Origin of the sequence: Kribbella sp. NBC_01245, assembly GCF_036226525.1 — a bacterium.
Lineage (GTDB): Bacteria > Actinomycetota > Actinomycetes > Propionibacteriales > Kribbellaceae > Kribbella.
In genome coordinates, this window is the sequence record NZ_CP108487.1 from 230,687 (window position 1) to 288,357 (window position 57,671).

The following is a 57,671-nucleotide window of genomic DNA, read 5'->3' on the forward strand; positions in this document are numbered from 1 at the left end:
CAGCAACGCGGCGTCGACGGTCTGGTCACGAACAAGCGCGGCGGCCTCGCCGGGGGAGACCTGCACGAGCGTCAGCTGGACCCGCGGCAGCCGCTCGTTCCAGACCCGCACCCACTTGGTGGGCGTCACGCCCGGGACGTACCCGAGTTTGAATTCGGGCTTGGATCCTGGCGGTACGTCCGGGCCGGTCACCAGCCCAGATTACCGGGCGTAGTCGGCGACGGCGCGTCGGCTCGTTACCCTGAGGGCATGACGTCGCAAAAGACTCCCCAGACGATGAAGCCCGCGACAGCGGCGAAGAAGCTGGGCGTGCTCCTCGAAGCCACCCCGGCCGAGTTCCAGGAGGGTGTCGTCTCGCGCGACGAGCTGAACGCCCTGCAGGCCGATCCGCCCGAGTGGCTGCGTGAGCTGCGCGCCACCGGCCCGCACCCCCGTGGCACCATCGCCGCCCTGCTCGGCATCTCCATCAGCGGTCTCGCCCGTGGTGGCGTCACCGATCCGCTCACCACCGAGCAGATCGAGGCCCTCAAGACGGAGAACCCCGACTGGCTCCAGCGCGAGCGCGCCACCCAGGCCGAGGTCCGCCGCGAAACCGCCCGCATCAAGGCCGAAGCCCGGGAGACTCGCGGGTGACTCGCGAGTGACACGGCCGGGGTCGACGGATCGACCCAGGACTCGTGCGCCTGATCACCAGCTGTTGTTCGAGATGTCCAACCCGAGGTAGATCTGGTCGAAGGTGTTGCCGTCGTTGTCGTCGGTGTACGCGACGGCCACCTCGGCCCAAGGCGATACCGCGACCGCCATCTGCTCCTGACGTCCGGCCGGGACCGAGCTGAGCTGCTGAGCCGACAACCTGCCCGCGTCCGTACCGCTGGTGCCGAAACCGCGCACCCAGACGTCGAGATCGGTGGCCTGAACCGTCCACCCCACGACGGAATTCGCCTGGTCATCGAGTCCGACCGACGGCCCCTTGCCGGCGTTGGCGACCAGCACATCGGAGAAGCGCGCCGTGCCCGTCGGGCTGAACGTACGCGTCCACGACCCCGCCGTACCGCTGTGATCGGACTCCCACGCCACGGCGAAGTCGCCGTTGAAGTTGGCCGCGACCGTCGCGTACCTCTGCTGCCCGGTGGCGTTGGCGTTCGCCGTACGACGCGACAGGTTCGCAGCGCCGGTCGTGCGGGCCAAACGGATCAGGCCGACGTTGTACGCCGCGTCGGCGTCGCCGTCCTCGTCCCAGACCACGACGGCATCACCCGAGGCCGACACGGCCACATCCGGGTTGTGGTGCTGGCCGGTTGTCTGCGAGGCCGTGACCTCCCAGGCGCGAGTCGTCGGCCCGGTGAAGCCAGCTGCCTTGACCGTGGCCGGGGCGGTGCCCTGGGTGTCCTCCCACACCACGGTGAATGCGACCGCGCCACTAACGGGTGCACCGTCCGGGTCTACGGCCACTCGCGGGTTGACCTGCTGCCCGTCCGAACTGGTGTTGGAACTACCTGAGGCGGTGACAGTGCCTGCTGTGTTCACCACCCGGTACGGGACGTTGTAGAACCCGTTGCCGTCAGGGTCGTCTTGCCACACCACTACGGCGTTGCCCTTGTCGTCGAGCCCTACGTCCGGGTTGAGGTGGCGCCAGTTGGTTACGCCGCTACCGCCGGCCGCAGACAGCTTGACCTCGTACAGGGCACTGCCGTTGCGAAACAGCCGTAGGAAGATCTCACTGTGCGCGTTGTCGGGTGCGTTGGCTGCGTCCCGGTCGTCCTCCCACACGACGGCGACGTATCCATTGCGGTTGGTGGCGACCGACGGCGCGTCCTGGTCTCCAGTGGACACACTGTTGGCCGTAAGCCACGTCGGCGTCGCTAAGAATGTGCTGCTGGCACTGGCGCCTGTAGCGGTGAATGCGCTGACAGCCAGGGATGACGCGGTCACTGCAACTGCGAAGAGTTTCTTCATCTCAGGATCCCCTCAGACCGTCTGAAGGCCGGGGAGGCCCTCTTGGATCACGAACGACTTCGCGGTGGTCGCCGCGGCACCGTGTTCCGTCACCTTCGCCACGGCCCGGAAGTCGGCCCGCAGTTGGGTCGGACTGATCGTCGTACGGACGTAGCCACGCCGGTTGTGGAAGTACTTCAGCCACGGATTGGTGCCGACATCCGGAATCGCGGTGGCACCGTCGCCGTCGCCGCCGGACGAGACCGAACTGGTGACGAGCTCGCTGCCGATGATGGCCGAGTTCGCGTTGTTGTAGTCGGCCATCAGGTTGCTCGCCCAGGCGCGATGTACGTCGCCGGTCAGGACGACCGGGTTGCGGACGCCGCGATCGACCCAGCCCTTCTGGATCCGGGCTCGCGAGGCGCGGTAGCCGTCCCACGAGTCCATGCTCGCGCCACTGGCGTTGAACCGCCGCGCGAAGAAGACCTGCTGGCCGATGATGTCCCAGGTACCGGAGTGCTGGGCGAGACCGTCGAGCAGCCAGCTCTCCTGGGTGTTGCCGGGCAGGGTGCGCGTTGCCAGGTCCGCGTCGGAGCAGACCTTCCAGCCGTCGCCGCACGCCTGGTCGCTGCGGTACTGCCGAGTGTCGAGCATGTGGAAGGTGGCGAGGTTTCCCCACCGGACCCGGCGGAACAGCGGAATGCTCGCGCCGTTGCTGGCCTGCGCCGGGCGAAGCGGCATGTTCTCGTAGTACGCCTGGTAGGCGGCAGTCCGGCGGGCGGTCCACTGCGCGGCGGTCAGCGTCGGCGTGCTGTCCGCGCGGATGTTGCCGGCATGGTTGTTCTCGAGCTCGTGGTCATCCGGTACGACGATCCAGGGTGCGGCGGCGTGCGCGGCCTGCAGGTCCGGGTCCGACTTGTACTGGCCATAGCGGCGTCGGTAGTCCGCCAGCGACACGATCTCGGTAGCACCCAGGTGCGTCCGCGGACGGTTGGTGCCCGCGCCGTACTCGTAGATGTAGTCGCCGAGGTGCAGAACCACGCCCGGGTTGTCTTCCGCGATCCGGCGGTAGACGGTGAAGTAGCCCTCCTCGTAGTGCGAGCACGAGGTGAACGCCATCAGCAGATCGCGCCCGGCCGTTCCGAGCGCCGGGGTGGTGCGAGTCCGGCCGACGGGGGAGAGGTGGCCCTGGGCGCGGAATCGGTAGAAGTAGTCCGAGTCGGGGTTGAGGCCGCCGGCGACGACGTGCACCGAGTGGGCGCTCGCGTATGTCGCCGTGACCGAACCCGATGCCACGATCGTCGTGAAGAGTTCGTTGGTGGACACCTGCCAGTCCACGGTCACGTTGGTGTTCGCCATCCCGCCATGGCCGTCGGAGTTGAGCGGCGACGGCGCCAGCCGGGTCCACAGCACAACGCTGCCCGGATCGGGATCACCGGACGCGATCCCCAACTGGAACGGGTACGGCACCGCAGCGGTTGCGGCGATCACAGTGGAGTGCAGCGGCAGCGCGGTGGCGCCGGTCGCGGCCAGTCCACCGAGGACAAGAGTCCTGCGACTGATGGAGTTCATGGGCCTCACCTTCAGGAATGCTCATGGCGGCAGGCCCCTCGGACAGATGAAGCGAGCGGAAACATCCGGGAACCTAACGGGCGGGTACTCGGGCCATGATTACCTCCTTTATGTAATTTTTCTACTACACACCGTGTCGAAGTAGTACCTTTGCTACAGACCGCAAAGGGGTCTAGCGCGGAACCGCAGCCGGACTCACCTAGGATCATCGGGCCGGGCATCGTCGGCCCGGTGTGTGAGGCATGGCCTGATCCGCCGCGATCACCCTGCGTCGAGGCACTCGACCGGTCCCAAGGAGTCACCCATGTCGAAGATCCACCCCGTTCTCGTGGCCGTCGCCGCTCTGCCGTTGGCGTTGACCGCCTGCTCGGGGTCGGAACCCGGCAGTGCACCGACCCCTAGCGTCACGCCTAGCGCTACGCCGACGACGACACCCTCGACGCCGTCGATCACCCCGACTCCGACACAGCCGTCGGCGCCGGGGCCGCGTACTGCCGCGCAACTGACGAAGGCGTTGCTGGAGTTGAAGGATCTGCCGTCTGGCTTCTCGGTCGAGCCGGACGAGGCCGCGGCGGAGGACGACGTCAAGCTGTCGTCCAAGGATGCTCGCTGCGCCCGACTGGTCGCGCTGATGAACACGGACAACCCGCCCGGATCGAAGGCTTCGGCCGGCCGGTCGTTCTCGGGTGGTCAGGACGGGCCGTACATCGACGTATCCCTTGACGCGATGGGGTCGACGCAGGCGGTCACCGCATTGCAGAAGTCCTTCAAGACCGCGATCGGCGCTTGTCGCACGATCACCCTGACCGTGCCCGGCGAGGGCAGTTCGCCGATGCAGGTGCGCGAGGTCTCGGCTCCGGTCGCGGGTCAGAATCCGGTCGCGGTCCGGTTCACCGCCACCGGTGGCGGGCTGGAAGGGTTCGAGTTGACCATGGTCACCACCGGCGTCAACGACGTCGTGATGGCGCTGACGTTTGTCGGCGCGTTACCCCAAGAGATCGACGGCGCTACCGGGGGAGCCGTCGCCAAGGCTACGAAGTTGCTCGGCGGAGCGAAGGCCGGAGCTTGAGAGGTCTGATCGATGGCAAATGAGGTGCGACGTACGCCGACGCTGTTCAGCCGCGGGTCGTGGCCGGAAGCGAGCCGGATCGCGGACATCCTCCGCAAGGAGACGATTGGGGGCGCGCTGCTGCTGGTGGGCGCCGTCGTTGCGTTGGTGTGGGCGAACTCGCCGTGGGCCAGCTCGTACGAGTCGGTACGGGGCTTCACCTTCGGCCCGAGTTCGTTGCACCTCGACTTGAGTGCTGCCACCTGGGCCGCGGACGGACTGCTCGCGATCTTCTTCTTCGTCGCGGGTCTGGAGCTCAAGCGGGAGTTCGTCGCGGGTGATCTCCGTACGCCACAACGCGCGGTGGTCCCGATCGCGGCCGCGGTGGGTGGCGTACTGGTGCCGGCGTTGTTCTTCCTGGCGTTCAACCTCCAGTCGGGTGGTTCGCTGCGCGGCTGGGCGATTCCCACCGCGACCGATATCGCGTTCGCGCTGGCCGTGCTCGCGGTGGTCGGCCGGTTCCTGCCGTCGGCGTTGCGGACGTTCCTGCTGACGCTGGCCGTGGTCGATGACCTGCTCGCGATCGTCATCATCGCCGTCTTCTACACCGCGCATCTCTCGGTCGGTCCGTTGCTGTTGGCCCTTATTCCGTTGGGCTTGTTCACGTTGCTGGTCCAGCGGCGAGTGCGGTCGTGGTGGTTGTTGCTGCCGTTGGCAGGCGCGACTTGGACGTTGGTCCACGCGTCGGGTGTGCACGCCACGGTGGCGGGCGTACTGCTGGGATTCGCGGTGCCGGTCATCCGAAGTCATCGCGCGGGCGGACCCGAGGCCGGTCCCGGGTTGGCGGAGCACTTCGAGCATCGGTTCCGCCCGTTGTCGGCGGCTGTCGCGGTTCCGGTGTTCGCGTACTTCGCCGCAGGCGTGGCGATTGGCGGCTCGGATGGTGGTTTGGGTGCCGCGTTCTCCGATCCAGTGGCCATCGGGATCGTCGCCGGGCTGGTGATCGGCAAGCCGATCGGCATCACGCTCGCGACCTGGTTGGTGGCCCGCTTCACCCACGCCCGGCTGGACCCGGACCTGAAATGGGTGGACGTCGTCGGCCTGGCCTCGCTGGGCGGCCTCGGCTTCACCGTGTCCCTGCTGATCGGCGAACTGGCCTACGGCGCCGGCAGCGATCGCGACGCCCACGTCAAACTCGCCGTACTCGCCGGCTCCCTGCTGTCCGCCCTCGTCGCCGCGATCATCCTCCGCCTCCGCAACCGCACCCACCGCCGAGTCCACGAAGCCGAAATCGCCGACCTCGACCACGACGGCATCCCCGACGTCTACGCCACCAACGACGACCGCTAGTGGCGGCGGGGCGGCTCATGCTCCGCTGGTAGGCAGAGTCCACGGTCACAACGACACCACAGAATGCGATCCCGAGGCCCGCAAACGCCTGCCCACCTGAGCCGCTTCAGCACCTGGCCATGCTCCCACAGCGGCTGGCCATGAAGGTCCGACCTTTTGGGTTTCTAGGGTGGGGTTATGGCGCGCGAATATGCATTGTTTGATGATGGTCGGTCCGGTGGCGTGAGTCTTGTGGTTGGCGCGGACCTGGAGTTCACGGCGGCGCGTCGGCGGGACGGGAAGAGTGTGGCCGCGGAAAGCCAGGTGATCCGGACTCCGCTGACCTCCATCGATCATCTGCTCGAGCTTTTCGGCACGAGTCCTGAGGGTGATTCCGAGGCCGCGTTGGTGCGGGCGATGACCGAACGGCTGGCGGAGGAGCCCGCTGCGTACTTTGGTGACCAGGCTTTCAGGCTGAGGTTCTGGTGTCAGCATGCCGGTGTCTCCTATGAGCTGGCTAAGGCAGACGACGCTGATGGCGAGTTCAGGGTGGTGGAGCGCCTGGAGGTCGTGCGCCGATATCCGCGCGACTCGCATGGGTTGCTGCGCACCTTCACGGTTGAGTTGGATCCGGAAACGTCTTGGGAGCACAGCCGGATCGTCTTCAACGAGTCGTACGAGCGGGCTGGTGAGCCTCTTGGTTACGGCCACAATGTGGCGACCACGCGGATTGAAATAGCGGCGCTATTTGACGGGCGAATGCCTCAACCCGACGAGGTTGCCGCCGCGTACCGCAAGCTTGTCGAGCAGGGTGAGTTCGAGCCTCGTGGCGCCCGGGATCGCGTCGCCGCGTGGTTGGAAGAGGCGGGCGTGAAGTGCAGCCGCAGTGGCGTCAATCGGGTGGTGCCGCTACCGGTGGACGGGTTGCAGGTGACGATCGGGTCCGACCGTTCGGTGGACTTCCGGGCTTCGAGCGACGCTGAGCCCGGGATGTTCTACCTGGAGACCGAGCGTGATTCGGTGGCACCACTCGTGGAGTGCCTGTCGAGGCGTGTGCCGGTCGGCGACGGCTTGCTTGACGATCGGCTGATCGCGGCCTTTGTCGGGCTGGCCAACGGCGGGCAGTTGGACGGCAGGCCGATGACCGTGCGGGACCGGCTGGCTAGCTGGTACGACGAAGCCGGCGTCCCGTACACGTGTCGCGCCTTCGGCCGTCGCCGCGACGTCGGGCTCGTGTCCGTACATCGGGATCGGACCAACTGCATCTTCACGCTGACGGTTTCGCTGGATCCGGATGGCGAGCACGAGGGGATCGGCCTGGGCGAGAAGTACGACTACCTGGCGACGCGGAATGACGCCGGCCGCGAATACGCCTATACGACGTACGCGCCTTATTCCTCGCTGGAGCGGTTGGTCGGCTACTTCGAGAAGGACGACGTACGCGAAGGCGAGCTCGAGGAGCGGCTCATCGCGTGCTTCGCCGACCTGGTCGCCCGGGGCGAACTCGGTGAGCAACTGCCGATCGAGGCGAACCACGAGCGGGCCGCGGCATGGTTCGCGGCGGCAGGCGTCCCGGCAAAGAAGAGTACCTGGTCCTGGATCAACAGCGACTAATACCTGCACGGATCGACGGTTTTGGCTGCGCTGGTCCCCGCGCGCGGACCGCCAGCTCCACACGGCGTCCGGCCGCGGAAAAGTCGTTTTCGGATTGCGTGGGTAGGTGGCAGGGTGCGGGGATGAGTTTTCGGCTGGCGGCGTATGCGGTGTGTATTGAGGACGGGCGGGTTCTGCTTGCCCATTACGTACCACCGGAGGGTGAGCGGCATTGGACGCTGCCGGGCGGCAAGGTCGAGCAGGCGGAGGATCCGTTTGATGCGGTGGTTCGGGAGGTTGCTGAGGAGACCGGGCTCGACTCGGTGGTCGAACGTCTGCTGGGCGTGGATTCGAGGGTGATCCCGGCGGCCACCGCGCGTCGGGGAGTCGAGCACCAGAATGTCGGCATCTTCTACCAAGTCCGCATTACCGGCGGTGAGCTCCGGCCTGAGCCGAATGGCGAAACCGCCGAGTCGGTCTGGACTCCGACCCCCGACGTCGCGAACCTCCGCCGATCAGGGCTGGTCGATGTGGGTCTCGCGCTGGCGCTGACCGCTCCGGCAACCGGCCATGTCGCTTCCGTCCCGGTCGGCGGACTGATCCTGCACTGATCGGTAAATGAAAACGATTGTCAACTGGGTGCTGTTGGGGCTAGCGTGCGGGGATGTCGGAGAGCGCGTGGATTGAGCGGTGGGATCGGCAGCAGGGGAATTACCTGCCTGATCGGGATGCCGCGTTGGGGATGGTGCTGGACGTCGTGGATCGCGTGGTTGGTGAGCCGGGGCGGTTGGTGGACTTGGCGTCGGGGCCGGGGTCGATCGCGGTTCGGGCGGTCAAGCGCTTCGGCAGCACTCGGGCGTTGGCGGTTGACGCGGTGTGCAGTGCGACGTCGTTGCACTACTTCAGTGCGGGTGAGTTCGCCGAGGTCGCGCGGATGTTGGCGCGTCGGATTCGGCCGGATGGCGTGTTCGTCAATCTCGATACGCTTCGGCTTGGTGGGGAGGTGCCGCGTCTTAGTGCGTTGGCCGCGACGTTGCGGGACCACTCATGGGACGGTTCGCCGCTCGGTGATGAGGCGGATGACTGGGAGAGCTGGTGGGCGGATGCGCGGGCTGAGCCGGCGTTCGCGGAGTTGTTCGCCGAGCGGGATCGGTTGGCGGTTGGTCCGACCGACGCAGCCCCGGTCACCCTGCCCGAGATGACCGAGGCGCTTCGATTGGCCGGATTCGCCGAGGTCGGCGTACTCGATCAGACCGCCGACAAACACCTCATCGTGGCGATCCGCTGACGGCCGGGACCAATTCGGCACCGTCACTCCCGCCAACCGCGTCGACGGGCTCTGGGTAGCGGCGGAAGGCGAGGAGGAGGATGGCGGCGACGGCTGTGATGACGTACGCCGAGCCGAGGACGTGTTCGGGAAGGGACCAGCTTCGCCCTTCGGGTGGGAAGAACTGGTGCGGACCGACCGCGAAGACGGCGAGTATGCCAGCGGCGACGTACCACTTTCGCTTGTGTACCAAGGCGATCAGGGCAGGCGCCACCCACACCCAGTGATGCGACCAGCTGACCGGGGAGGCGAGTAGGCCGAAGGCGGCGATGACCAGTACGGCCGTCACGTCGTCGCCGGCTGCGCGTGCTCGGCGGGCCGCGATGACGGTCGGCGCCAGCGTGATCGCGACCAGCGCGAGCCAGAGCGACGGATGGCCCGGGATGATGCGTTCGAGCACGGCCTGGAAACACTGGTTGAAGGCGTACGTCGCGCCGCCGATCCGGCCCGGGTCGAAGAGCACGCTGAACCAGTACGTCGTGGAGTCCGCGGGGATGAGCGCGTAGGCGGCGAGCGAGAATCCAGCGAACGACGCGAAGGTCATCGCGGCGGCCCGGTATTGCCGTCGTACCAGGAAATAAAGGACGAAGACCGCGGGTGTGAGTTTGATGGCGGCCGCCAACCCGAGCAGGAGACCGCGAGGCCATCGGGTTTTCGGTAGGAGGCAGTCGAGTGTGACCAGGCCCATCAGCAGCAGGTTCACCTGGCCGAAGCCGATGGTGGCGCGGACCGGTTCGAGCAGCATGCCGATCGTGGTCAGGCCTAAGCCGATGAGGACTGAGCGACGGTTCCAGCCGTACAAGCGGCCGGTGACGACTACGAGCGTGGCGGCGAGAGCGGCGACGCTGATCGCGTTCATCACCAGTTCGGCGAGGGTGAACGGCAGTACGGCGAGGCCGGTGAAGAGCACGGCCGCGAACGGGGGATAGGTGAACGGCAACGGGAAGGTCGGCACGAGGTCGGCGAATCCGTCCGAGTACAGGCTGATGCCGTTCCGCCAGACAGCGCCGCCGGTCCGGTAGACCTGCAGGTCGAGAGAGCCCGCGGTCGCGGCGTACCAGATCGGGGTGAGGGCCAGGACGACCACGAGTGCCCAGAAGACGCGACGCTGGGTCATGATCGCCGCCGGATCGCGAAAGCCGTTGCGATAAAGGCGATCGCGACGATCGGGTAGGCATTGCCGAGGAACAGGTCGAACCCTTGGTGGGTGTATTCGCGATCACCGAAGTACGGCGCGAACCAGGGCAGGCCGAGCGTCGTCGTGATCGTCCAAACGGCTGCCAGTACGGCGATCACCGGCTTGGCGCGGGCGCGGGACCAGAGGAGGACGCAGATCGGGAGGGCCCAGACCCAGTGGCCGGTCCAGGAGATCGGTGACACGAGTAGACCGGTGGCGGCGGCCAGGAGGATGGCCTCGAAGCGTTCGCCGGCGTCGTGCGCGCGCCGTGCGGCGTACAGGCCGACAATGGCCGCGACCAGTGTGGAAAGGACCCATAGCGCTCCGCCGGAACCCTCGGTGATCCGTGCGACCACTCCGCGCAGCGACTGGTTGCTGATGAAGTGCTTGGCGCCCGGACGTCCCGGGTCGAAGATCAACTGCCCCCAGAACTTGATCGAGTCCGAAGGCATCGCGATGAAGCCGATCAGCATCGTGGCGACGGTTGCCACGGCTGCGGTCGCGGCTTCGCGATAGCGCCGGGTGACGAGCAGGAAGATCAGGAAGATGCCCGGGGTGAGCTTGATCCCGGTCGCAATACCGACCAGCACACCGCGATACCGCGGCGGCAAGTACCCGAGCAGGTCCACCAGCAGCATCAACGTCAGCAACAAGTTGATCTGCCCGTAGCCGAACGTCGATCGAATCGGCTCGAACGCGATTCCCGCCGCGCCGATCGCCAACCCCAGCACCCGGAGCCGCGCGATGGTCAGCTCGGGCCGGACCGCGCGAAGGCTGACCAGACCGATGGCCAGGGTGGACAGGCCGCAGACCAGCACCGTGATGATCCGGCCGGCGCCCGTTCCGGCCAGCGCGAGTGGTACGAAGAGGATCGCGGCGAACGGCGGATAGGTGAACGCCATCCCGATCTCCGGATGGGCCAGGTGCGCCTCGTAGATACTGGCGCCGTCGAGGAAGTCGCCTGCCGCGGCGGCGTACACGCGCAGGTCGAACTGCAGCGAGGTCGGCGGCCAGAGCAGTACGCAAACGCCGAGGAATCCGGCCACCGCGAGGCCGATCGGCCAAGCCATGGACCGGCCCACAGACGAGCGGCCGGGCGGCCGAGAAGGGCTCAAGAGGGTCATGTCTTCGAGCCTGGGTTTTGCGATAGGCCCGGCACATCGCCGTTAGGTGCCACGTACTGTGACCGAAAAGAGTGACAATCGCCGGTCCGGTGTCACTCTTCAGAGTGACGAGCGCGCTCGCGACAGAGGCCAGAATGAGGTCATGGCTCGTCCCACGCTGTCCGGATCAAGGCTCGATCTGGTCCTCGCCCTCGCCGGGCTGATGATCACCGGTGCCGGCGTCCATTGGGCCATCAAACAGGACGGCGGATGGACGGCCGCTCCCGCGCTGGTCGTGCTGGTCATGATCGCGCCCCTGCTGCTGGCTTTTCGCACCGCCACACCGCTGCTGAGTGGCGCGGGCCTGGCGGCGGCCACCGTCTTCACGCTCGCGAGTGTGCCGGTGCCTGCGGCAACCATCGTGTTCGCGGCCGGGACCGCGTTGGCCTTGTGGACGATGTTGTGGAGGCACAACTCGCGGTCGGTCGAGACCTGGCTTGACGACCTCCGCGCACTGGTGACCCGGCCCGAGAGCGTGGTGCCGGCTGACCTGTTGCTGGGCGTACTGGCCGTCTCGCTGATCGGGCTCGACGTCTGGCGCATGGTCGACTGGGACGAGTGGCAGTTCGCCCCGGACTGGCTGACGGTCTTCGTCATCTGCTCGCCGATCACGCTCGCGCTGCGCCGGATCCGGCCGGTCGTGCCGTGTGTGGTGCTCGCCGTCGCGAACCTCACGGCGTACTGGCTCGCGACCGAGCGCTGGCCGTTGATGCTGGCGCTCGGGCTCGCCCTCTACTCGCTGGCCCGGCACCGGCCGTGGCAATTCGCCCTGCCGGTCTCGGGTGGTGTGCTGGCGTTTCTCGTCGTAGTGCCGCGTCTCGGCGGATTCACGCGGAACACGCTCCTGCCGTTCCTCTATCCCGGCTTGGACGACGACAGCACCTTCAACCAGGTGTGGGTTGACGGTGCGTCGGCTACCCGGCACGACGTCGTGTTCGACCGGCAATGGCCGTTGTCGCTGTCCTTGGTGCTGGCGCTCGGCGTCTGCCTTGGCGTACTCGCTCGGCTCTACAGCGGCATCGGCGAAGCCCGTGAGCGCGAGCGGGAATTGCGCCAGCGCGCGATCGAGCAAGAGGAAGAGCAGACCAAGCTCACGGAACGGGCGTACATCGCGCGCGACCTGCACGACGTGATCGCGCACCACGTCAGCCTGATGGTGATCCAGGCCGAGACCGGGCCGGACCTGATCCGGCAGGGCAATGACGAGGTGCTGCGCGGGTTCCAGCGCATCGGTGACACCGGACGGCGTGCCCTCGGCGAGCTCGACCGGATGCTCTCGGCACTGCGCGATGCCGACGGCGTGCCCGATCCGCAGCTCGCACCGCAACCAGGGCTGGCGGATCTCCCTGGGCTGGTGGCGACGGTCGGGACTGAGGGCCTGCGGATCGACCTGGTGCTGCCGCCGATCGCGGACGACCTACCGGCTGGGCAACAACTCACGGCGTACCGCATCGTCCAGGAGGCGCTGACCAACGTCGTACGGCACTCCGGCGCCGAGCGGGCCACGGTGACCATCGAGATCGCGGACGGGGAGATCAACCTGATGGTGGCCGACGACGGACGCGGGTTCGATCCAGCCGAGGCTGGACGTGGTCGGCACGGTCTCGCGGGTATGCGCGAGCGGGTCCGCGTACACGGCGGCGGTCTGCGCATCGAGACGGCGCCGGGCGCGGGTTGCACGATCGCGGCCCGGATTCCGGCCGGCGCGGCGGTGCCTGCGTGAACGGCGCCGGTGGCGGTCTGATCAAGGTGATGGTGGTTGACGATCAGGATCTGGTGCGGGACGGGATCGCCACCATTTTGGACGGGCAGCCCGATATCGAGGTGGCGGCGCAGGCGGTCGACGGCGCGGACGCGGTCCGGCAGGCCGCCTCGATGCTCAATCTGCAGGTGATCCTGATGGATGTGCGGATGCCGGTGATGGACGGGATCGAGGCGACGCGGCAGCTCGCTGGCAGCGAGCGCGGGCCGAAGGTCATCATCCTGACCACGTTCGATCTGGATGAATACGTGTACGCCGCGCTCCGGGCGGGCGCGAGCGGCTTTCTGCTGAAACGGTCTTCGCGGGACGAGCTGATCAACGCCGTACGGGTGATCGCGGCGGGTGACGCCCTGCTGGCACCGCCGGTGACGCGACGCCTGATCGACCGATTCGCCGCCGCGGGGCAGGACCCGGCCGCGGTCGACCAGCTGACTGCACTCACCGCCCGGGAACGCGAGGTGCTGCAACTGCTTGCCGAGGGCAACTCCAACGCGGAGATCGCGACCAGCCTGCATCTGACCGAGCACACCGTGAAGACCCACGTCAGCCGAATCCTCACCAAAACCGGCCTCCGCGACCGCGTCCAAGCCGTCATCCTCGGCTACGACGCCGGCCTGGTCCAACCGCGAACCGTCTAATGCGATGATCGGCCATGGCGCTGACGAATTCCTGGTTGTCCGGTCCCGCACCGACGAAGAAGCTCGATCATGTACGTCTTTCCGAGCGCATTCTGAATCTGCTGTCCAGCCAGAACATGTGCGTCATCGCGACCACTGGTCCGGACGGGCCGCTGGCGACGCCGGTTCGCTATTACCATCTGGATTTCGCGCTCATCTTCACCGCGTCCGGCCGTTCGCCGAAGATGCGGAACCTCGCAGCCGATCCGCGGATCTCGATCGGCATCTTCGCACCTCTCGTCGGCCAGGCCAGTAGTCGCGGCGCCCAGGTCTTCGGTCGCGCGAGTCTGTTGGCGCCGGACGACGAGGAGTTCGGCCGCTATTGGGAGGCCTATCGGTGGCAGTCGGATCACGTCGAGCGTGGCAACTCTCTCGATGAGCCGCCGCTGGGACCGATGGTCGTGGTGCGGCCGCAGCGGATCGTCTACACCGAGCACTGGCTTCGTCGCGACGGCTATGCGCCTCGGCAGTTTTGGCGGCCGTCAGGCGAGGGCGTCGAGGATTAGGTCGAGGCCGAACTCGAACTCGTCGCCGAAGTCGTAGCCGGGCTTGAGGTAGTACTGCGTAGTCATCTCGGCGAGGTGGGGGTATTCGTCCGCGGTCAGCGATTCCATCATCGGGCCGGCGACCTCGGCGACTGTTTCGGGGCCGTCGAACGGTAGGCCGGCCTCCTGGAGGGCGAACCCGTAGATGTAGCTGTCGATCAGGGCGTAGGCGTGAGCGGTTTGGGCCAGCGAAAAGCCGGCCGCGCGAAGTGTGCCGATGACCGCGTTGTGGTGTCGCAACGTCGCCGGGCCGGGACTGGTACGTGATTCGAGTAGGCCGATCGCCCACGGATGACGCCGCAGCACCTGACGCGCCGAGCCCGCGCGGCGGCGCATCTCCGCACGCCATTCGCCGCCGATCGCCGGCAGCTCGATATCGGTGAAGACGAGGTCGACGATGCCGTCGAGGATCTCCTCCTTGGTGGCAACGTAGTGGTAGACCGACATCGGCTTCACGTCGAGGGCCTGCGCGAGCGAGCGGATCGTCAGCCCCGCGATACCGCCCTTGTCGGCCACCTCGATGGCACCTCGCAGCACTCGCTCCCGGCTGAGACGAGGTCGCTGTGCGGGCATTTCACTCCAGGTTGTCGTGGTTTCGTACTTAGTACGCTACGGTGAGCTTACTCGTTCGTACTTAGTACGGCGATGTGCGGCGCGCGAGGGCTTCCGCCCTGGTGGCCGCTCTTTGAGAGGCGTCCCGATGCAGGTAGATCAAAGTCCGGCGGTGGTAGTGCGGGACCGGTCCGGTGTGGTTGCGGGTGCCGGCATTCTGCTGATGGCCGCGTTGGCGCCGTTTGGTGTCTTCGTCGCCATCCAGGGGCAGGTGACGCCGGGGGATGCGGCGCAGACTGCTGCGGATATCGGGTCCTCGGAGGGGTTGTTCCGGGCGGGTATTGCGGCGTTGTTCGTGGTGATCGCGCTTGATGTTGTGGTGGCGTGTGCGCTCCATCAGGTGTTCAGCCCTGTAAATAAAGGCGTTTCGCTGTTGGCTGCGGCATTCCGGCTGGTGTTCGCGGGAATCTTCATGGTCGCTGTTGGCCAGCTTCTTGGCGTGCTGCGTTTCCTTGGTGACGACTACCTCTCTGTGTTCAGCGCGGATCAACGGAATGCTCAGGCGCTTGCGGGAGTCAATGCGTTCGGTGACCTTTGGGCGCTTTCCCTTGGGTTGTTCGGCCTTCATTTGTTGGCTATTGGCTATCTGGCTTACCGATCCGGGTTCGTTCCCAAGCTCCTCGGCGTACTGCTCGTCATCGCAGGTCTTGGTTACGTGATCGACCTGTTCGGCAGCCTCTGGTCGCCGGACTCTTGGACCGACGTCTCCACCTTCACCTTCCTCGGTGAGTTCCTACTTGCCTTGTGGCTCGTAGCCCGCGGGCGCCTGGCTTCACGCCGCCAGTAACGACCGCAGCTTGTGGAAAGGTGGTTGGCCGGCACGGGGGACTGGCTGAGGCGTGAGGGGTTGGGATGGATCGGCGCAGGTTTTTGGGATGGTTGTCGTCGAGCGGTCTGACGTTCGCCGCAGCCGGGGTGTTCGCGGGTAGTCGGCCGGCTGCCGCCGCGGGGCTCGACGTCATCGTCTACACGGGTGCGACCCTGATCGACGGGACTGGCGTACGGCCGCAACCGAACAGCACGATCGTGACCGTCAACGGCCGGATCGCGGCCGTCGGGAACCACCGGGTCGCCGTACCGGCTGGTGTGCGGGTGGTCGAGCTGCGGGCGAAGTACGTCATCCCCGGGCTGATCGATATGCATGCGCACACCGTGGACCTGGAGAAGATCTTCCTCCCGCTGTACGTCGCCAATGGCGTCACGTCGATCCGGGAGATGTGGGGCAAGCCCTTACACCATGCGATGCGGCGCCGGATCGACGCGGGCGAATTGCTCGGGCCGCGGATGGTGGTCGGTAGCAAGCTCGTCGATGGTCCGACCTGGGAGGCCGGGCACGACACGGTGGTGGTGACAACCGCTGCGCAGGCACGTGACGCGGTTCGCCAGGCCAAGGACGAGGGCGCCGATTTCGTGAAGGTGATGTCGCACCTGAACGACGAGACCCTGACCGCGGTCGCGCAAGAGGCGACAGAGCTCGGCCTGTCGTTCTCCGGGCATCTGCCCGATGAGGTGACGACCGAGCGCGGTAGCCAACTCGGCATGCGCACGATGGAGCACTTGTTCGGCCTGTCCATCGACGTGTCCAGCCGGCGCGACGAATTCCGTCGGCGGATCGCGGAGCTGCCGATCGACCCGGCCAACCCGCTGCCACGATGGTTCTTCGTGCGGGAGTTGGAACGGGAGGCGCACAAGTCGTACGACCCGCGTCGTGCGGGGGCCTTGTTCGCGACGCTGAAGAGGCGTGGCACGGTGCTCGACGCGACTCTCGACGTGGGGAAGATCTTCTGCCTCCCGCCGGAGAGGTACGTCGGCACGCCGCGGACGAAGTACCTGCCGGCGTGGATGAAGCAGAACTGGGACGCGATGATCGGCGTCGGAACGCCCTGGTCGACCGAGCAGATCGCCGCGGGCCAGGCCGCCTGGGACGCGTCGCACCGGTTGGCCGCCGAGGCGCACCGCGCGGGCGTGACGATCACCGCGGGCACGGATTGCGGCCTCCCGCCATACGGCTTCCCGGGGTTCAGCCTGCACGACGAACTCTCGAACTTGGTGAATTCCGGGTTGCCGCCAATAGCCGCGATCCAGGCAGCCACCCGGAATGCGGCGAGGGCTGCCGGTATCCATCGAGTCGCCGGCACGATCGAGGTTGGGAAGTCGGCGGATCTGCTGGTGCTGGACGCCGACCCGCTCGCCGATATCCGCAACACCGAGCGCATCCACGCGGTTGTGGCCAAGGGCCGGCTGATCACCAGTGCGGAACGCGCTCGCATGCTGGCCGAGGTCGAGGCAGAGGCCCGTACGACGCCTCCGCCTGCCGCCGAAGCCCGTTCGTGTTGCGGTCTCGTTGGGCCCGCGTGACCATCTCGGCGTACCTGCTGCCGGGAGACTGGGTTCGTCCGGAAGGGATCACGCTCGGGCCTTCCAATGACTTCTTCAGCGGCAGCAGCGCCGACGGGACGATCTACCGCTGCAATCTGATGGAGCCGACCGCCGAGGTGTGGTCGCCGCCGGGCGTGGACGGCCGGACTGTTGCCTTAGGCATGGACCTGTACGGCGAGGCGCAGTTGGTGGTTTGCGGCGGGAGGACCGGCGCTCTTTTTGTGTACGACGTGGCCGGTCGAGCCTTGATTTCGAAGCGTGTCGTTGACGGGTATCTCAATGACGTGCTGGTGGTGGGGAATCGCGCCTATGCGACGGATTCGTCCCGGCCGGTCGTTTGGGAGTTCGACCTGCTCGGCAATGAAGCCCCGAAGCCGATCGACTTGGTGGGCGCGGGATCGGGCGCTTACTTGAACGGGATCGCGGCCACGGCCGACGGCACCGCTCTGCTCGTTGCCGCGCAGGGCACTGAGGTTCTCTGGCGGGTGGAGTTGGCGGATGGATCGGCTTGTGCGATCGCTCGTGATTTCGCCGCGGATGGGCTGCTGTTGCTCGGCGACACGTTGATCGGGGTGTGTAATCGCGGGGAGACGGTCGAGACGGCGGAGTTCTTTCTTGCTGCGCTGGGGCTTACCGATAATGCGCGGAGTGCGGCGCTGATCGGAACGTTCGCGGATCCGCGCTTCGATACGCCGACCACGTTGGTTGCCGATGGCAATCGTCTGCTGGTCGTCAATGCGCAGTTTGCCAAGGGGGCGGCCGCCGCGCCGCCGTTCCAGGTGTTGGTCGTACCCACTCCGGCTTTTCGCTGAGCGGTAGGTGTTTCTTGGGAGGCGTTGGGTCAGTTGGTGGTTACGAGGGTGGCGCCCGGCTCGATGGCAGCGGCGTCGGCTCGGTCGATCACAAGGGTGCGCCGGTCGGGCTCGTGAGTGCCGGTTAGGAACTCGATCGCGATCACTCTTGCGGTGCGGTTGTTCGCCTCGTTCGAGAGGGTCATGCCTTGGTGGATGACGCCTGAGGTGAGGTGGCCGACCACCAGCAGCCCACCGCGCGAGGCGATATCGAAGACTTCGACGATCGCGAAGTGAACTCGGGTTGGTGTCATGGCTGGTCGGTCTCGCCGCGGGAGATGACGATCGCCTTGAAGAGGAAGCGGACTGCCCGGTCGCATACGCGATAGACGGCCGTGACCGAATCGCCGTCGCCGTCGACGCCGAAACCCCTGGCAGCGGCGAGGCGGAGGTCTTCGTCCAGCGGAGCGGCCTTGCTCGCCATCCGGCCGGTCTCGTCGACCATGTCAGGGACCGATCGGACGTGTGGCACGACGGCCTCTTCGATCACCAGGTACAGCACTTTGCTCAACACCAACAGGGATTCGTGCGTGCTGCCCGGCAGATCTAGCAGATAGGCCAGCCGGAATGCCGCGTTCTCCTGATCCCGTTTGATCTCCTCCACATCGCCATACCCCAACACCGCCGCAACCACCGCACCATTGCTCACCCGACCACCTTTCCCAACCATCGCCCCGAATCCCCGACCTTAGTGCCCACCTGGGTCCCACTGCCGTCCTGCCGGGTTTGCGACCGCCAAGTCCACGCGGTGAGCGCCTTCGCCGCGATTCTGCCTGTTTGGGGTCGCCGCTTGGACCTGGCGATCGGTCCCGGACGTTCGCGCCCACACAACGGCCGGTTTTCTACCGAAACTGGCCGAATCTGGGTGCTGTGTGGTGGTGCACATCCGCAGCGGACGGCCAGCACTACACAAGTCCCGTTTTCGCCTGCCTGAAAGGTTTCAGGTCCGGGTTATGTAGTGCTGGCGGTCCGCTGCGGACCCCAGCGCAGCCACAACTCCCAATTCGGCCGGGTTGAAACGCTTCACTCACGGGTTGTGGCTGCGCTGGTGCCCGGACCGGACCGGCAGGCAGGATTCGGGCGGCGAGAAGTGCCCAAACCGGAGTAATGCCTGCGTGGCGGTCCGCCACCCATCGAGTCGTGGATTTGCGCGGCCGGCAAGGCCCTTCCCTCCCCCCAATCCACGACTCGACGCACCCGGAGCCCACAAGCGCATCTTCCTGACCGAACTGGACGTTTTCCAGGCCCGAAAACGTCCAGTTCGGTCAGGAAGCAGCCATCCGAGCACCTCACCGCCCGTCAGCTGATCAGCACCCCCGGCGCGGCGGGACGCGGTGCAACCCGGCGCGGCAGCGTGCGGGAGAACCAAACCCGGTCAGACTCCACCCGTCCCCCTGATAGCCCGCTGCCCTTGGCCGGTCCGGGTCGGGTCAAGGGCGCGCCAGCGTCGGCGGCAGCCGATGAAACCCTTGACGCGGCCCGGACCGGCCTGACTATTCGCAAGACCAGGGGGACGGGTGCAACCAACACAATCCGCAGAAAGTCCTTACCGGCCAGGCGTTTACGGCCGCGCGGCTGCCTGGAGCTGCCTGGAGCTGCCTGGAGTCAGTGGTGTTGGGCGAAGGTGGCGGATAGGTCGGGCTGGGGGGTGCTCGTGGCTAGGAGGTGGCGGAGGAGGAGGCGGGCTTTGTGGGGGTCTAGGAAGCCGGCGTCGATTAGGCCGCGGTTTAGGAGGTCGGACTCTGAGCCGATTGAGCTGTAGGTGTTGCGGAGGATGGAGCCGGCGCCGGTTCTAGAGGTGAGGACCACCGGGATGCGTTCGGCGAGGTCGCCGAGGACGGGTGCGAGGGCGGAGGGGACGTGGCCGGCGCCGTAGCCGGCGACGACTAGGCCTTGGTGCGTGTCGGCTAGGCCGTGGAGGAGGAGGCCATCGTCGTCGAGGGTGATGGTGTAGAGGGCGACCTTGGTTGCTTCGAGGGCCGCGGCTTCGGCTCGGCCGGGTACCCCGTCCAGCCGCGGCGGGCGGCTGAGGATCCGTACCCGGTCCTCCACGACGTGGCCGATTGGGCCCGCGTTGGGGGACGCGAAGGTCGCGGTGCTGGTGCTGTGCGTTTTCCGCACCCACCGAGCAGCGTGGATCTGGTCGTTGAAGACGACCAGTGCGCCCAGGTCCCGAGCGGCGGGGGAGCAGGCGACTTGGGCGGCGGCCAGCAGGTTCGCAGGCCCGTCCGGGCTCGCCAGGGTCGGGTTGCGCATGGCGCCGGTGAGTACGAACGGGTTGGCGTGCGGCCAGACCAGGTCGACGAGGAAGGCGGTCTCCTCAAGGGTGTCCGTGCCCTGAGTGACGACGATGCCGGTCGCGCCGGTGCTGATGGCCTTCGACGCGGCGTCGACGACATCGAGGATCTTGGTCATCGTCAAGTTCGCGCTCGGTACCGCCTCGACGTCCTGTACGTCGAGCGGTACGCCCAGCGCGGCGAGACCCGGTACGGCGTCCGCCAGGTCCGCGCCGGTCAGACGGGCGACCCCGTCCGCCGTACGGCCTGCCATCGAGATGGTGCCTCCGAGGGTGAACAGGGCGACACTCACGGGCGCGGATCCTCTCGTCGACGACGGCCGAGGCGAGCCGGCCGAGGCTGAGGGTACTACCGCTCGCGGGCGCAAAAGGCGGTGAGCCACCCGAAGGCCAGGCATACGGCGAAGTAGAAGCCGAGTGTCGTGCTCTCGCCGGCAGACCCGGAGGCGATACCGGCAAACCCGGCGAAGAAGACCAAACCCGTGATCGCAGTGAAGACCGCCCAGCCGCGAACACCATCGCGCCACAGCTGCCGCGCGAGCACAGCGCACGCCAGGATCAGGCAAAGGAAGCCGATCCCGCCGAGCGTGAAGTGCAACATCCCGTGCCAACTGACGCTGGTCGCGGTCTCCGGGGTGCCGACTGGAAAACCCAGGGCCGGGTCGGCGCGGAAGATCCCGCCGCCGAGCGTGCCGAAACCGAACACGGCGAGCAAACGCGGCGCCCAGCGGCTGGTCAAAGTCCGGCGCAGACCGGCCGCGGCCGCGATCACGAGAATGCCGCAGATCATCAGGTTGACCGACTGGACCCAGCCCCACGAGCCGTTGGCCAGCAGGCTAAGGGCGTGCCGACGCGGATCGAACCCGTCGCGGACGGCAGCCTGGATCGCGCCAACGGCCAGGTAGATCGGCCCTGCGAGCACCCCACAGGTGAGCAGGCGGCGGGTGGCGAAGACGGTGGGCGTGTGGTGAGTGGTGGTGGCCATGGTGCTGTCCTCCATGCGGATCGTGCGGGCTTCTTACCCCTGCGTCGCACAGACCCCGCCGAATTCGACACAACAGCCAAAATCGCGAGTTGGTCGGCCCAACCTGGGACCTGATGCCGGCGTTGGGCGACAAGTGGCGGCTCATCGCGCCGGACTTCCCAGGCTTCGGTTACACCGAGGCGCCCGACTCGTTCTCGTACACCTTCGCCGGGTTCGCGGACTTCCTAGAGCGGTTCACCGAGCGCCTCGGATTGAGCCGGTTCGCGCTCTACCTATTCGACTTTGGCTCCCAGGCCGGGTTGCAATTGGCCGTACGGCATCCGGACTGGATCGCGGCGCTGATCATCCAGAACGGCGACGCGTACGAAGAGACACTCGGCCCGAAATACCAGCCCCTCAAGGAGTTCTGGCACGACCCGTCCGACGAGCGCAGAGCCAAGCTGGCCGAGGCGGTCACGTTCCAGGGATTGCGCGAGGAGATCCTCGGCGAGGTGCCGGACCACGTCGCCGAGCGGATCAGCCCGGACAAGGACCTGCCCGACGCCGAGCTGCACCTGCACTCGGACGCCGGGCATTGGGCCCTTGAAACCCACCTGGACGAGGCTGTGACGCTGATCCGGGACTTCCTCGGCCGCGTTCACAGCTGACGTCACTTGTTGATCGCGCCCTCCAGCTCCTTCAGGAACTGGGACGAGGCGTCTTCCGGGCTGAGCCGGTCGAACAGCACCTCGGTGGTGTAGCGCTGCATCATCTTCTCCACGTTGCCACCGCCGACAGGGGGCGGTGCGGGCGCGGCGGCGAGCTCGGGCTGAATGGCCTCGATGAACTTGACCACGGTCGTCTCGGCCGGGTTGAGCTTCGGGGTCACGTCGGCGCGCAGGGCCGTGTTCGGCGGTACACCGCGCTCGGCGAGCAGGATGTCAGCGGCTTCCTTGCTGTTGGCAAGGAAGTTCACGAACTCCGCCGCCTCCTTCGGGTGCTTGCTGCGCGAAGAGACCGACCAGAACATCGACGCCTTGTAGTAGGCGCCGTTCTCCGCGGCCTTACCGGCGCTGCTCGGTAGACGCAGCAGGACGAAGTCCTGGCCGGCCGCCTTGGCGTTGGCGCTGAGCTGGTTGCTCCAGGTGTAGCCCATCGCCTGCTTCTTCGTGACCATGTATCCCTGCTCGAGCGGGATGGTCATGTTCTGGGCGTTGATGGCCGCCGGCGGGATGCCCTTGCTGTCGAGCAGCTTCTTCTGGAACTTGAACCAGTCGGTCACCACGTCAGGCTGTACGCCGATCTTGCCCTCGGCGTTGAACAGCGACTGGCCGTGCTGCCGGGCCCAAACCGCCAGGCCGGCCTCGTTGGTGGCGATACCCGAGCCGAAGACCTTGCCGCCGGACTTCGCGGTGAGCTGCGCCGAGAGATCGGCGTACTGGTCCCAGGTCCAGGTCTTGTCGTCGGGCATGGCCACACCCAGGGACTTGAACAGTGCCGGGTTGGCCATCAGCGCGAAGGAGTTGATGCCGGCGCTGATGCCGAACAGGCCACCACTGAACTCACCGGCGCCGAGCGCGGTCGGCTCGATCTTGCTGGTGTCGACGGAGCCGTCCTTCTTGAAGTCCAGCAGCGCGCCACGGTCGGCGTACTCGCGCAGGTACTTCTCGTCCATCTGGATGATGTCGGGGGCGTCATTGGCGGCGACCGTGGTGGCGAGCTTGTCCCAGTAGCCGGTCCACTCGCCGAACTCGCCCTTGATCTTGATGTTCGGGTGGCTGGCCTGGAACGCGTCGATGGCCTTCTGGGTCGCCTGGTGGCGGGCGTCGGACCCCCACCAGCTGAACCGGAGCGTCACCTGGTCGCCGTCGGACCCGCTGTCCGAACCGCCACAGGCGGAGACCGTCAGCAGTAGTGCGGCCAGGGCCAACCCCGCCAGTCGGCGACGGGGCCGTCGCGCGAGGAACTTGGTGGACATGTGAATCCTTTCAATCGCAGGGCCGCGGCAACACCACGGCCCGGAACAGGGGTCTACTTGCCGCCGGTCGTGCTGATGCCCTTGACCAGGAACCGCTGGCCGACCAGGAAGGCGAGGAAGACGGGCAGCAGGGACACCACGGACATGGCGAACAGCGAGCCCCAGGAACTGGTTGCGGTCGAGTCGACGAAGGCGCGCAGTGCCACCGGCACCGTGTACTTGGTCGGATCGGTGAGGTAGATCAGCTGGCTGAAGAAGTCGTTCCAGGTCCAGATGAAGGTGAAGATCGTGGTGGTCGCCAGCGCGGGCACCATCAACGGCAGGATGATGCGGGTGAAGATGCCGGCCCGGCCGCAGCCGTCGATCAGCGCCGCGTCGTCGAGCTCACGCGGAATGCCACGGATGAACTGCACCATCAAGAAGACGAAGAACGCGTCGGTGGCGAGCAGCTTCGGCACGATCAACGGCAGGAACGTGTTCACCCAGCCCACCTGGGAGAACAGGATGTACTGCGGCACGATCACCACGTGGATCGGCAGCATGATCGTCATCAGCATGATCGCGAACCACAGCTTCTTGCCGCGGAACTCGAGCCGGGCGAAGGCGTAGGCGGCCATCGAGCAGGACACCAGGTTGCCGATGATCGTGCCGAGCGCGACGATCACCGAGTTCACCAGGTAGTGGCCGAACGGATGCTGTAGCGCGTTCCAGCCGGTCGGGTAGTTGCCGGTCTCCAGGTTCTCCAGCAGGATGCCCGGTTCGCGGAAGATCTCGTCACTCGGTCGTAGTGAGCTGACCACCATCCAGACCACCGGGTACAGCATCAGCACCGCGGTGACGATCAGGAGTACGTGCTTCAGGACTGGTTTCAACCGGCGGCGAGTCGGTCTGGTCGTCCTGGACGCCCCGGCAGGCGGGCGCGGCCGCTCGTCGGTGGGCAGCGGGGCGGGCTTGATCTCAGTCGTCATAGAACACCCAGTACTTCGCAGCGAAGAAGTTGACCGCGGTGAAGGCCGCGATGATGACCAGCAGGACCCACGCCATCGCCGACGCGTAGCCCATGTCGAAGTTCCCGAACCCCCTGTCGTACAGGTAGAGCGTGTAGAACATGGTCGAGTCCGATGGGCCACCAGTGCCGCCGGAGACCACGAACGCCTGGGTGAACGACTGGAACGCGTGGATGATCTGCAAGACCAGGTTGAAGAAGATGATCGGCGTCAGCAGCGGCAGCGTGACCCTGAAGAACCGCTGGCGCTTCCCTGCGCCATCAACCGCAGCGGCCTCGTAGTACATCGTCGGGATCTGCCGCAGCCCGGCCAGGAAGATGACCATCGGTGCGCCGAAGGTCCACACGTTCAGGGTGATCAGCGTGCCGAGCGCGGTGGACGGATCGGAGATCCAGCCCTTGCCCTCGATGCCGATCAACGCCAGCAGCTGGTTGATAAGGCCATCGCTGCCGAAGATCTGGCGCCACAGTACGGCGATGGCGACGCTCGAGCCGAGCAGCGATGGCAGGTAGAACATCGACCGGTAGATCGCGAGACCGCGCACGCCTCGGTCCAGTACGACGGCCAGGGCCAGCGCCACGATCAGCTGCAGCGGGACCGACACGAGCACGTAGGTGAACGTCACCTTCAGCGAGTTGTGCAGCCGTTCGTCGGACAGCATCCGGCTGAAGTTCTCGAAGCCGACGGCCTTCGGTGCCTGGATCAGGTTGTAGTCGGTGAACGACAGGTACAGCGACGCGATCATCGGGCCGATGGTGATCAGGAACAGCCCTGCCAGCCACGGAGCCAGGAACAGGTAGGCGACTTTGTTCTCGGTCTTCCGGGCCGGTGCACTGGCCTTGCCGATGCGGCTCAGTTCTCCCAGAGCGCTCATAACTGTCCGCCCGGACCGGTCGCCGATCGCCACCGATCAAGTGATCGGGATGGCACCGGTGATCGTTCGGTAGCGGACATCTCAGCCTCCTCGTACGGAACGCCCCGCGGCCTCGGCAATTTCTGCGACTTACTGCGGAAAGCGCTATCCAAATCCTGTGAGAGACTGCCTATCACCTATTCGCGGGAGAGATCAACGGTATGAGCGACCGCTTTCCTGATTTGTTACCGGCGACCCGGAGGAGACGTTAATGCCAGCACGTTCATCGTCGAATAACTGTCGAATTGCCGTCGTTGGCGTCCACGGTTACGGTGCGTCGCACGTCGAGCGGGTGGCCCGGCTGGCCGGCTCCGGGCGGGTCACGTTGGTCGCGGTGGCCGATCCTCGTCCGGCGACGGGAAACCCAGCATTGGAAGGAATTCCCGCCTACGACGACCTGGCGCAGCTGCTCGCGGCGGAACAGGTGGACGTGGTCATCGTCAGCACGCCCATCCACACGCACGCCGACTTGGCCGAGTTGGCGCTGCGGGCCGGCGCGGACGTATTGCTGGAGAAACCACCGGTGCCGACGCTGTCCGATTTTCGGCGACTGGAGCATATTGTGGCCGAAACCGGTCAAATCCTTCAAGTCGGATTCCAGAGCATGGGATCATTCGCGCTCCGCGCGCTTGTCGAATTCATCGATACTGATCGACTCGGCGAAATCCAGGCCGTTTGTGGCGTCGGCGCGTGGGTCCGGACGCGCGCGTATTGGCAGCGCACGCCGTGGGCCGGTCACCGCGAGCTCGACGGTCGCCCGGTGCTGGACGGCGCGATCACGAACCCGTTCGCGCACGCCGTGGTGACGGCGTTGCGGCTGGCCGGTGCGCGACGGGTGGAGGACGTGCTGTCGGTCGAGACCGAGCTCTTCCGGGCCAACCCGATCGAGTCCGACGACACCTCAGTGGTGCGCATCCGGACCACCGACGGGCCTCCCGTCGTACTCGCGCTGACGTTGTGTGCCGCCGAGGCCAAGCAGCCGTGGCTGGAGGTGCGGGGGTCGGCGGGATCCGCTCGGCTTTGGTACGTCGACGACATCCTCGAGATCACGATCGACGGCGTCACCGAGAGGACGTCGTTCGAGCGGGAGGACCTGCTGGAAAACCTGATCGAGCATCGGGCTGACCCGTCCGTGCCGCTGTTGTCGGGGCTCAGCGCGACGGGCGCCTTTTGTTGCGTGGTCGAGGCCGTACGTCAGGCGCCGTCACCCGAGCCGATCGCCGCCGGTCATGTCCGCTGGGTGCGCGATCCGGACGCCCCGGAACATGACCGGCCGATCGTGACCGATGTTGAGCAATGGCTGGAGAAGGCCGTCGACTCGGTCGCCTTGTTCAGCGAGATCCACGCGCCGTGGACCGTTGACCAGCCCGCTTTTGACGGTCAGGGGATATAGGCGGACGGGCGGGGTGGCGTGGGCATGCCTTCGCCGATGAAGAAGCTGGGGTGCGGAGGCTGGTTGTAGGCGGTGTTCTGCCAGGCGATCGCCGTGCGGTATTGCGGGTCGTGCATCAGGGTGGTGATGCGGCGAGTGGTCCGGTGGGGCGTGCTGAAGATTCGCAGCGCCCGGTTGTCCGCCGTTGCCCAGACGACCTCTTCGCGCCAGTCGCCGAACAGGTCCGCGGACAAGGCCGGAGTGGCCTTGGTGCCGTTGTTGGAGTGGACGTCGGCCGCGGTCAGCAGGCGGGTCTCGCCACCGGCGCCGTACTTGTCGATCTTGGTGGCGTCGAGGAGCTCCCGGACCGGATCGCCGTCCCACCAGGCGAGAAAGTTCAGCGAGGACGGTTTGCGGCCAACGACCGCGCCCTTGGTGTTGCGAGCGCCGCCCGCGTCGTTCGCGGACCAGGATTCGGCGCCCGCGCTGCCGGCCCAGATGTCCGCGGAAACCCCGCGGCCGTTGTCGCCGCTGGCCGGTGTGGACCAGAGGATCTGGCCCGTTCTCGCGTCGGCCATCCAGGAGCTGGGCTGGCTGCTGCTCTCGTCGACCTTGAAGTATTCGAGTCCGGCGCGAGACGGATCCAGGTCACCGAGGTGGGCCGCATCGCCGTGGCCGTACCGGGTGTTCCAAAGGCCTCTGCCGGTGTCGTCGATGGTGGCGGCGCCGTACACGATCTCGTCCCGGCCGTCGGCGTCCACGTCGCCGATCGCCAGCGAGTGGTTGCCCTGGCCGGCGTACGTGCTGTTGCCCGAGGCGTTGCTGTCGAAAACCCAGCGCTTGGTCAGGCTGCCGTTGCGGAAGTCCCAGGCGGCGATGACCGCGCGGGTGTAGTAGCCGCGGGCCATGATCAGGGACGGACGCTGGCCGTCGAGATAGGCGGTGCCGGCGAGGAATCGGTCGACGCGGTTGCCGTAGTTGTCACCCCAGCTCGACACGGTGCCGCGTGGTGGGTCGTAGTTGACCGTGGACAAGGCCGCGCCGGTGCTGCCCTTGAACATGGTGAGGTACTCCGGGCCGGTCAGGATGTAGCCCGCGGAGTTGCGATGGTCGGCGCTCGCGTTGCCGATCACCTTGCCGGCGCCGTCGACGGTCGCGTCGGCGGTCTTCATCGCGACCTCGGCCGCGCCGTCGCCGTCGTAGTCGTAGACCTGGAATTGGGTGTAATGCGCGCCGGCCCGGATATTACGGCCGAGATTGATCCGCCAGAGCCGGGTGCCGTTCAGTCGATATGCGTCGATATAGACGTTTCCGGTGACCCCCGATTGCGAATTGTCCTTCGCGTTGGTCGGATCCCATTTGAGGACGATTTCGTATTGACCGTCGCCGTCCAGGTCGCCGACGCTCGCGTCATTGGCGACATAGGTGTAATCGCTGCCCGCGGCCGGTGGGGATATCGCGACCTGGTGATAGCCCGAGCCCAGCCGGAGGGACGCCGGTGAGGCGGGCTGCTCGGTGCCGCCGACCACGGCACGGACGGTGTACGACGCGTCGGCGGCGGCGCCCGCGTCCAGATAGTTGGTCGAGCCGGTGATGGGGGACGAGGTCAGCTTGGTCGAACCGCGGTAGACGTTGAAGCCGACCGAGTCTGAATCGGTTGCCAGCCATCGCCAGCTGACGAGGTTGTCACTGCCGGAGCGGACGCTGATCAGACCGCGGTCCAGCTCCTCGACCTGACGTGCCACCGCGCTCGGCCCGTTGACTGCGGCCGTGCTGACAGTTGTCGCGGGCACTGTCAGGGTCAGCGCGATCGCTAATCCCACTGTGGTTTTGCCGGACGGAATCCTCACGAAATCTCCCTCGAACGAATTCGGGCAGCCGGGCAGAGGGCCGACTCGCGATGAGAGGTACGAAAGAGCCGATCGAATTCATTCGACAATCATCGACGATTCGACCGGCTATTCGGGGGTAACGGTAAGCCCGTTCCGTGCCGGTGGGTAAAGGATCTGACCGATACCGGCCAGGACTCTTGTGGTGGACACCCGGCGCCGTCAACGTTTGCGGGAACAAGTCTGGAAAGGGCTTACCGAGCCGTCCATCGAGGAGCCGCCCTAATGTCTGACATCAAACGCCGTACCTTCCTGGGTGGCGTGACCGCCGCCGGCGTCGCGTACGGCCTGCCGCTCACGGCCGAGGCCGGCACCACGACGGCCGCATCCCCTCCGCGAGCCGATCTGCGTTGGCTGGAAGGCGGCCGGCCGGACGTCCATGCCGGTACGACGTGGGGTGTGCCGTGGCCGCGAGGCACTGTGCCGAAGGAGCAGACGTTCGCCCTGACCACCGCAGCTGGGGAAGCCGTACCGGTGCAAACGTGGGCGACCGGATACTGGCCGGACGGTTCGCTGAAGTGGACGGCGCACGCCATCAGTCCGGATGCGCCCGCTGCGGAGCAATACCGGCTCGAGCCCGGCCCGTCCGCCGTACCGGCTGCTCCGGTCACCGTGGTCGAGCGTGGGCAGCACGTGGTGGTGAACACCGGCGTCATCGAGGTCACCGTTCGCACGTCCGGCCCGGACCTGATCGAGAAGATCACCCGCGACGGCCGATCGACGGTACGACGCGGGCACCTGGTGGCGCTGCGCCAGAACGCCGACGAGGACGACGACACCGGACTCGCGCGGCGGGAGAAGTTCGTCAGCGAGGTGCGTAACGTCATCGTCGAACAGCGCGGACCGCTGCGAGCCGTCTTGCGTCTCGACGGCGTACATCGTGGGGCTCGCGGCCGTGACTGGTTGCCGTTCACGATCCGGTTCTACTTCTACGCGGGCTCCGACGCGGTTCGGATGACGCACACGTTCGTCTGGGACGGCACGCCCGACGACTATCTGCGCGGCCTCGGCATCCGGTTCGACGTACCGATGCAGGACGAGCTCTACGACCGGCACATCCGGTTCGGTGGTGAGGAAGGCGGCCTGTTGCGCGAGGCCGTTCGCGGTATCACCGGACTCCGCCGCGATCCCGGCGCCGCCGTCCGTACGGCTCAAGTCGCGGGCACCCGGTTGCCGGATCCGGCGACCTGGGATCAACGCGTCACTAGGCGATTGCCGCTGATCCCGGCTTGGAGTGACTACAGCCTTAGCCAATTGACCGCCGACGGTTACTCGATCCGCAAACGGACCAAGCCGGGTCACACCTGGGTCGACGTCGACTCCGGCCAACGCGCTACGGGCCTGGCGTACGTCGGTGGCGTCAGCGGTGGTCTCGCGATCGGCCTGCGGAACTTCTGGCAGTTGCACCCGACCCAGCTGGACATCCGTGGTGCCGCCAGCGACAAGTCGGAAGTGACGGTCTGGTTGTGGTCGCCGGATGCGCGGCCGATGGACCTGCGGTTCTACCACGACGGTCTCGGCATGGACACCTTCCCGGAACAGCTCGAAGGCCTTGAGATCACGTACGAGGATTACGAGCCCGGCTTCGGTACGGCGTACGGCGTTGCGCGTACGAGCGAGTTGACCCTGTGGGCGCTTGGCGCGACTCCGGACAACGCGACGCTGGCCGCGATGGCGAAGGCCGTACAGACTCCGCCATTGCTGGCAGCCGCGCCGCAGAACCTTCTCGACGCAGGGGTATTCGGCGACTGGAGTCTGGTCGATCGGTCCACGCCGAAGAAGACGCAGCTTGAGGATCAGCTGGACTTCCTGTTCGAGTACTACCGGGACCAGATCGAGCAGCGTCGGTGGTACGGCTTCTGGAACTACGGCGACGTCATGCATACGTACGACACCGACAGGCACCAGTGGCGGTACGACATCGGTGGTTATGCCTGGGACAACTCTGAGCTCTCGACGGATCTCTGGCTCTGGTACGCGTACCTACGCAGCGGCCGGTCGGACATCTTCCGCGTAGCCGAAGCTATGACCCGCCACACCGGCGAAGTGGACGTCTACCACCTTGGCCAGTGGAAGGACCTTGGTACTCGGCACAACGTCCTGCACTGGGGTTGCAGCGCCAAGCAGCTTCGGATCAGTACGGCGGCCAACCGGCGGTTCTACTACTTCCTCACGGCCGACGAGCGCGTTGGTGACCTACTCCACGAGCTAGTTGATTCCGACAAGACCTTCCTGGCGCTCGACCCGTTGCGCAAGATCCGCAAGGAGCCGTACGTGCCCGATCGCAAGGCCTTGTCGGTCGGACTAGGCACCGACTGGGGTTCGCTGGCTGCCGCCTGGCTGACCGAGTGGGAACGCGGCGGTGATCCGATCGCCCGGGACAAGCTGCTCGGCACGGTCCAGGACATCGGTGCGATGAAGAACGGCTTCATCACCGGCGGCGCGTTGTACAACCTGGACACGGGCCGTTTCGCGACCGACGGCGTGGGCGTCAGCGTCTCGCATCTCTCGGCCGTATTCGGATTGGTCGAGGTGTGCAGCGAACTCGTCGACCTGCTGGACGAACCGGCGTTCGAGAAGGCCTGGGTGCAGTACTGCCGCCTCTTCGGTGCGACGAGGGCCGAGCAGGCGGCCGAGGTCGGCTCATCGTGGAACGTCGGCTTCCGGCAGATGCACTCGCGCTGTACGGCGTACGCGGCCGTTCAGACCGGCAACGACGTACTGGCCGCGCGAGCGTGGAAGGAGTTCTTCGACGGGGAGTCCGGGTATGGCCCGAGCGTGCCGTGGACCAAGGTCCGGCTGTCCGGGCCGGAAGTACTTCGCCCAGTGGACGAGGCCGCGTTCGTCTCGACCAACGCCACCGCGCAGTACGGTCTGGCCGCGATCCAGAACTTGGCCCTGATCGGCGACAAGCTGTGAGCCAGCAGCTGCGCCGGGCGATTTCGTTGACTGCGGCAATGACTTTGCTCGGGATGGTCGCGCCGGTGGTACCAGCGGCCGCGGCGGCGCCGATGCCGATGTGCGAGGGGATTGGGACGGCCAAGGTGCTTTGCAGCTTCGACGTTCCGCCTGGGGTTTATCGGGTGTCCCTGGCGCTATCCGGCGAGCAAGCCGTCAGCGTCACGGCCGAGGCGCGACGGGTGATGCTGCCGCCTTCGTCGACGTTGAAGCGCCTGCAGGCGTTCGCGGTCGACGTACGGGATCCTGAGGGTGAGCCCACGTTGCAGACGGGTACGCCCGGGCTGCAAGTTCGGTTGACTTCGGCAGACGGTACGCCGGTTCGGCTGGACGGGATCTCGGTCCGTCCGGCGCGGCAGCTTCGGACGGTCTTCCTGGCTGGGGATTCGACGGTCTGCGATCAGGCGAGTGCGCCGTACACCGGGTGGGGGCAGATGCTGCCGCAGTTCTTCGACGTACGGCTGGCGGTGGCGAACTACGCGGACTCGGGGGAGGGGTCGGCCAGCTTCCTCGCGACCGAGGCGTTGATGCCGACGATGGAACGGCGGATCCGGCCGGGCGACTTCGTGCTGGTGCAGTTCGGGCACAACGACAAGGCGACGACGGCCGCGGACTACCGGCGCAACCTCGGCGAGATCCTGGACCGCGTCATCGCCCGCGGCGGCCGTCCGATGCTGGTCACGCCAACCGTGCGGCAGCTCTTCGATTCGACCGGCCAGTTGACCCCAACTGCGTTGCACGTCAACGGTCTCGGGGTGAATCTGCCGGCCGAAATGCGAGCCCTAGCGGCCGAACGCGGCGTGCCGCTGATCGACCTGACCAGCCGCAGCGAGCACCTACTCGAATCCCTCGGCCCAACGGCCTCGGCCGCGCTCTACCTACCGGAAAAGAAAGACCGCACCCACAACTCAGAACACGGCGCCGAACAAATGGCCCGCCTAATCCTCACCGACCTCCCCCTTTCCCTCCACCGCTACCGCCGCCGCTGACTGTCGCCCCCTCTCTTTGCGTTGATTCGTCTGCATCCGCTCGCCCCTTTATGCGGCGAGTTCGATTGGTCACCGGCGTGGCGGGCGGATTCGGACGAATCAACGCTAATCGCCTGCCCGGTAAGGACTTTCGACCGGGGCTTTCGGTGGGCACCCGGCCCCCTGAGTCTTGCGAATTGTCAGGCCGGTCCGGGCCGGGTCAAGGGCTTCATCGGCTACCGCCGACGCTGACGCGCCCTTGACCCGGCCCGGACCGGCCAAGGGCGGCTGGCTATCAGGGGGCCGGGTGAGGTCTGCCCGGGTCGGGTATGGCCGGGTTGTGGACGGCCAGGACCACGCGGTGCTAGTTTTCACGCCGATTCAGGCTGTTTCGGGTCACCGCGTGGTCCTGGCGGTCCGCCGACGCGTCGAGTTGTGGCCTTTGGCGGCCAGCAAGGCCTTTCCGGCACCACAATCCACGACTCGACGCGCATCGAGACCGCTCGCGCATCTTCCTGAGCGGACTGGACGTATTTCGGCCCGAGAAACGTCCAGTCCGCTCAGGAAGCGCCCCGAATTCGTGCGCCCAGGCAGTGGCTAGCCACTCCGAAGGTGGGTTACCACCTCGGAATCCGAGGTGGTAACCCCACCGCGCGATGGCTAGCCACTCGCACGCCCAGGCGTCGACGCATCGGGAGACGTCCAACCCGGTCATACCTCACCCGTCCCCTGAGATAGCCCGCCGCACTTGGTGGACCCGGGCCGGGTCAAGGGCGCGCATGCGTCGGCGTCAGCCGATGGAACCCTTGACGCGGCCCGGGTCCACCTGACACTTCGCAAGACCTCAGGGGACGGGTGCAACCAACACCACCGGGCCGGGTTATACCGGGCGGACGCGGGCGTTGATTCGTCCGAATCCGCCCGCCCACGTTGTCGTACATCTGACCCGCCTCGGGAAGGGGCGAGCGGATGCAGACGAATCAACGCAAGGGGTGGGGGAGTGGACGAATCAACGCAAGGGGTGGGGGAGTGGACGAATCAACGCAAGGGTGGGGGAGGGGCGTCAGTTGAGGAGGGCTACTAGGCGGTCGGCGATTTTGCGGTGGCCGGTGTCGTTGGGGTGGACGTTGTCGACGGTGTCGGTGGATTCGACGATCCAGCCGTCGGTGTTGACGAAGTGCACCTTGGTGTCGCCTGCGTCGGTGAGCGTGCGGACGGCCGCCTGGGTCTCGGCGGGGTAGCGCTTCCGGAAGGTCTTCAGCGCGTAGATCGACGCGTCGGGATAGCGCGCCCGCACCCGCTTGAGCAGCGTGACGTACGCCGTTTGGAACTGCTCCCCCGAGACCCCGTGGCCGACGTCGTTGGTGCCGAGGTTGATGACGACGATGGACGCTTTGTACTTCGAGAAGTTCCAGTTCGGGGCGTCGGCGGCGATGCCGGTGCGGAGCCAGCGATCGACCACGCCGAAGCAGCCGTCCGCCGCTGCGACCAGGCAGGAGCCGCCGAGGGCGATCTGGGTATGCCCCATGCCGAGGCGCTCACCGGTCAACCAGCCGTACGCGCTCAACGCTGGCCGGCTCGATCCCGAACCGACCGTGATCGAGTCGCCGATGAACTCGATGATCCGGGACGGCACGCTTGGGATCACCGTCTTCGCGCCGCTGTCCAGGATGACGCCACGGAACACGGCGTCACCCTTGTACGAACCGGCGATCGGGCGATAGCTGACCCGCAGCGTATGGGTGCCTGCGGCAAGCTTCGTCGGCGTCAGGTTGACCGTGCCGCTGACCGCCTTGTAGGCAACGAACGAGCCGCCGTCGATGCTCGCGTACAAGTCGATGGCGTTGCGCTGGCGCAGCTTGACCGTCGTACCGGTGAAGCCGACGGTGACGTAGGCGCCGGCCCATTCCGAGACGTAGGCGCTCGCGTCGCTGGTGTTCCAGCGGCCGAAGTACCGGATGTTGGAGTCGGTGGGATAGCCGTCGCCGGTAGCGGCCACCGCCTCGGGAGGCGGCGAGGTGATGGCTCCGGTGAGGGCCATCGCGGCGGCGGCCGCGAAGCAGGCGAGGCGTTTCAGGATCGGGACGTGCATGGTCGAACTCCTGTCGATCGCGATACGGGGCGGAGGGCGCGCAGGGGTCGCCGGGCGGTCGTGCTGAATAGCCGGAATTGTCGATACTCATTCGACAATTCCGGCAAAGAATGGAAGAGCCGTGTTGGAAAGCGCTTGCTTCCAAGATTGGTAAATTTATTGTTGAGTGGCTTTTCTGTCAACTCCCTGTGGTTGTCCGATCACGGACGCGTACCGGCAAGGGCCTTCCGGCAACGGGTCGATCCTGGATAGCGTGGTGCCGGTGAGCCCTTCTGAGTCGACCTCATTCCCTGACCAGGCGCGCGATGGCGGAGTGCGGCGCCTCGATTACCTGCCCTGGGAGTACGCCGCGGGCGCGACGGCCGAACAGCGAGAGCGCCAGGCCGAGCGGACTCGGGAATTGGCGGCGTCCAGTCAAGTCGACCTGGCGGACGACGCCTTTATTGCGGATAGCGCGGCGGTATTTTGCGATAAGTTGCGGATGGGCGCCAGGTCCTATATCGGCGCGAATGCTTATGTCACCGGGAAAATCGGTATCGGGTCGGATTCCACCATCAATCCGTTCGCCGTGGTCCGCGGCCGGATCGAGCTCGGCGACGGCGTCCGGATCGGCGCGCACGCGTCGCTGCTGGCCTTCAACCGCGGCACCGGTGCGGACCAGCCGATCTTCAAGCAGGCGCATACCAGTCTCGGCATCACCGTCGGGGACGACGTCTGGATCGGCTCGAACGCGATCATCCTCGACGGCGTCACCGTCGGCTCGCACAGCATCATCGGCGCGGGCGCCGTCGTCACCAAAGACGTCGACGAATGGGCCGTAGTCGTCGGCAATCCCGCCCGCAAACTCCGCGACCGCCGCACGCCCGCGACCACGCCCGCGACCACTGCCGCGACCCAGCCCGTACCCACCATGACCCAGTCCGTACGCCGCCAGGCCGGCGACCTGCCGGAACGGCTGGACGCCTTCGCCACTCGCGCTAGGGAACAGCTCAGCGACGTACTGGCTCGTTGTTATGACGGCGAACGGTTCATCGATCGGCCCGGCGTCGACGACGAGAGCGTGAACCGCGCGATCCGTCCGTGGTGTGATGCCGTCGAGCTCTCGGATCTCTTACTGCGCAGGGCTCCCGACGGTCATTCCCGAAACGATCTCGTACGACGATTGCGCAGCCGGCAGGACCCGGCGACCGGCCTGATCGCGCCCGGCGACCTCGCCGACAGCGCCTTCACCGACAGTGCCCTCGACAAGCCAGCGGATGACCTATCGGCCTTCGAGGGGCCGGCGAGCTACCACGTGCTTTGCGTCGGGTATGCGCTGCAACTCCTCGGCAGTCGGTTCGAGCACCCGATCCGGGCAGTCCAGGAATGCCCTCCGGCTGAGCTCGAGCAACGGCTGGAGGCGCTCCCGTGGCAAAGCGGCGCCTGGTCGGCGGGAGCAGGCGTGGACGCGATCGGGACCGCGATCGCCCGCAACCTGGTGGACTTCGGCGACGAGTTCGACGATGGCGGTCGAGGTCCTTTGTCCACGTTGTTCGGCTGGCTGGCGCTCCGGGCGAATCCGGCCACCGGCCTATGGGGCGAGCCGCGACCGGAGGACGGCTGGCTCCAACCGGTCAACGGCTTCTACCGCTTGACCCGCGGCACGTATGCGCAATTCGGCCTGCCGTTGCCCTATCCCGAAGCCGCGATCCGGACCGTACTGGCGCACACGCAAGATCGGTCGCAGTTCACCGGCGCGGGCGACAACGCGTGCAACACGCTCGACGTCATCCATCCGCTCTGGCTGGTGGGCAAACAGACCGCCTTCGGCCGCGACCAGGGCCGCCGCTGGGCCGAGGCCGCCCTCAACCGACTGCTAGAGCAAGGACGATGGGTGGACGGCGAGGGTTTCGCCTTCGCGCCGTACGCCGATGATCATCGCGCCATCCCCGGCCTCCAGGGCACCGAAATGTGGCTCTCGATCACCTGGCTTCTGGCCGACTACCTAGGCCACTCCGACGCCCTCGGCTTCCGCCCCCGCGGCGTCCACCGCCCGGAACCGCTGGTGATTTAAGGGTTTCTGAAGACGCCTGCGGACGATTGGCCGCATGACCAGAAATCGAGTCCGATCGCCGTGGGCACTGTCACCCTTGCCGGTCGCTTTGGCGTTGACAGTTGCGATCATGGCCACGGCTTGCTCCGGGTCTGACAGCGGAGGCAGGGAGAGCTCCGCCGGCTCCGCGCGGGTGCCATCGTCCTCTGCTCCGCAGACAACGGTGTGGCAGCAAGTGACGGCCAAGATCGGGCCGAACGGCGAGATCGGCAAGGACACCGCCCTGCAGGCCTTCGCCGCGGCGTTCGGCCCGTTGCCGGGCGTGAGTCTCCCGACCGGTGACATCGGCCAGGTGCCATCGGGAACCGGGGCGCTGCGGTGGCTCATCGGCCATTGGGCGGAGATCACGCCGGCTCAACGCGCGGCCGCCACCGCGCTGGTCCCCACGCTGGCGGGTCTGCCGGTCCAACCGAACAAGTCCGGCAACAGCGCGATGACCGCCGTTTCCAGGCAGGCGCCTGCGGTGGTTCTCGCGACGCCGAAGCCGGGACCGAAGGCCGCCTTCTACACCGCGATGGCGGAGGCCGCCGCTCGCGAGATCGGGTCCCGAGTCGGGGTGGCGTTGACGCTGACCCTCGACGCGGACGAACGGCGAACCCAGTCGAGCACGGCCGACGCGGACAGCGCGCCGCTGACCGCGAAAGGTGAGTACGTGGGGAAGGCCGCTCGCTGCCAGATCTCGATCTCCCCAAAGACCCCGCCGACAGGCGCATATCTCGAGATGGTCATGGCCCACGAGGTCTGGCACTGCTTCGAGGGTCAGGTGCTCGGTCTCGACCGGTTCTACTCACCGACAAGGGGGGCTTGGCTGATCGAGGGACAGGCCGAGTGGGTCGGGTACGAGTTGCACCCCGACGCACCCAGCGACGGATTCTGGGATCAGTATGTGCAACACCCCGAGCTGAAGTTGTTCCGGCACTCGTATCCGGCGATCGGCTTCTACGCGCGGCTCGGCCACACCGGGAAGGACGCGTGGCAGGTCCTGATCCCGATGTTGCGAGAAACGTCGAACGAGGCCGCGTTCCAGGTGTCCGGCGCGGGCTCCGACGCCTTCCTCTACAACTGGGCGTCGTCGTACTTCCGGGCGAAAACCCTGGGAGACGCCTGGGATATGACCGGTCCGGGGCTTGCTCCAGGCCCAGGCGCGAAGGACCCGGGCCTGGTCGTGGGCAAGGGCGGTACGACGCCGTTCGCCGCGGCGGCGTACACCAACGCGATCTTCCAGCTGGCCAGTGAGGCTGAGGTGACGACCTTCGCGGTCAAGGGGCACGTGCGACTCGGCGATGTGCCGAGTCGACGCGACTACCTGGTCAACGACGGCTCGTCGTTCTGCACGAAGCCGGGCGGTTGCACGTGCCCGGCCGGCAGCAACTACCAAGGCCCGCCGCTGACGCAGGTCGATACGACGACGTTGTTCGCCGTCACCGGAGGCCCGAGCGGGACGAAGGGCACCGCGACCGGACGGAGCATCGAGGAGTTCTGCGGCAAGCCGCCGGTGAAGGCGCGCACGTTGAAGGTCTCGGTCTGCCCGCCGACCGGCTGGATGACCGAGCTGATGGGTCGCTCGTACCAGTTCGACGGCAACGGGATCTCCCGGACCTTCAAGGTGCCCGTGGGCGAGATCTGGTGCGTGTACGTGCCGGTCGCCGAGGTGCCGGGAAGCGTCCGGCTTTGGTTCAAAACGCTGCCCGCGGGCAAGACCCTGCCGATGAGTCCGAAGGGGCAGGCGATCCAGATCCCAGGCCTCGAACACTCGTGGCAGGAGTCCTACCCGAACAGTGGCTTCGGTACGGCGCTGATCTACGGTCAGTCCGGCCGGGTGGTGCTCGGGGCCGAGGTAATGGTCAAAGGCCGCCCACGCCCCGACCTCACTCGCCGCCTGGTCGACCGCATCCTCGCCAAATACCTGGTCTGACCCTACCTCGCTTGGCCGGGAAGCCCGGTGGGTACCGGCGTACGTGGGAGTTGACGCGTGGAGGTAGGAGCGGAGTCATGGAGAGTCGCGCGAAGGTTCTGGGGCATGCGGTACATCCTGTGCTGATCGTCTTCCCGCTGGGATTACTGAGTACGGCGGTCATCTTCGACCTGTTGTACCTCGTCACCGACCGGGCGAATTTCACGACCGCGGCGGGTCACACCATGGCGGCCGGGATCATCGGTGGTGTGGTCGCCGCGGTGTTCGGGCTGATCGACTGGCTCGTTCTGCCGGCCGGGACGCGGGCACGGCGCATCGGCGCCCTGCACGGCATCGGCAACGCGGTCGTGCTGGTCCTGTTCATCATCAGCTGGCTGCTCCGGTTCAGCCATGGCAACTGGGAGCCAGGCGGGGTGGCCCTGATCTGCGGCTTTGCCGGAGTGGCGCTGGCCGGTGCGACCGGCTGGCTCGGTGGTGAGCTTGTCGAACGCCTCGGCGTCAGCGTCGCCGAAGACGCCAACGTCAACGCCACCAGCTCGCTAACCCACCACCGAGCCAACCCCGCCTGACAAATCAGCGGGTGGTGAGGTGCAGGGCGGTCCACGAGGTGGCGGGCAGCGTGAGCGTGAGCTTGCCGTTGTCGACCTTGACCGAGGTGTTGGGCTGAGGCGTGACGCGATCGGGCTGTGCCGCCGTGTTGAACGCGTTCCGGTCGTCATCGTGGATGCTGACCGCCTCGCGCACGCCCGTGACCGGCGTACGCGAAGTGTCGATCGACAGCTCGACCGCCTCCTCGAGACTGCGGTTGACCAGGAAGACGGCCAACTCGCCGGATTCTTCGTCGTACGTCGCGACCGCGTCGACGCCGGCCACCTCGCCGTACTTGGCCGTGTTGATCGACGGCGCATCCAGCTCGACCCGCAGGACCTGACCGGCGGCAAGCCGCGACGTGATCGCGAACGGGTGGAAGGTGGTCTGCCGCCAGGCCGCGCCACCGGGCTCGGTCATGATCGGCGCGATCACGTTGGCCAGCTGGGCGATACACGCCACCGCGACGCGATCGCTGTGCCGCAGCAGCGAGATCAGCAAGTTGCCGACGACAACGGCATCGGTGACGTTGTACTCGTCCTCGATCCGTCGCGGCGCCACCTCCCACTGGTCGCCCGGGCCGTCGGTGCGCATGGAGCGCTTGCCGTACCAGACGTTCCACTCGTCGAACGAGATGCCGATCTTCTTATCGCTCTTGAGCTCGGCGCCGATCCCGTCCGCGGTCGCGACGACCGAGTCGATGAAGCGGTCCATGTCGACGGCTGACGCGAGGAACGACGCCGTGTCGCCCTCTTCGTCGTTGTAGTAGGCGTGCGCCGAGATGTGGTCCACGAGCTCGTAGCACTCCCGCAGCACCTCCTGCTCCCACGAGCCGAAGGTCGACATGCCGCGCGACGACGAGCCGCAGGCAACGAGTTCCAGGTCGGGCTCGACCATTCGCATCGCCCGGGCGGTCTCGGCCGCGAGGCGTCCGTACTCGGTGGCCGTCTTGTGGCCGACCTGCCAAGGGCCGTCGAGCTCGTTGCCGAGGCACCACAGCTTGATGCCGTACGGCGTGGGTACGCCGTGTTCCGCGCGCAGATCCGACAGCGCCGTACCGCTCGGGTGGTTTGCGTATTCTTGCAGGTCCAGCGCCTCCTGCACCCCGCGAGTGCCGAGGTTGAGCGCCATCATCGGCTCCACCCCGGCCTTGGTGCACCACCGGTCGAACTCGGCCAGGCCGAACTGGTTGGTCTCGACGCTGTGCCAGGCGAGGTCGAGCCGGCGCGGCCGCTGTTCGCGAGGTCCGACGCCGTCCTCCCAGCGGTAGCCCGAGACGAAGTTGCCGCCGGGGTAGCGAACGACCGAGACCCCGAGCTCGCGGCAGAGCTCGAGCACGTCCTTGCGGAAGCCGTCCTCGTCGGCCGTCGCGTGCTCGGGCTCGTAGATACCGGTGTAGACGCAACGGCCCATGTGCTCGACGAACGAGCCGAAGGTCCGCCGATTCACCGGCGCGATGCGGAAGGCGGGGTCGAGGGTGAGAGAGGCAGAGGTCACGAGGTGGCTCCTGTCGTGGTGGGGGATTCAGGACTAGCTGACACGCGGCCAGCCGTCCGAACCCCAGCTGAGCTGGCGAAGATCGAGGCGGAAGTCACCGTTGGCGTCCGCGTCGTAGTAGTGGTGGGCGAGCGTGTTGCCGTAGACGGACTGGCCGCCCGGGCCGATCTTGCGTCCGCTGCTGCTCAAGATGACCGTGCCGCCGCCTTGCAACAAAGCCTTGCCGGCCTTGTCGCTATAAGGCCCGCTGACCGAACGCGAGCGCCCGACGGCGATCTTGTACGTGCTGTCGGTACCACGGCAGCAGAAGTCGAACGAGACGAAGAGGTAGTACCAGCCATTACGCGACACGACGTACGGCGCCTCGACCGCGTTCGGTGGTTCGCGCCGGTCGGCCAGTCGCAGTGGTGCGCCCTGACCGGGAGCGGCGAGCCCCGATGGCCATTGCAGCCGGATCATCCGGATCCCGCTCCAGAACGACCCGAACGCCATCCACGGAACTCCCTGGCCATCGGTGATGATGCCCGGGTCGATCGCGTTGTAGTCGTCCGTCGGCAAAGACCGGTGCACGAGGCCCCGATCGACCCAGCGGTACGCCGGATCGCGCGGGTTCAGCGTGGTGTTCGTGGCGAGCGCGATCACCGACCGATTCGAGCCGAACGTCGAGGCGGAGTAGTAGAGGTAGTACGTGCTGCCGCGCTTGACGATCTCCGGCGCCCAGAGGTTCGAGACGCCCGGCACCTCGGTGGAAAGCCAGGCGGGGATCCGGTCGAACACCGTGCCCGCGAACGTCCAGTGCTTGCCATCGCTCGAGTGGCGGATCTGAACCGTGCCACCGCCCACCCGTTCGTCGCCGGTGGAGAACACGTACCAGTCATCGCCCGTGCGAATCAGCGCCGGATCATGCGTCCGCAGGTCACCCGTCAACGCAGGCGCCGCGCTCGCGGGCAAACCGATCGTCAGCAAAAGGCAAGTAATTAAGGCCAGAAGTCGTTTCATCCCTTGATCCCCGCATCTCCCACGCCGCGGACGACGTGTCGTTGGAATAGTGCGTAGATGATCAGCAGGGGGAGTCCGCCGAGCACGGCGGACGCCATGATCTGGGCGTACCGCAGGCCGTATGACCCCTGCACATTGGCGAGACCGACCGGAATCGTCATCATCGACGGATCGGTGGTGACGATGAACGGCCAGAGAAAGTTGTTCCAGGCACCGATGAAGGTGAAGATGCCGACGGCACCGAGAATGGGCCGCGACATCGGCAGCATCACGCTCCAGATGATCCGGGACCGAGTCGCGCCGTCGACCCGGGCCGCGTCTTCGTAATCGCGCGAGACTCCGTCGAAGAACTTCTTCAGTACGAACACCATCACCGGCGCGACCACCTGCGGCAGCACCACACCCCAATAGGTATCAACGAGTCGCAGACTGGTCATCTCGGCGAACAGCGGCACGATTAGCACCTGCGGCGGCACCAGGATCCCGGCCACCAGCAGCCCGAACAACGGCTTCCGCCCGGGAAAGTCCATCCGCGAGAAGCCGTACGCCGCCAGCACCGACACCACCAGGGTGAGAGAGGTGACGAGTACCGCGATGATCGTGCTGTTCAGGAACCAGCGCAGGATCGAGCCTTGTTCCAGCACACTCTGGTACGCCGCCGAGGTGGGTGCCGCCGGCCACCAGGTGATCGGCGTCTGCGTGGTCTCGGCCTCGGGTTTGAGCGACGTGTCGAGCGCCCAGACAAGCGGTACGAGCCAAATCAGCGCGAGCAGTACGGCGCCGACGGCGAGCGCCACCTTGCCGAAGTCGAAGCGGGGTCTACCGATCACGGCGGTGCTCATCGGCCCGCCTCCTTGTTCCCGGAGAAGAGCTTGAACTGGGCGATCGAGACGATCACGATGACGGCGAAGAACATGTACGAGATCGCGGACGCATAGCCGATCCGGTAACTGGTGAAGCCGCTCTCGTAGATGTACTGGATGATCGGCCGGGTGCTGAAGTTCGGCCCGCCGTCGGTCATCAGGTAGATCTGGTCGAAGATCTTCAGCGACGCCACCAGTTGCAGTACGACGATCAGACCGGTCGTGCGGCTCATCAGCGGCAGGGTGATGCGCCAAAGCTTGTGCCAGCCATTCGCGCCGTCGATCGCGGCCGCCTCGTACACCTGCTCAGGAATCCCTTGCAGAGCAGCGAGATAGAGCAGGAAGTTGAAGCCAACCGTCCACCAGACGGTCGTGATGACGACCGCGAGCATGGCCCGGTTCTCGGTATTGAGCCAGTCGATCTCGGCCAGTCCGGCAGAGCCGAGTATGCCGTTTACGAGACCGAATCCGGGCTGGTAGATCCAGACCCAGATCAGCGTCACGACCGTTGCCGGCAAGACGAATGGCGCAAAGTACGAGAAGCGCAGGAACCAGCCGAGAAAGCCTTTCCGATTGGCGAGTAGCGCCATTACCAAGGCGATTACGACCAGCGGGGGAGTGCTCATCAGCGTGAAGACCAGCGTGTTCTTCAGCGAGGCCCAGACCGCCGGATCGTTGAACATCTCGCGCCAGTTCTGCAAACCGAGGAACTCGCGCTGAACGCCGGCCAGGCTGGTGTCGAAGAAGCTATTCCATAACCCGCTGACCGTCGGCCAGAGCAGGAAAAAGGCGAACAAAATAAGGAAGGGCGCGGCGAACAACAGGCCGCCCCACCGTTCGCTGAACGGCGGTCCCTCGGTGCGGACTTTGGCGCGCGAGCGGGAAATCGTGGTGACGGCCATATCAACTCCTACCGGACACAGGGGACGGAGTATCGAGCAGCTTTTGGGCAGCCGCCTTGAACTGGTCCAGCGCCTGCCGCGGCGTCGCTCGGCCCGCGTACACGCCGGAGAAGGCCGCGCCGGCGTCGTTCTGCAACTGCGCGCCCGATCCGCTGAACCAGGCGTCCGGGTCGAACTGCACTTCCGTGGCGACTGAGCGGTAGTTCGCCTGCGGTTGCAGCGCCAAATACTCGGCGCCCTTGGCAACTGGCTGATACGCCGGGATGTGCCCGCCCGCGGCCCAGGCGGCGCTGTGCTTCAGCATCCAGGCGATATACGTGATGGTGGCCTTGGTGTCCGCCGCACTCCGGCCGTTCTGGTGGGGCAGCACGAAGGTGTGCGCATCACCAGCACAACGCGGTACGTCGTACACCTGGGGGAACGGTGCCATCCCGAACGGCATCTTCGCGGCCTGGTACGTGGTGACCTCCCACTCGCCGTTGAAGCTCAACCCGGCATCGCCATTGGTGAACGTCGCGACCAGCGCCGCGTAGTCGGCAGAGCGAGGCGTCAGACCGTCGGTGGCGAGTTTCGACATCAGCTGCAGGGCTTCGATCGCCTTGTCGTCGTCCAGCGCGAGCCGGGTGCCGCTCTCGTCGAAGAACGGGCCCTCGAGTTGCCCGTACAGCGTCCACCAAAGGCGCCACGGGTTCGTCGTCTCCACCGAAGCGGCGAACTTGCCGGTGACGTCCTTGACCGCCCGCATCATCTCGACGAGCGCGTCCACACCCTTGACCGGCTTGATCAGGCCGTCGGGCCCGAGCAGCCCGGCCTTCTTGCAGATCTCCGTGTTGTAGTACATGACGAACGGATGCTGATCGAGCGGTACGGCGTACAACTGGCCGTCGACCAGGCATCGCTGCCACGTCTCCGGCAGGAAGTCCGCCTCCGTCACGCCCTCGGCGGCCAGCAGGTCAAGCGGTATCGGGTCGAGCAAGGTGGTCGGGCTGAATCCCTTCAACCGCGACAGGTGCAACGTCGCGACTTCGGGGGCACGACCGCCCGCGGCCGACATCGCCAGCTTCGTGTAGAACGGTGGACCCCACGCGAGCGTGTGCGCCTGGAAGTCGAGATCCTTGTGCTCGGCAACGAACTGCTCGTGGATCTGCAACAGCCGGGCGCCGTCGCCACCGCCGAACAGGTTCCACTCCCGGACTCGCGGGCGGCCGCTGAAACTGCCGCAACCACTCAGGCCGCCGGCCAGGCCGAGACCACCGGCCAGTGCTCCGGCTATGACGGCGCGTCGGGACGGTCTGGTGGTGCGGGGTGGGATGGGTTTGCGGGCAGGGTGCATCGCGTGTCCTCCTGGCGGTTGGCAAACACGCCCCGGCACGCTGCGAAGGCTGTGGGGGCGGCTCGTTACGACACGTTTACACCGGTGTAAAGGCGATGATGCACGCACGCTGTACGGGCGTCAAGGCCTGGCCAGGATCGGTGGAATGCCCGCGGATCAGGCTGCGGGTCAGGCGATTCCGGCGGTGGACTCGCGGATCCGGAGGGCGTACGGCGCGGTGATCTCGCGCCATTCGGCCTGGTCGCCGCCCATCCGCTGGACGAGCAGTTCGACCGCCATCCGGGCGATCTCCGTACGGCTCGGATCCACCGTGGTGAGGGTGGGCGTGCTGTACCGCGCCTCGTCGATATCGTCGAATCCGGCAACGGCGACATCGTCCGGAATCCGCACGCCGTGGCGCGTCAAAACGCGGATCGCGCCGAGGGCCAGCGTGTCGTTCAAGCCGATCACCGCGTCGAACCGGTTGCCGGAGGCCAGCAGTTGTTCCATCGCCTCGGCGCCGGTCGAGCGGTGCCAGGGGCCGGCCTTCATTGCGAGCTTCTTCACCGGCCGGACGCCTGCGGCCTCCATTGCTTCCAGGTACGCGCCGTACCGGATGGCGGCCGTGCCAGCCTGCTCGCCCGGGTGGGTGCCGAGTACGGCGATCCGGCGACGGCCTGCCGCGATCAGGTGCTCCACCGCGGCGCGCGTCCCGGCTACGTTGTCGATCGCGACGTGGTCGACCGGGCCGCGGAAGATGCGCTCGCCGAGCAGTACCAGCGGGGTCGTCGTGCGCAGCCGGTCCGCGTCGGCGGGGCCGAGCGCGAGCGGGCTGAAGAGCAGGCCGTCCACGAGCTGGCCGCGCTCGCTCGACAGCACGGTCAGCTCGCGCTCCCGCTTGGCGCCGGTCTGCTCGATCATCACGGTCAGACCGTGCTCCTCGGCCGCGCTGATGACCGCGTCCGCGAGCTCGGCGAAGTACGGCAGGCTCAGTTCCGGTACGGCGAGGCCGATGATGCCGGTCCGGCCGGAGCGGAAGTTCCGGGCGGAGAGGTTCAGCTGGTACCCGAGCTCCTCGACCGAGGCGAGCACGCGCTGCCGGGTGGTCTCGCGGATGTGGGGGAAGCCGCTGAGCACGTTCGACACGGTTTTGGGGGACACGCCGGCGTGCTTCGCGACGTCTCGCATGGTGACGGCCATTTGAGTCACACGCTAATACACCGCCGCGTGGCAGTCCCGGGGAATCGCCACGCCGCGCCGCCGTACCGCTGGTGTTCGTCGGCCGCGATGCGGGATTAGCCCTTGCCAGATAGTATTGTTAGCGCTAACAATATCCACGCGGCCGGCCCTGCCCGAGCCGGTGAGCAAGTCACGTCAGCGAACCAAGAGATTGCGCCGGGAGAGATAGTGAGCGTGAGCAACGCGTGTGTCGTCGGAGTCGACTTCGGCACGTTGTCCGGCCGGGCCGTCGTCGTGCGGGTCGCGGACGGCGTACAACTCGGCACGGCGGAGCACCTGTACTCGCACGGCGTCATCGAGCAGAGCCTGCCCGGTTCGAACGTCCCGCTCGGGCCGAGTTGGGCATTGCAGGCGCCGTCTGACTGGCTCGACGTACTGCGTGAGGCCGTGCCCGTGGCCTTGACCGCAGCCGGCGTCGACCCGGCCGACGTGATCGGGATCGGCACCGACTTCACCGCCTGCACGGTGCTGCCGACCCTCGCCGACGGCACCCCGCTCTGCGAGGTCGACGGCCTGGCCGACCGGCCGCACGCCTGGCCGAAGTTGTGGAAGCACCACGCGGCCCAGGCGCAGGCCGACCGGATCAACGCACTCGCCGCCGAGCGCGGTGAGTCCTGGCTGCCGAGGTACGGCGGCAAGATCTCCTCGGAGTGGGAGTTCGCCAAGGCGCTGCAGGTCCTGGACGAGGACCAGGAGCTGTACGACCGTACGGAGCGCTGGATCGAGGCCGCGGACTGGATCATCTGGCAGCTCACCGGCCAGGAGAGCCGCAACGTCTGTACCGCCGGCTACAAGGGCATCCACCAAGACGGGCAGTACCCGTCCCGCGAGTACCTGGCCGCGCTGGATCCCCGCTTCGCGGACTTCACGGCGAAGCTCGAGCATCCGCTGTCGGGTCTGGGGGAGGAGGCCGGCATACTCACCGCACAGGCCGCCGCCTGGACCGGTCTGACCGAAGGCACAGTCGTTGCCGTGGGCAACGTTGACGCCCACGTCACGGCCGCCGCGGCCGACGCGGTCCGCCCTGGCCAACTGGTAGCGATCATGGGTACGTCGACCTGCCACGTGATGTCGTCGAACCAGGCCGCCGACGTGCCGGGCATGTGCGGCGTGGTCTGGGAAGGCATCGTGCCGGGCCTGTGGGGATACGAGGCCGGGCAATCAGGAGTCGGCGACATCTTCGGCTGGTTCGTCGACACGGCCGTGCCCGCGGCGTACGTCGCGGAGGCCGAGCGTCGCGGTCAGACCGTGCACGAATACCTGACCACGCTCGCCGAGGCGCAACCGGTGGGCCGGCACGGGCTGGTCGCGCTCGACTGGCACAACGGCAACCGCTCGGTGCTGGTCGACCACGACCTGTCCGGCGTGATCATCGGTCAGACCCTGGCCACCCGCCCGGAGGACACGTATCGCGCGCTGATCGAGGCGACCGCCTTCGGCACGCGGACCATCATCGAGGCGTTCGAGTCCAGCGGCGTTCCGGTCGGCGAGTTCGTTGCCGCGGGCGGTCTGCTGAAGAACAAGTTCCTCATGCAGACGTACGCCGATGTGCTGCGGCGGCCGATCTCCGTCATCGGTGCCGAGCAGGGGCCCGCCCTCGGTTCGGCCATCCACGCCGCCGTCGCCGCGAAGGCCTATCCCGACATCGCCTCGGCCGCGGCCGCGATGGGCGACCGGACCGAAGCGGCGTACGTGCCGGACGAGAGCCGCAGCGACCGGTATGACGAGCTCTACCGGATCTACCACGAACTGCACGACCACTTCAGCGCCCAAGCGGCCGGAAGTACCGACGTACTGCATCGTCTCCGCTCGATCCGGAATGAGGTGGCCCGATGAGCCGCGCCGTGGAAGCCGCCCGCGAAACCGTGTGCCGGCTGCACGCCGAGCTGGTCCGGTACCAGCTGGTGACGTGGACGGCCGGCAACGTCTCCGGCCGGGTCGAGGGCGAAGACCTGTTCGTGATCAAGCCGAGCGGCATCTCGTACGACGATCTCACCCCCGAGTCGATCGTCGTGTGCGACCTCGACGGCAAGCTGGTGGACGGTGAGCTGGCGCCTTCGAGCGATACGGCCGCCCACGCGTACGTCTATCGCGCGATGCCGGAGGTCGGTGGTGTCGTGCACACCCACTCGACGTACGCCACGGCCTGGGCTGCGCGCGGTGAGCCGATCCCGTGCGTACTGACCGCGATGGCGGACGAGTTCGGCGGGGAGATCCCGATCGGCCCGTTCGCGCTGATCGGCAACGACGATATCGGCAAGGGCATCGTCGCCACGTTGGAGGCGCATCGATCGCCCGCGGTGCTGATGCGCAACCATGGCGTGTTCACGATCGGACCGAATCCGGCCGCCGCGGTCAAGGCCGCGGTGATGTGCGAGGACGTCGCCCGGACCGTGCACCTGGCCCGCGCCGGCGGGGACGTCGTACCGATTGATCCGGTCGCGATCGACCGGCTGCACGAGCGATACCGCACCGCCTACGGCCAGCGCTGACTTGAGGAGAAAAAGCCATATGACGACGCAAGCCGCCGGTGAGATCTGGTTCCTGACCGGAAGCCAGGGCCTGTACGGCGAGGACACCCTGCGCCAGGTCGCCGCCCAGTCGCAGCAGATCGCGGCAGAGCTCGGCCAGTCGGACGAGATCGGCCCGCGGATCGTCTGGAAGCCGGTACTCACCGAGCCCGACGCGATCCAGCGGATCTGCCAGGAGGCGTCGATCGCGCCCGAGTGTGTCGGCGTGATCGCCTGGATGCACACGTTCTCCCCGGCGAAGATGTGGATCGCCGGTCTGGACGCGCTGCGCGCCCCGCTGCTGCACCTGCACACGCAGGCGAACGTCGCGCTGCCGTGGGCCGATATCGACATGGACTTCATGAACCTGAACCAGGCCGCGCATGGCGACCGGGAGTTCGGCTTCATGCAGACCCGCCTTGGTGTCGCGCGGACGACCGTGGCCGGGCACGTCAGTGATCCCGACGTCTGCCGCCGCATCGGGGTTTGGTCGCGCGCGGCCGTCGGCTATGCGGCGATGCGTTCGCTGAAGCTGGCGCGCTTCGGCGACAACATGCGTGGGGTTGCCGTGACCGAAGGCGACAAGGTGGAGGCGCAGCATCGGTTCGGCGTCTCGGTCAACACGTACGCCGTGAACGAGTTGGTGCTGGCGGTCGACGAGGTCTCCGATGCTGACGTCGATGCCTTGGTCAAGGAGTACGACGACGTCTACCAGGTCGCTAGCGATTTGCGGGTGGGAGGCGAGCGGCACGAGTCGCTGCGGTATGCGGCCCGGATCGAGGCGGGGCTGCGCGGGTTCCTCACGGATGGCGGCTTCGGCGCGTTCACGACGAACTTCGAGGATCTTGGTGGTTTGCGGCAGCTGCCGGGTCTCGCCGTACAGCGCTTGATGGCCGACGGGTACGGGTTCGGTGGTGAAGGCGACTGGAAGACGTCGCTGCTGCTCGCCACGGTCAAGCGGATGGGCGCCGGGCGTGCCGGTGGTACGTCGTTTATGGAGGACTACACGTATCACCTGGTGCCGGGGGAGGAGCGGATCCTCGGCGCGCACATGCTCGAGGTCTGCCCGACGATCTCCGGCGGGGTGCCGACCGTGGAGATCCACCCACTCGGGATCGGCGGCCGGGAGGATCCGGTCCGCCTGGTCTTCGACGCGGATCCTGGTCCGGCCGTGGTGGTCGGGCTGGCCGATCTGGGCGATCGCTTCCGCCTGGTGGCCAACGAGATCGACGTCGTACCGCCGGACGAGCCGCTGCCCAGCCTCCCGGTTGCGCGCGCCGTCTGGAAACCCCGCCCCAACCTCCGTACCTCGGCCGAGTCCTGGCTGATGGCCGGCGCCCCCCACCACACCGTCCTGTCGAGCGCCGTCGGCACCGAAGAACTCACCGACCTCGCCGAAATGACCCGCACCGAACTCCTGGTCATCGACGCCGACACCACCACCCGCCAACTAACCAAAGAAATCCGCTGGAACCAGGCCTACTACCGCCTAGCCTCCCCCCTCTAACGCCTACCCCCTGGACGACTCCTCCCTCGGGGCCGCGGCGGCCCCCTCCCGCCGCGGCCCCCTCCACCTCTCGCCTCCACGTCTCCGCTTTGCCGGAGCGGCCACATCTGGTCCACCACGCCAACGTTGCCCCGTTCGCCAGGCGGACCAGATATGCCCCCTCCGACAAATAAGACAACCGCCCCCACCTCCACACCCCCACCACGGCCGGACCCGAACTGCGCCCCGCCTGCGCAGCCCCCTCCACGGTCGGACGCACAATGCGGCGCGCCTTCGGACAACCCGCCACGGTCGGACGCAGAAGGCGACCCGCCTGCGCTCTCCGCCACGGTCGGACGCCGAATGCGGGCCGCCTCTGCAAACCTCGCGACGGTCGGACGCGGAATGCGGTGCGCCTGTGGATGGCGAGCCCATGGTGGCTGGCCGAGCACCGCACACGTTTGGGGCGATTTGTGGAGAACTCTCTCGCGAGGTGCCTCCTTGTGTGGCGCGTGTACAAGCGCAACGAGGCACCGCGCGGAGGGGTTTTCCACAGATCCCCTCGAGCATGTGCAGGGGCTGACGTATTGACGGTGGTGGGTCGGTCCCCTAGCTTTGTCGAAGCGCTTCGACAGTACTCCTCGATAGTGATCCCCGGCAGCTTCTGGGCGGGTCCTTCGGAGTAGTAGCGACCACTCGTCAGAAGGAGAGACAGTCATGCGGTCTGCCCGCGGATTCGTTGCAGTAGGGGCCGCGTTGACCGCGCTGGCCTTGGTCCTGGCCGGATGCGGCAGTGGGGACGACAAGGGGGCCGACGCGGGCGGCGGCGCGCTCAAGTTGTGGCATTACGAAGGTGCCGACAGCGCCATGGGCGTGGCCTGGGACAAGGCGATCGAGGTGTTCAAGGCCGAGCACCCGGGCGTACAGGTCCAGTTCGAGCGGAAGGCGTTCGAGCAGATCCAGCAGAACGCGTCGATGATCCTCGCGTCCGACCAGGCGCCCGACGTGATGGAGTACAACAAGGGCAACGCCACGGCCGGCCTGCTGTCGTCGAAGGGGCTGCTCGCCGACCTCACCGAGGAGGCCGAGAGCCGCGGCTGGGACAAGGCGTTGAGCCCGAGCCTGCAGACCACCGCCAAGTACGACGACAAGGGCGTGATGGGCTCGGGCAAGTGGTTCGGCATCCCGAACTACGGCGAGTACGTGATGGTCTACTACAACAAGGCCCTCTTCAAGCAACACGGTGTCGCCGTGCCGAAGACCCTGGCCGAGCTGACCCAGGCGATGGACACGTTCGTCGCCAAGAAGGTCACGCCGCTGGGGATGGCAGGCGCGGAGTACCCGGCCGGCCAGCTCTACTACCAGCTCGCGCTGTCCAAGGCCGATCGCAAGTTCGTGGACGACTACCAGCTGTACAAGAGCCCGGTGGACTTCACGAAGGACCCGGTGAAGTACGGCGCGGACACGTTCAAGGAGTGGGTGAGCAAGGGGTACATCTCCAAGCAGTCCGCGAGCCTCAAGGCCGAGGACATGGGTACGGCGTTCATGGCGGGCAAGACGCCGATGATCTTCAGCGGATCCTGGTGGTACGGCCGTTTCGCCGCCGAGATCAAGAAGTTCGAGTGGGGCACGTTCCTCTTCCCGGAGACCAAGCTGCACCTCGGCTCGTCGGGCAACCTCTGGGTCGTACCGGAGAGCTCCAAGAACAAGAAGCTCGCGTACGACTTCATCGACATCACGATGCGCCCCGAGATCCAGAACATCCTCGGTGAGAAGGGCGGCGTACCGGTCCGGGCAGACCTGTCGAAGGTGACCGACGCGAAGAACAAGGAACTGATCGCCAACTTCGACACGATCACCAAGGCCGACGGTCTGGCGTTCTACCCCGACTGGCCCGTCCCCGGCTACTACGACGTTCTGGTGGCCGGCGGCCAATCCCTGATCAACGGGTCGAAGACCACCGACCAGGTGCTGACGGACTTCGCGAAGGCCTACACGGACGGCGTACAGGAGATCGAGAACGGATGAGCGCCCGCCAACTCGGGCGTTCCGCGGCAGGCTTCTGGTGGTACCTACTGCCAGGAGCCGTCGCGTTCATCGCGATCGTGGCCGTGCCGTTCGGCGCCAACATCTACCTCTCCCTGACGAAGTGGAGTGGAGTCGGATCGCCGCGGTTCATCGGAGCTGACAACTACACGCGATTGCTGCAGGACGACGTCTTCTGGGGCTCGTTCCGCAACAGTCTCGCGATGGTCGTCGCGATGGTGATCGTGCCGACCGTCATCGGCCTGCTGCTCGCTTCGACCCTGTTCGACGTCATCGGCCGCAGGTTCGGAAACAAGACCGCGTCGTTCCTGCGGGCGACTTTCTACCTTCCGCAAGTCCTTCCGGTAGTTGTCGCCGGCATCCTTTGGGGTTGGCTGCTGCGTCCCGATGGTGCCTTCAACGCGCTGCTGAACGCGATCGGCCTCGGTGGGCTGAGTCACGACTGGCTGGGCGATCCGCGGACGGCGTTGCCGATGGTCATGCTGGTGATGATCTGGGTCCAGATCGGCTATCCCGTCGTCATCTTCATGGCCGCGCTACAGCGAGTCGACCCTGATCTGTACGAGGCCGCCGAGATCGATGGCGCCGGCTGGTTCCGCCGGTTCCAGGCGATCACCCTGCCGCAGATCCGGCCGGAGACGTTCGTCGTCGCGTTGACTTGCACGATCGCGGCGTTGAAGGTGTTCGGCCCGATCTGGGCGCTGACCCGCGGCGGCCCGAACAACGCGACCACCGTGCCGTCGTACTTCGCCTACAACGCCTTCTTCAACAAGCTTCAAGTCGGGTACGGCGCTGCCGTGGCGACCGCGTTGACGCTGTTGATCGTCATCGTCAGTCTCGCGTTCCTGCGAATCCAGAGCCGAACCGAATCCGCGGAGGAACGCTGATGGCCGCGATGACCCGATCCAGGCGGGATCCGGATCGGTACCGCAAGGGCCCGATGCGCTGGCTGGTGCTCGCGCTGTTGGTGTTCACGGCCGCCCTGGTGCTGGTGCCGTTCGCGCTGATGCTGCTGAACGCCTTCAAATCCCCGGCCGACTATTCCGGCAACGGCCCGTTGAGTTGGCCGGACTCGTTCCAGCTCGACGGCCTCGCGACGTACTGGCGTCAGGTGCGGTTCGAGCAGAAGCTGCTGAACTCGATCGTGATCTCCGGCTCGGTCGCAGTGCTCGGCGTCGTACTGTCCCTGCTCAACGCGTACGCGCTCGGCGTTGGCCGGGTCCGCGGCCGGGTCTGGATCGTCGGGTTGTTCCTGCTGGCAAACATGGTGCCGCAGGAAGCGCTCGTCTATCCGCTGTACTTCTTGGCTAAAGAAACCGGCCTCTACAACAGCCGGCTCAGCGTGATCATCATCTTCACCGTCATCCAGAGCGCGTTCGGCACCTACCTGCTCGCCTCGGTGCTCGGCACCTTCCCGAAGGCGTTGCTCGAGGCGGCCGCGATCGATGGCGCGAGCCGCTGGACGACCTTGTGGCGCGTGGTGGTGCCGACGTTGCGGCCGACGCTTTCGGTACTGCTGATCTTCTTCTTCATCTGGACCTGGAACGAGTTCTTCATTCCGCTGGTGATGCTGATCGACAACAGCACCCAGACGGTTCCCCTCGCGCTGGCCTCACTGCAGGGCGATCGCCTGATGGACGCGACGACGACCAACGCCGGCGCGTTGATCAGTCTGCTGCCGACGGTGATCTTCTTCCTGCTCTTCCAGCGCACCCTCACCCGCGGGGTCACCGCGGGCGCAGTCAAATGACCGCCGGACCGACGAAAGGCACGACCACCGATGAAGTTCACCGACGGCTATTGGCAACTGCGCCGGGGCCTGACGCGGCTACGGCCGGCCGGCGTGGAGAGCGTGGAGGCGGGCGACCGTACCCTGACGGTCTTCGCCCCGGCCAAGACGATCGCGGGCCGTGGCGACACGCTCAACCAGCCGCTGTTCACCGTCACGTTCAATTCACCCGCGCCGGACGTGATCGGCGTACGGATCGAACACCACACCGGCGGCCAGCCCAAGCGTCCGGCCTTCGCGCTGACCGCTGAGACCGATCACGCGATCAAGGTCGAGGTCACCGCGGACACCGCGCGCCTCACCACCGGCGAGCTGTCGGTCGTGGTCCGGCTGGATGGACCGTGGGACGTGCGCTTCGAACGCGACGGCAAGTTCCTCACCGGATCGGACGCCCGCAGCATCGGCCTGCTGACCGATCCGAACGGCCGCCGCTATCTGCACGAACAACTCGCACTCGGAGTCGGCGAGACCGTCTACGGGCTGGGGGAGCGGTTCGGCCCGCTGGTCAAGAACGGCCAGGTCGTCGACATCTGGAACGCCGATGGCGGTACGTCGAGCGAGCAGGCGTACAAGAACGTGCCGTTCTACCTCAGCAGCGCGGGGTACGGCGTACTCGTCGATCATCCCGGCGAGGTGTCGTTCGAGGTCGGGTCCGAGGTGGTCTCGCGTAACCAGTTCAGCGTCGAGGACGAGGTGATGCAGTACTACGTTTTCGGCGGACCCGGCCCGAAGGACGTGCTGCGCCGCTACACCGCGCTGACCGGCCGTCCGGCGCGCGTACCCGCGTGGTCGATGGGGTTGTGGTTGTCGACGTCGTTCACCACCGACTACAACGAGCAGACCACGACGGGGTTCGTCGATGGGATGGCCGATCGCGATCTGCCGTTGAGCGTGTTCCACTTCGACTGCTTCTGGATGCGGCAGTTCCACTGGTGCGACTTCCTCTGGGATCCGGAGGCCTTCCCGGATCCGGCCGGCATGCTGAGCCGGTTGAAGGCGCGCGGGTTGCGGATCAGCTTGTGGATCAACCCTTATATCGCGCAGCGTTCGGTGTTGTTCGAGGAAGGCCGGGAGCTCGGCTATCTGGTGCGACGGCCGGACGGTTCGGTCTGGCAATGGGACATGTGGCAGGCCGGGATGGCGATCGTCGACTTCACCAATCCGGCGGCGACGGCGTGGTTCCGGTCGAAGTTGCAGGCGTTGATCGACATCGGGGTCGACTGCTTCAAGACCGACTTCGGCGAGCGGATCCCGACCGACGTGGTCTGGGCCGATGGCTCGGATCCACAGCGCATGCACAACTTCTACCCCCAGCTGTACAACCAGGCCGTCTTCGAACTGCTGGAGGAGAATCGCGGGAAGGGCGAGGCCGTACTGTTCGCCCGGTCCGCGACGGTTGGTGGGCAGCAGTTCCCGGTGCACTGGGGTGGTGACTGCGAATCGACGTTCGAGGCGATGGCGGAATCCCTCCGCGGCGGTCTGTCGTTGGCGGCGTCGGGCTTCGGCTATTGGAGTCACGACATCGGCGGCTTCGAGGGAACGCCGGATGCCGCCGTGTTCAAGCGGTGGGTGCCCTTCGGGTTGTTGTCGTCGCACTCGCGGTTGCACGGTTCCGGCTCGTACCGAGTGCCGTGGGCGTTCGACGAAGAGGCCGTGCAGGTCTTGCGGAAGTTCACGAAGCTCAAGCTCGCGCTGATGCCGTACCTGGTCACGGTCGCCGAGGAGGCGCACTCGGCCGGTACGCCGATGATGCGGCCGATGGTGCTGGAGTTCCCCGACGACCCGGCCGTGGCATATCTCGAACGCCAGTACATGTTGGGCCCGGACATCCTCGTCGCGCCGGTGATGAGCCGTAGCGGGGAGGTGCGGTTCTACCTCCCGGCTGGGACGTGGACGCACTTGCTCAGCGGCGAACAGGTCGAGGGTTCGAGGTGGATCACCCAGACGTACGACTTCGACAGCCTGCCCGTCTTCGTCCGCGAAGGCGCCGTACTGGCCTTCGGCGCCGTTGACGACCGACCCGAGTACGACTGGGCCGAGGGCGTTGACCTCAGGTGGTACCGCCCGGCCGAAGGGCAGCACGCCCGCGTTTCCCTTCCTGGCAACGCCGGTATGACGGCCGCCGTACTCGACCTGTCCTTCGAAAACGGCCAGGCCCACGCCACGGTCATCGAAGGCACCTGCGATTCCTTCAAGGTGACCGTTCTGCGCTGACGCGGTTCTGTCGGTGGGTGGTGTTAGACATTGCTGCGTGGCGTTTTCGGTGAGTTATCAGCAGGCCGTTCGGTACAGGTTGGGCGTGAACAACCTGGCCGAGCGGCTGCCTGCTGGTTCGTACGTGCGGGCTGCTTGGGTTGGCCTGCAGGACACGGCACCTCGCGACGCGTTGATCGGGATGCACGCCAGAGTCGACTCCTGCGAACCTTCGGCCTGGCAGCACCCCGACCTTATCCAGACCTACAGCCCGCGCTGGGCGGTTTACGTCCTGCCCGTGGAGGACTTCGGGGTGTTCACGATCGGCCGGCTGCCGCTAGATGTGGACGAACGACGCACGATCGATGACCTGGCCGACAAGATATGCCGCTCACTCGACGGCACCGAACGCCGAGGCCTAGGCCCCGACCTCGACCCGCGTGGCGCCTGTGCCAGCGGGCGATTGGCCCTGCGCTGGACGACCAGCGCGCTGTACGTCCGCGAGGTGCCACGTCCGGAGATCGACTTCGAGGAGGCGCACAAGGAGCTCGCCCGCCGGCATCTGCACGCGTTCGGTCCCACCACCGTGGACGCTTTCGCTTGGTGGGCAGGCGTCTCGAAGCCAGACGCCCAGGAGATTTGGCGAATGCTCGCGCCCGAACTTCTGCCGGTCGACCTCGAAGACCATCGGCACCTGGGGCCGCCGCTCCGGCCACATCAACGCCAAGCTCGCCGACCCCCTATCCGCCAAAACCCGATCCACCATCGAAGCCGAAGCCCTATCGCTCCCCATCCCCAACGCAACCATGTCCCTCACCCTCACCGAACACCCCTAGCAGCCTCGCCCCACTCCCTCGTCGCCCGTCTGCTTCTTCTGCCGCGAGTGGTCGCATCTAGCCCACCCCGCGCCTCGGCAGACGTCGGCGGCTCGACCATCTTCCCGAGCGAACTGGACGTTTTCGGGTGGCGGAAAACGTCCAGTCCAATCGGGAAGCTGGTCGAATTCGTGCGTTATCCCGTCAAGTCCTGGGTTCCGGGCCGTCTATTTGGCACCCGAACCAGGACTCCGGCCGCGAACCTCGGTCAGGACCGGCAAGACCAGAGCATCGCAGTGGCTAGCTTCACCGTTAGGTGATGGAGCCCTTGACGCGGCCCGGGTTCACCTGACAATTCGGAAGAGCTCAGGGGACGGGTGGCACCAACACAACTCGGCCCAAGTGGTTCGTCGCAGGCGTTTAGCGTTGATGCGTCCGAATCCGCCCGCCTACGCCGGTGACCAATCGACCCGCCGCGGAATGGGCGAGCGGATACAGACGAATCAACGCAAGGAGAGAAGGCGAGGCGGGTCAACGCATAGGTGGTCAGACGCGACCACTCGCGGGCGAGGGGGGCGGACGTGACCACTCGCGGGGGAAGGGGCGGACGTGACTACCCGCGGTAGGGGGAGGAGGGAACCCCGCCGCGGCCGGAGGGGTGGGCGCGGCGGGGTGGTTGTTAGCGGACGCCTAGGAGGTGTTCCATGGCTAGTTGGTCTAGGTGTTCGAAGGCTAAGCCTCGTGCTGCGAGGGCGTTGGGGTCGAAGGTTTCGGACCGTACGTCGGCCAAGGTCTCGCCGGGCGCGAGGGTTGGGAGAGATAGCTCGTCTACCCGGGAGGCGGCGAGTGCCTCCAAGACTTCGGGGTCGGAGCGGAAGGCGGTGACCTTGTCGCGGAGGATGAGGTAGTTGCGCATGCACGCGGCAGCGGTCACCCACACGCCCTCGGCGTCTTCAGTGCGCGGGGGCTTGTAGTCGAAGTGGACGAATCCGTCGTACCGACCTTGCAACGTGTCGAC

General features: G+C 66.6%; 48 protein-coding genes and 2 pseudogenes (2 of these 50 running past the window's edge). 28 read left to right on the plus strand and 22 right to left on the minus strand.

What is annotated here, in order from left to right; genetic code table 11:
- On the minus strand, positions 1 to 192 hold the start of the coding sequence (locus tag OG394_RS01055; protein ID WP_328992823.1) for a LysR family substrate-binding domain-containing protein. It extends 555 nt beyond the left edge of the window; the window shows 192 of its 747 coding nt (coding positions 1–192); the start codon lies at positions 190 to 192; its stop codon lies off the left edge, out of view.
- Positions 193 to 249: 57 nt separating this feature from the next.
- Here OG394_RS01055 and OG394_RS01060 point away from each other — a divergent pair, with 57 nt between their 5' ends.
- The gene (locus OG394_RS01060) at positions 250 to 633 is read left to right on the plus strand and encodes a DUF5997 family protein (RefSeq protein WP_328992824.1); all 384 of its coding nucleotides are present in this window, start codon (positions 250 to 252) and stop codon (positions 631 to 633) included.
- 54 nt (positions 634 to 687) lie between these two features.
- On the opposite strand, the gene OG394_RS01065 is transcribed toward OG394_RS01060, so the two are convergent.
- Together OG394_RS01065 and OG394_RS01070 are read right to left on the minus strand one after the other, a co-directional pair.
- Positions 688 to 1,833 carry a hypothetical protein gene (locus OG394_RS01065; RefSeq protein ID WP_328992825.1) on the minus strand — a complete coding sequence of 382 codons (1,146 nt, stop codon included), beginning with the start codon at positions 1,831 to 1,833 and terminating at the stop codon, positions 688 to 690.
- A gap of 135 nt (positions 1,834 to 1,968) precedes the next feature.
- Entirely contained in the window at positions 1,969 to 3,507 is a 1,539-nt protein-coding gene (locus OG394_RS01070) for an alkaline phosphatase D family protein (RefSeq protein WP_328992826.1), read from the minus strand.
- Positions 3,508 to 3,811: 304 nt separating this feature from the next.
- On the opposite strand from OG394_RS01070, the gene OG394_RS01075 reads away from it, so the two are divergent.
- From OG394_RS01075 to OG394_RS01095, 5 genes are all read left to right on the plus strand, one after another.
- Entirely contained in the window at positions 3,812 to 4,576 is a 765-nt protein-coding gene (locus tag OG394_RS01075; RefSeq protein WP_328992827.1) for a hypothetical protein, read from the plus strand.
- A 12-nt stretch (positions 4,577 to 4,588) separates the two neighbouring features.
- Positions 4,589 to 5,905, plus strand: coding sequence for a Na+/H+ antiporter NhaA (nhaA, locus tag OG394_RS01080; protein ID WP_328992828.1), 1,317 nt, complete (start codon positions 4,589 to 4,591; stop codon positions 5,903 to 5,905).
- A gap of 222 nt (positions 5,906 to 6,127) precedes the next feature.
- Positions 6,128 to 7,498, plus strand: coding sequence for a hypothetical protein (locus tag OG394_RS01085; protein ID WP_328992829.1), 1,371 nt, complete (start codon positions 6,128 to 6,130; stop codon positions 7,496 to 7,498).
- Between the two features lie 122 nt (positions 7,499 to 7,620).
- Positions 7,621 to 8,088 (plus strand): NUDIX hydrolase, encoded by a 468-nt coding sequence (locus OG394_RS01090; protein ID WP_328992830.1) that lies wholly within the window; start codon positions 7,621 to 7,623, stop codon positions 8,086 to 8,088.
- Between the two features lie 53 nt (positions 8,089 to 8,141).
- Entirely contained in the window at positions 8,142 to 8,765 is a 624-nt protein-coding gene (locus OG394_RS01095) for an SAM-dependent methyltransferase (protein WP_328992831.1), read from the plus strand.
- Here the strand turns inward: OG394_RS01095 and OG394_RS01100 are convergent.
- Complete coding sequence (locus tag OG394_RS01100; RefSeq protein ID WP_328992832.1) at positions 8,746 to 9,921, minus strand: glycosyltransferase 87 family protein; 1,176 nt, start codon at positions 9,919 to 9,921, stop codon at positions 8,746 to 8,748. The genes OG394_RS01095 and OG394_RS01100 overlap by 20 nt on opposite strands.
- Positions 9,918 to 11,105, minus strand: coding sequence for a glycosyltransferase 87 family protein (locus OG394_RS01105; protein ID WP_328992833.1), 1,188 nt, complete (start codon positions 11,103 to 11,105; stop codon positions 9,918 to 9,920). Before OG394_RS01105 ends, OG394_RS01100 begins: the two co-directional genes overlap by 4 nt.
- A gap of 142 nt (positions 11,106 to 11,247) precedes the next feature.
- Here OG394_RS01105 and OG394_RS01110 point away from each other — a divergent pair, with 142 nt between their 5' ends.
- From OG394_RS01110 to OG394_RS01120, 3 genes are read left to right on the plus strand one after another with little or no spacing between them, the layout of a single operon-like run.
- Positions 11,248 to 12,867: a sensor histidine kinase gene (locus tag OG394_RS01110; protein ID WP_328992834.1), complete on the plus strand. Its 1,620-nt coding sequence runs from the start codon at positions 11,248 to 11,250 to the stop codon at positions 12,865 to 12,867.
- Positions 12,864 to 13,544 (plus strand): response regulator transcription factor, encoded by a 681-nt coding sequence (locus OG394_RS01115; RefSeq protein ID WP_328992835.1) that lies wholly within the window; start codon positions 12,864 to 12,866, stop codon positions 13,542 to 13,544. The genes OG394_RS01110 and OG394_RS01115 overlap by 4 nt, the downstream gene beginning before the upstream one ends.
- Positions 13,545 to 13,558: 14 nt before the next feature.
- On the plus strand, positions 13,559 to 14,089 hold the full coding sequence (locus OG394_RS01120; protein ID WP_328992836.1) for a pyridoxamine 5'-phosphate oxidase family protein: 531 nt from the start codon (positions 13,559 to 13,561) through the stop codon (positions 14,087 to 14,089).
- Here the strand turns inward: OG394_RS01120 and OG394_RS01125 are convergent.
- A complete protein-coding gene (locus OG394_RS01125; protein ID WP_328992837.1) occupies positions 14,066 to 14,701 on the minus strand; it encodes a TetR/AcrR family transcriptional regulator in 636 nt (211 codons plus the stop codon). The genes OG394_RS01120 and OG394_RS01125 overlap by 24 nt on opposite strands.
- A gap of 127 nt (positions 14,702 to 14,828) precedes the next feature.
- Here OG394_RS01125 and OG394_RS01130 point away from each other — a divergent pair, with 127 nt between their 5' ends.
- The 3 genes from OG394_RS01130 (at position 14,829) to OG394_RS01140 (ending at position 17,931) form a co-directional block, all read left to right on the plus strand.
- A complete protein-coding gene (locus OG394_RS01130; protein ID WP_328992838.1) occupies positions 14,829 to 15,527 on the plus strand; it encodes a DUF4386 domain-containing protein in 699 nt (232 codons plus the stop codon).
- Between the two features lie 65 nt (positions 15,528 to 15,592).
- On the plus strand, positions 15,593 to 17,098 hold the full coding sequence (locus tag OG394_RS01135; RefSeq protein ID WP_328992839.1) for an amidohydrolase family protein: 1,506 nt from the start codon (positions 15,593 to 15,595) through the stop codon (positions 17,096 to 17,098).
- A complete protein-coding gene (locus OG394_RS01140) occupies positions 17,095 to 17,931 on the plus strand; it encodes a hypothetical protein (RefSeq protein WP_328992840.1) in 837 nt (278 codons plus the stop codon). The genes OG394_RS01135 and OG394_RS01140 overlap by 4 nt, the downstream gene beginning before the upstream one ends.
- Before the next feature lie 29 nt (positions 17,932 to 17,960).
- On the opposite strand, the gene OG394_RS01145 is transcribed toward OG394_RS01140, so the two are convergent.
- The 4 genes from OG394_RS01145 to OG394_RS01160 all read right to left on the minus strand — a co-directional run bounded on the left by OG394_RS01145 (position 17,961) and on the right by OG394_RS01160 (position 21,251).
- Positions 17,961 to 18,224, minus strand: a complete 264-nt coding sequence (locus tag OG394_RS01145) for a hypothetical protein (RefSeq protein ID WP_328992841.1) — start codon at positions 18,222 to 18,224, stop codon at positions 17,961 to 17,963.
- Positions 18,221 to 18,619 (minus strand): hypothetical protein, encoded by a 399-nt coding sequence (locus OG394_RS01150; protein ID WP_328992842.1) that lies wholly within the window; start codon positions 18,617 to 18,619, stop codon positions 18,221 to 18,223. The genes OG394_RS01145 and OG394_RS01150 overlap by 4 nt, the downstream gene beginning before the upstream one ends.
- A 956-nt stretch (positions 18,620 to 19,575) precedes the next feature.
- A complete protein-coding gene (locus tag OG394_RS01155; RefSeq protein ID WP_328992843.1) occupies positions 19,576 to 20,559 on the minus strand; it encodes an asparaginase in 984 nt (327 codons plus the stop codon).
- Between the two features lie 56 nt (positions 20,560 to 20,615).
- A complete protein-coding gene (locus tag OG394_RS01160) occupies positions 20,616 to 21,251 on the minus strand; it encodes a DUF998 domain-containing protein (protein WP_328992844.1) in 636 nt (211 codons plus the stop codon).
- 89 nt (positions 21,252 to 21,340) lie between these two features.
- Here OG394_RS01160 and OG394_RS01165 point away from each other — a divergent pair, with 89 nt between their 5' ends.
- A complete protein-coding gene (locus OG394_RS01165) occupies positions 21,341 to 21,898 on the plus strand; it encodes an alpha/beta fold hydrolase (RefSeq protein ID WP_328992845.1) in 558 nt (185 codons plus the stop codon).
- 2 nt (positions 21,899 to 21,900) lie between these two features.
- On the opposite strand, the gene OG394_RS01170 is transcribed toward OG394_RS01165, so the two are convergent.
- The 3 genes from OG394_RS01170 to OG394_RS01180 are packed head-to-tail and all read right to left on the minus strand — an operon-like array spanning position 21,901 to position 25,089.
- Positions 21,901 to 23,208 (minus strand): ABC transporter substrate-binding protein, encoded by a 1,308-nt coding sequence (locus OG394_RS01170; RefSeq protein ID WP_328992846.1) that lies wholly within the window; start codon positions 23,206 to 23,208, stop codon positions 21,901 to 21,903.
- A gap of 53 nt (positions 23,209 to 23,261) precedes the next feature.
- Positions 23,262 to 24,176 carry a carbohydrate ABC transporter permease gene (locus tag OG394_RS01175; protein ID WP_328992847.1) on the minus strand — a complete coding sequence of 305 codons (915 nt, stop codon included), beginning with the start codon at positions 24,174 to 24,176 and terminating at the stop codon, positions 23,262 to 23,264.
- Positions 24,166 to 25,089 (minus strand): carbohydrate ABC transporter permease, encoded by a 924-nt coding sequence (locus OG394_RS01180; protein ID WP_328992848.1) that lies wholly within the window; start codon positions 25,087 to 25,089, stop codon positions 24,166 to 24,168. Before OG394_RS01180 ends, OG394_RS01175 begins: the two co-directional genes overlap by 11 nt.
- 250 nt (positions 25,090 to 25,339) lie before the next feature.
- Between OG394_RS01180 and OG394_RS01185 the strand changes: the two genes are divergently transcribed.
- A complete protein-coding gene (locus tag OG394_RS01185; RefSeq protein ID WP_328992849.1) occupies positions 25,340 to 26,521 on the plus strand; it encodes a Gfo/Idh/MocA family protein in 1,182 nt (393 codons plus the stop codon).
- On the opposite strand, the gene OG394_RS01190 is transcribed toward OG394_RS01185, so the two are convergent.
- Positions 26,509 to 28,350 carry a rhamnogalacturonan lyase gene (locus OG394_RS01190; protein WP_328992851.1) on the minus strand — a complete coding sequence of 614 codons (1,842 nt, stop codon included), beginning with the start codon at positions 28,348 to 28,350 and terminating at the stop codon, positions 26,509 to 26,511. The genes OG394_RS01185 and OG394_RS01190 overlap by 13 nt on opposite strands.
- A 264-nt stretch (positions 28,351 to 28,614) precedes the next feature.
- Here OG394_RS01190 and OG394_RS01195 point away from each other — a divergent pair, with 264 nt between their 5' ends.
- Positions 28,615 to 31,308, plus strand: a complete 2,694-nt coding sequence (locus OG394_RS01195; RefSeq protein WP_328992852.1) for an exo-rhamnogalacturonan lyase family protein — start codon at positions 28,615 to 28,617, stop codon at positions 31,306 to 31,308.
- A gap of 38 nt (positions 31,309 to 31,346) precedes the next feature.
- Entirely contained in the window at positions 31,347 to 32,336 is a 990-nt protein-coding gene (locus tag OG394_RS01200; RefSeq protein ID WP_328992853.1) for a rhamnogalacturonan acetylesterase, read from the plus strand.
- 1,042 nt (positions 32,337 to 33,378) lie between these two features.
- Here the strand turns inward: OG394_RS01200 and OG394_RS01205 are convergent.
- Entirely contained in the window at positions 33,379 to 34,407 is a 1,029-nt protein-coding gene (locus tag OG394_RS01205) for an SGNH/GDSL hydrolase family protein (RefSeq protein ID WP_328992854.1), read from the minus strand.
- 481 nt (positions 34,408 to 34,888) lie between these two features.
- Between OG394_RS01205 and OG394_RS39990 the strand changes: the two are divergent.
- From OG394_RS39990 to OG394_RS01220, 4 genes and pseudogenes are all read left to right on the plus strand, one after another.
- A pseudogene (locus OG394_RS39990) lies at positions 34,889 to 34,990 on the plus strand (hypothetical protein); the annotation flags it as partial.
- A gap of 117 nt (positions 34,991 to 35,107) precedes the next feature.
- Positions 35,108 to 35,263 (plus strand): annotated as a pseudogene (locus tag OG394_RS39995) (DapH/DapD/GlmU-related protein); the annotation flags it as partial.
- 1,411 nt (positions 35,264 to 36,674) lie between these two features.
- Positions 36,675 to 38,414 (plus strand): hypothetical protein, encoded by a 1,740-nt coding sequence (locus OG394_RS01215; RefSeq protein WP_328992856.1) that lies wholly within the window; start codon positions 36,675 to 36,677, stop codon positions 38,412 to 38,414.
- 77 nt (positions 38,415 to 38,491) lie between these two features.
- A complete protein-coding gene (locus tag OG394_RS01220; RefSeq protein ID WP_328992857.1) occupies positions 38,492 to 38,983 on the plus strand; it encodes a DUF2231 domain-containing protein in 492 nt (163 codons plus the stop codon).
- A 4-nt stretch (positions 38,984 to 38,987) separates the two neighbouring features.
- On the opposite strand, the gene arfA is transcribed toward OG394_RS01220, so the two are convergent.
- The 6 genes from arfA to OG394_RS01250 all read right to left on the minus strand — a co-directional run bounded on the left by arfA (position 38,988) and on the right by OG394_RS01250 (position 45,775).
- The gene (gene arfA, locus OG394_RS01225) at positions 38,988 to 40,499 is read right to left on the minus strand and encodes an arabinosylfuranosidase ArfA (protein ID WP_328992858.1); all 1,512 of its coding nucleotides are present in this window, start codon (positions 40,497 to 40,499) and stop codon (positions 38,988 to 38,990) included.
- A 33-nt stretch (positions 40,500 to 40,532) separates the two neighbouring features.
- The gene (locus tag OG394_RS01230) at positions 40,533 to 41,498 is read right to left on the minus strand and encodes an arabinan endo-1,5-alpha-L-arabinosidase (protein WP_328992859.1); all 966 of its coding nucleotides are present in this window, start codon (positions 41,496 to 41,498) and stop codon (positions 40,533 to 40,535) included.
- Complete coding sequence (locus OG394_RS01235) at positions 41,495 to 42,340, minus strand: carbohydrate ABC transporter permease (RefSeq protein ID WP_328992860.1); 846 nt, start codon at positions 42,338 to 42,340, stop codon at positions 41,495 to 41,497. Before OG394_RS01235 ends, OG394_RS01230 begins: the two co-directional genes overlap by 4 nt.
- On the minus strand, positions 42,337 to 43,263 hold the full coding sequence (locus OG394_RS01240) for a carbohydrate ABC transporter permease (protein WP_328992861.1): 927 nt from the start codon (positions 43,261 to 43,263) through the stop codon (positions 42,337 to 42,339). The genes OG394_RS01235 and OG394_RS01240 overlap by 4 nt, the downstream gene beginning before the upstream one ends.
- A gap of 1 nt (position 43,264) precedes the next feature.
- Positions 43,265 to 44,596 (minus strand): extracellular solute-binding protein, encoded by a 1,332-nt coding sequence (locus OG394_RS01245; RefSeq protein ID WP_328992862.1) that lies wholly within the window; start codon positions 44,594 to 44,596, stop codon positions 43,265 to 43,267.
- 168 nt (positions 44,597 to 44,764) lie between these two features.
- Positions 44,765 to 45,775: a LacI family DNA-binding transcriptional regulator gene (locus OG394_RS01250; RefSeq protein ID WP_328992863.1), complete on the minus strand. Its 1,011-nt coding sequence runs from the start codon at positions 45,773 to 45,775 to the stop codon at positions 44,765 to 44,767.
- A 207-nt stretch (positions 45,776 to 45,982) separates the two neighbouring features.
- Between OG394_RS01250 and araB the strand changes: the two genes are divergently transcribed.
- The 8 genes from araB (at position 45,983) to OG394_RS01290 (ending at position 56,973) form a co-directional block, all read left to right on the plus strand.
- Complete coding sequence (araB, locus tag OG394_RS01255) at positions 45,983 to 47,650, plus strand: ribulokinase (protein ID WP_328992864.1); 1,668 nt, start codon at positions 45,983 to 45,985, stop codon at positions 47,648 to 47,650.
- A complete protein-coding gene (locus OG394_RS01260; protein ID WP_328992865.1) occupies positions 47,647 to 48,306 on the plus strand; it encodes an L-ribulose-5-phosphate 4-epimerase in 660 nt (219 codons plus the stop codon). Before araB ends, OG394_RS01260 begins: the two co-directional genes overlap by 4 nt.
- Positions 48,307 to 48,325: 19 nt before the next feature.
- Entirely contained in the window at positions 48,326 to 49,831 is a 1,506-nt protein-coding gene (gene araA / locus OG394_RS01265) for an L-arabinose isomerase (RefSeq protein ID WP_328992866.1), read from the plus strand.
- Positions 49,832 to 50,527: 696 nt separating this feature from the next.
- Positions 50,528 to 51,838 (plus strand): ABC transporter substrate-binding protein, encoded by a 1,311-nt coding sequence (locus OG394_RS01270; protein WP_328992867.1) that lies wholly within the window; start codon positions 50,528 to 50,530, stop codon positions 51,836 to 51,838.
- Complete coding sequence (locus OG394_RS01275) at positions 51,835 to 52,743, plus strand: carbohydrate ABC transporter permease (protein WP_328992869.1); 909 nt, start codon at positions 51,835 to 51,837, stop codon at positions 52,741 to 52,743. The genes OG394_RS01270 and OG394_RS01275 overlap by 4 nt, the downstream gene beginning before the upstream one ends.
- Positions 52,743 to 53,606, plus strand: a complete 864-nt coding sequence (locus OG394_RS01280; RefSeq protein ID WP_328992871.1) for a carbohydrate ABC transporter permease — start codon at positions 52,743 to 52,745, stop codon at positions 53,604 to 53,606. The genes OG394_RS01275 and OG394_RS01280 overlap by 1 nt, the downstream gene beginning before the upstream one ends.
- Positions 53,607 to 53,636: 30 nt before the next feature.
- Positions 53,637 to 55,859, plus strand: coding sequence for an alpha-xylosidase (gene yicI, locus OG394_RS01285; protein ID WP_328992872.1), 2,223 nt, complete (start codon positions 53,637 to 53,639; stop codon positions 55,857 to 55,859).
- A gap of 49 nt (positions 55,860 to 55,908) precedes the next feature.
- Positions 55,909 to 56,973 (plus strand): DNA glycosylase AlkZ-like family protein, encoded by a 1,065-nt coding sequence (locus OG394_RS01290; RefSeq protein ID WP_328992873.1) that lies wholly within the window; start codon positions 55,909 to 55,911, stop codon positions 56,971 to 56,973.
- Positions 56,974 to 57,332: 359 nt separating this feature from the next.
- On the opposite strand, the gene xylA is transcribed toward OG394_RS01290, so the two are convergent.
- Positions 57,333 to 57,671 carry the end of a xylose isomerase gene (gene xylA, locus OG394_RS01295; protein ID WP_328992874.1) on the minus strand. It continues 807 nt past the right edge of the window, so 339 of the gene's 1,146 nt are visible here — the last part of the coding sequence; its start codon lies beyond the right edge, outside the window — the gene reads right to left on this strand; the stop codon is at positions 57,333 to 57,335.

Coding starts and splice junctions, on each gene's coding strand:
- araA (WP_328992866.1), top strand. CDS start 48,326: ATGACGACGCAAGCCGCCGGTGAGATCTGGTTCCTGACCGGAAGCCAG.
- OG394_RS01270 (WP_328992867.1), top strand. CDS start 50,528: ATGCGGTCTGCCCGCGGATTCGTTGCAGTAGGGGCCGCGTTGACCGCG.
- OG394_RS01105 (WP_328992833.1), bottom strand. CDS start 11,105: ATGACCCTCTTGAGCCCTTCTCGGCCGCCCGGCCGCTCGTCTGTGGGC.
- OG394_RS01090 (WP_328992830.1), top strand. CDS start 7,621: ATGAGTTTTCGGCTGGCGGCGTATGCGGTGTGTATTGAGGACGGGCGG.
- yicI (WP_328992872.1), top strand. CDS start 53,637: ATGAAGTTCACCGACGGCTATTGGCAACTGCGCCGGGGCCTGACGCGG.
- OG394_RS01275 (WP_328992869.1), top strand. CDS start 51,835: ATGAGCGCCCGCCAACTCGGGCGTTCCGCGGCAGGCTTCTGGTGGTAC.
- OG394_RS01185 (WP_328992849.1), top strand. CDS start 25,340: ATGCCAGCACGTTCATCGTCGAATAACTGTCGAATTGCCGTCGTTGGC.
- OG394_RS01280 (WP_328992871.1), top strand. CDS start 52,743: ATGGCCGCGATGACCCGATCCAGGCGGGATCCGGATCGGTACCGCAAG.
- OG394_RS01170 (WP_328992846.1), bottom strand. CDS start 23,208: ATGTCCACCAAGTTCCTCGCGCGACGGCCCCGTCGCCGACTGGCGGGG.
- OG394_RS01195 (WP_328992852.1), top strand. CDS start 28,615: ATGTCTGACATCAAACGCCGTACCTTCCTGGGTGGCGTGACCGCCGCC.
- OG394_RS01180 (WP_328992848.1), bottom strand. CDS start 25,089: ATGAGCGCTCTGGGAGAACTGAGCCGCATCGGCAAGGCCAGTGCACCG.
- OG394_RS01200 (WP_328992853.1), top strand. CDS start 31,347: ATGACTTTGCTCGGGATGGTCGCGCCGGTGGTACCAGCGGCCGCGGCG.
- OG394_RS01245 (WP_328992862.1), bottom strand. CDS start 44,596: ATGCACCCTGCCCGCAAACCCATCCCACCCCGCACCACCAGACCGTCC.
- OG394_RS01060 (WP_328992824.1), top strand. CDS start 250: ATGACGTCGCAAAAGACTCCCCAGACGATGAAGCCCGCGACAGCGGCG.
- OG394_RS01075 (WP_328992827.1), top strand. CDS start 3,812: ATGTCGAAGATCCACCCCGTTCTCGTGGCCGTCGCCGCTCTGCCGTTG.
- OG394_RS01220 (WP_328992857.1), top strand. CDS start 38,492: ATGGAGAGTCGCGCGAAGGTTCTGGGGCATGCGGTACATCCTGTGCTG.
- OG394_RS01130 (WP_328992838.1), top strand. CDS start 14,829: ATGCAGGTAGATCAAAGTCCGGCGGTGGTAGTGCGGGACCGGTCCGGT.
- OG394_RS01240 (WP_328992861.1), bottom strand. CDS start 43,263: ATGGCCGTCACCACGATTTCCCGCTCGCGCGCCAAAGTCCGCACCGAG.
- OG394_RS01145 (WP_328992841.1), bottom strand. CDS start 18,224: ATGACACCAACCCGAGTTCACTTCGCGATCGTCGAAGTCTTCGATATC.
- OG394_RS01070 (WP_328992826.1), bottom strand. CDS start 3,507: ATGAACTCCATCAGTCGCAGGACTCTTGTCCTCGGTGGACTGGCCGCG.
- OG394_RS01160 (WP_328992844.1), bottom strand. CDS start 21,251: ATGGCCACCACCACTCACCACACGCCCACCGTCTTCGCCACCCGCCGC.
- OG394_RS01260 (WP_328992865.1), top strand. CDS start 47,647: ATGAGCCGCGCCGTGGAAGCCGCCCGCGAAACCGTGTGCCGGCTGCAC.
- OG394_RS01125 (WP_328992837.1), bottom strand. CDS start 14,701: ATGCCCGCACAGCGACCTCGTCTCAGCCGGGAGCGAGTGCTGCGAGGT.
- OG394_RS01235 (WP_328992860.1), bottom strand. CDS start 42,340: ATGAGCACCGCCGTGATCGGTAGACCCCGCTTCGACTTCGGCAAGGTG.
- OG394_RS01175 (WP_328992847.1), bottom strand. CDS start 24,176: ATGACGACTGAGATCAAGCCCGCCCCGCTGCCCACCGACGAGCGGCCG.
- OG394_RS01095 (WP_328992831.1), top strand. CDS start 8,142: ATGTCGGAGAGCGCGTGGATTGAGCGGTGGGATCGGCAGCAGGGGAAT.
- OG394_RS01135 (WP_328992839.1), top strand. CDS start 15,593: ATGGATCGGCGCAGGTTTTTGGGATGGTTGTCGTCGAGCGGTCTGACG.
- OG394_RS01110 (WP_328992834.1), top strand. CDS start 11,248: ATGGCTCGTCCCACGCTGTCCGGATCAAGGCTCGATCTGGTCCTCGCC.
- OG394_RS01100 (WP_328992832.1), bottom strand. CDS start 9,921: ATGACCCAGCGTCGCGTCTTCTGGGCACTCGTGGTCGTCCTGGCCCTC.
- OG394_RS01250 (WP_328992863.1), bottom strand. CDS start 45,775: ATGGCCGTCACCATGCGAGACGTCGCGAAGCACGCCGGCGTGTCCCCC.
- OG394_RS01230 (WP_328992859.1), bottom strand. CDS start 41,498: ATGAAACGACTTCTGGCCTTAATTACTTGCCTTTTGCTGACGATCGGT.
- OG394_RS01205 (WP_328992854.1), bottom strand. CDS start 34,407: ATGCACGTCCCGATCCTGAAACGCCTCGCCTGCTTCGCGGCCGCCGCC.
- nhaA (WP_328992828.1), top strand. CDS start 4,589: ATGGCAAATGAGGTGCGACGTACGCCGACGCTGTTCAGCCGCGGGTCG.
- OG394_RS01120 (WP_328992836.1), top strand. CDS start 13,559: ATGGCGCTGACGAATTCCTGGTTGTCCGGTCCCGCACCGACGAAGAAG.